General features: G+C 39.1%; 56 protein-coding genes, 1 tRNA gene and 1 pseudogene (2 of these 58 running past the window's edge). 40 read left to right on the forward strand and 18 right to left on the reverse strand.

What is annotated here, in order from left to right:
* The 3 genes in view from HG567_RS01090 to HG567_RS01100 are tightly spaced (at most 21 nt apart) and all read left to right on the forward strand, a layout consistent with a single transcriptional unit that may run on beyond the window.
* Window positions 1-119, forward strand: partial view of a UPF0323 family lipoprotein gene (locus HG567_RS01090; protein ID WP_120911544.1) — the final stretch only. 535 nt of this gene lie to the left of the window's left edge; 119 of the gene's 654 nt are visible here — the last part of the coding sequence; its start codon lies beyond the left edge, outside the window; its stop codon occupies window positions 117-119.
* 21 nt (window positions 120-140) lie between these two features.
* A complete protein-coding gene (locus tag HG567_RS01095) occupies window positions 141-1,313 on the forward strand; it encodes a glutathionylspermidine synthase family protein (protein ID WP_202163862.1) in 1,173 nt (390 codons plus the stop codon).
* Window positions 1,313-1,843, forward strand: a complete 531-nt coding sequence (locus HG567_RS01100; RefSeq protein WP_202139859.1) for a PepSY-associated TM helix domain-containing protein — start codon at window positions 1,313-1,315, stop codon at window positions 1,841-1,843. The genes HG567_RS01095 and HG567_RS01100 overlap by 1 nt, the downstream gene beginning before the upstream one ends.
* Window positions 1,844-2,569: 726 nt before the next feature.
* Here HG567_RS01100 and hcpE read toward each other — a convergent pair.
* The 12 genes from hcpE to HG567_RS01160 all read right to left on the reverse strand — a co-directional run bounded on the left by hcpE (window position 2,570) and on the right by HG567_RS01160 (window position 12,870).
* Entirely contained in the window at window positions 2,570-3,637 is a 1,068-nt protein-coding gene (gene hcpE, locus HG567_RS01105) for a Sel1-like repeat protein HcpE (RefSeq protein WP_202163863.1), read from the reverse strand.
* A 93-nt stretch (window positions 3,638-3,730) separates the two neighbouring features.
* Entirely contained in the window at window positions 3,731-4,102 is a 372-nt protein-coding gene (locus HG567_RS01110; protein ID WP_202139869.1) for a c-type cytochrome, read from the reverse strand.
* Window positions 4,102-5,022, reverse strand: coding sequence for a hydroxymethylbilane synthase (hemC, locus tag HG567_RS01115; protein WP_202139871.1), 921 nt, complete (start codon window positions 5,020-5,022; stop codon window positions 4,102-4,104). The genes HG567_RS01110 and hemC overlap by 1 nt, the downstream gene beginning before the upstream one ends.
* A gap of 10 nt (window positions 5,023-5,032) precedes the next feature.
* The gene (proS, locus tag HG567_RS01120) at window positions 5,033-6,766 is read right to left on the reverse strand and encodes a proline--tRNA ligase (RefSeq protein ID WP_202139873.1); all 1,734 of its coding nucleotides are present in this window, start codon (window positions 6,764-6,766) and stop codon (window positions 5,033-5,035) included.
* A gap of 3 nt (window positions 6,767-6,769) precedes the next feature.
* Complete coding sequence (gene hemA, locus HG567_RS01125) at window positions 6,770-8,119, reverse strand: glutamyl-tRNA reductase (protein WP_202163864.1); 1,350 nt, start codon at window positions 8,117-8,119, stop codon at window positions 6,770-6,772.
* Window positions 8,119-9,042 carry a polyprenyl synthetase family protein gene (locus HG567_RS01130; RefSeq protein WP_202139876.1) on the reverse strand — a complete coding sequence of 308 codons (924 nt, stop codon included), beginning with the start codon at window positions 9,040-9,042 and terminating at the stop codon, window positions 8,119-8,121. The genes hemA and HG567_RS01130 overlap by 1 nt, the downstream gene beginning before the upstream one ends.
* Window positions 9,043-9,051: 9 nt before the next feature.
* Entirely contained in the window at window positions 9,052-9,447 is a 396-nt protein-coding gene (locus tag HG567_RS01135; RefSeq protein WP_202139877.1) for a hypothetical protein, read from the reverse strand.
* The gene (locus HG567_RS01140) at window positions 9,440-9,724 is read right to left on the reverse strand and encodes a DUF2018 family protein (RefSeq protein WP_001206051.1); all 285 of its coding nucleotides are present in this window, start codon (window positions 9,722-9,724) and stop codon (window positions 9,440-9,442) included. The genes HG567_RS01135 and HG567_RS01140 overlap by 8 nt, the downstream gene beginning before the upstream one ends.
* Before the next feature lie 20 nt (window positions 9,725-9,744).
* Window positions 9,745-10,179, reverse strand: coding sequence for a DNA starvation/stationary phase protection protein (dps, locus tag HG567_RS01145; RefSeq protein WP_000846455.1), 435 nt, complete (start codon window positions 10,177-10,179; stop codon window positions 9,745-9,747).
* Window positions 10,180-10,385: 206 nt separating this feature from the next.
* Complete coding sequence (gene flgS, locus HG567_RS01150; protein ID WP_202163865.1) at window positions 10,386-11,531, reverse strand: acid survival sensor histidine kinase; 1,146 nt, start codon at window positions 11,529-11,531, stop codon at window positions 10,386-10,388.
* Complete coding sequence (locus tag HG567_RS01155) at window positions 11,528-11,845, reverse strand: hypothetical protein (RefSeq protein ID WP_000609410.1); 318 nt, start codon at window positions 11,843-11,845, stop codon at window positions 11,528-11,530. Before HG567_RS01155 ends, flgS begins: the two co-directional genes overlap by 4 nt.
* Complete coding sequence (locus HG567_RS01160; protein ID WP_097683315.1) at window positions 11,842-12,870, reverse strand: flagellar basal body P-ring protein FlgI; 1,029 nt, start codon at window positions 12,868-12,870, stop codon at window positions 11,842-11,844. The genes HG567_RS01155 and HG567_RS01160 overlap by 4 nt, the downstream gene beginning before the upstream one ends.
* 188 nt (window positions 12,871-13,058) lie before the next feature.
* Between HG567_RS01160 and HG567_RS01165 the strand changes: the two genes are divergently transcribed.
* The 3 genes from HG567_RS01165 to HG567_RS01175 are packed head-to-tail and all read left to right on the forward strand — an operon-like array spanning window position 13,059 to window position 16,192.
* Window positions 13,059-14,537 carry a DEAD/DEAH box helicase gene (locus tag HG567_RS01165; protein ID WP_202163866.1) on the forward strand — a complete coding sequence of 493 codons (1,479 nt, stop codon included), beginning with the start codon at window positions 13,059-13,061 and terminating at the stop codon, window positions 14,535-14,537.
* Window positions 14,538-14,557: 20 nt separating this feature from the next.
* Window positions 14,558-15,646, forward strand: a complete 1,089-nt coding sequence (locus HG567_RS01170) for a prohibitin family protein (RefSeq protein ID WP_039087907.1) — start codon at window positions 14,558-14,560, stop codon at window positions 15,644-15,646.
* Window positions 15,647-15,652: 6 nt separating this feature from the next.
* A complete protein-coding gene (locus tag HG567_RS01175; protein ID WP_202139880.1) occupies window positions 15,653-16,192 on the forward strand; it encodes a DUF2393 domain-containing protein in 540 nt (179 codons plus the stop codon).
* Window positions 16,193-16,274: 82 nt separating this feature from the next.
* On the opposite strand, the gene HG567_RS01180 is transcribed toward HG567_RS01175, so the two are convergent.
* From HG567_RS01180 to HG567_RS01190, 3 genes and pseudogenes are all read right to left on the reverse strand, one after another.
* Window positions 16,275-17,825, reverse strand: coding sequence for a dipeptide ABC transporter ATP-binding protein (locus tag HG567_RS01180; RefSeq protein WP_202139881.1), 1,551 nt, complete (start codon window positions 17,823-17,825; stop codon window positions 16,275-16,277).
* A gap of 9 nt (window positions 17,826-17,834) precedes the next feature.
* Window positions 17,835-18,856: pseudogene (locus HG567_RS01185) on the reverse strand (ABC transporter permease).
* A gap of 103 nt (window positions 18,857-18,959) precedes the next feature.
* A tRNA-Ala gene (locus tag HG567_RS01190) sits at window positions 18,960-19,035 on the reverse strand.
* 158 nt (window positions 19,036-19,193) lie between these two features.
* On the opposite strand from HG567_RS01190, the gene hopF reads away from it, so the two are divergent.
* The 7 genes from hopF (at window position 19,194) to xseA (ending at window position 26,803) form a co-directional block, all read left to right on the forward strand.
* Window positions 19,194-20,642 carry a Hop family outer membrane protein HopF gene (gene hopF, locus HG567_RS01195; protein ID WP_202163867.1) on the forward strand — a complete coding sequence of 483 codons (1,449 nt, stop codon included), beginning with the start codon at window positions 19,194-19,196 and terminating at the stop codon, window positions 20,640-20,642.
* A 12-nt stretch (window positions 20,643-20,654) separates the two neighbouring features.
* The gene (hopG, locus tag HG567_RS01200; RefSeq protein ID WP_202163868.1) at window positions 20,655-22,070 is read left to right on the forward strand and encodes a Hop family outer membrane protein HopG; all 1,416 of its coding nucleotides are present in this window, start codon (window positions 20,655-20,657) and stop codon (window positions 22,068-22,070) included.
* 99 nt (window positions 22,071-22,169) lie between these two features.
* Window positions 22,170-23,405 carry an adenylosuccinate synthase gene (gene purA / locus HG567_RS01205; RefSeq protein ID WP_202163869.1) on the forward strand — a complete coding sequence of 412 codons (1,236 nt, stop codon included), beginning with the start codon at window positions 22,170-22,172 and terminating at the stop codon, window positions 23,403-23,405.
* Window positions 23,402-23,830: a flagellar export protein FliJ gene (locus HG567_RS01210; RefSeq protein WP_000712811.1), complete on the forward strand. Its 429-nt coding sequence runs from the start codon at window positions 23,402-23,404 to the stop codon at window positions 23,828-23,830. The genes purA and HG567_RS01210 overlap by 4 nt, the downstream gene beginning before the upstream one ends.
* Window positions 23,823-24,482 (forward strand): MotE family protein, encoded by a 660-nt coding sequence (locus HG567_RS01215; RefSeq protein WP_202139885.1) that lies wholly within the window; start codon window positions 23,823-23,825, stop codon window positions 24,480-24,482. Before HG567_RS01210 ends, HG567_RS01215 begins: the two co-directional genes overlap by 8 nt.
* Window positions 24,482-25,528, forward strand: coding sequence for an RIP metalloprotease RseP (gene rseP / locus HG567_RS01220; protein WP_202139886.1), 1,047 nt, complete (start codon window positions 24,482-24,484; stop codon window positions 25,526-25,528). Before HG567_RS01215 ends, rseP begins: the two co-directional genes overlap by 1 nt.
* A 12-nt stretch (window positions 25,529-25,540) precedes the next feature.
* Complete coding sequence (gene xseA / locus HG567_RS01225; RefSeq protein ID WP_202139887.1) at window positions 25,541-26,803, forward strand: exodeoxyribonuclease VII large subunit; 1,263 nt, start codon at window positions 25,541-25,543, stop codon at window positions 26,801-26,803.
* An 18-nt stretch (window positions 26,804-26,821) separates the two neighbouring features.
* Here xseA and HG567_RS01230 read toward each other — a convergent pair whose 3' ends face one another.
* Both HG567_RS01230 and HG567_RS01235 read right to left on the reverse strand, forming a co-directional pair.
* Window positions 26,822-27,976 (reverse strand): DNA methyltransferase, encoded by a 1,155-nt coding sequence (locus HG567_RS01230; RefSeq protein ID WP_202140215.1) that lies wholly within the window; start codon window positions 27,974-27,976, stop codon window positions 26,822-26,824.
* A 10-nt stretch (window positions 27,977-27,986) separates the two neighbouring features.
* Window positions 27,987-28,229 carry a hypothetical protein gene (locus HG567_RS01235; RefSeq protein ID WP_202140216.1) on the reverse strand — a complete coding sequence of 81 codons (243 nt, stop codon included), beginning with the start codon at window positions 28,227-28,229 and terminating at the stop codon, window positions 27,987-27,989.
* A 161-nt stretch (window positions 28,230-28,390) separates the two neighbouring features.
* On the opposite strand from HG567_RS01235, the gene HG567_RS01240 reads away from it, so the two are divergent.
* From HG567_RS01240 to HG567_RS01330, 19 genes are all read left to right on the forward strand, one after another.
* Window positions 28,391-29,080 (forward strand): BsaWI family type II restriction enzyme, encoded by a 690-nt coding sequence (locus tag HG567_RS01240; RefSeq protein WP_202139888.1) that lies wholly within the window; start codon window positions 28,391-28,393, stop codon window positions 29,078-29,080.
* Window positions 29,077-29,835 (forward strand): DNA-methyltransferase, encoded by a 759-nt coding sequence (locus HG567_RS01245; protein WP_202139889.1) that lies wholly within the window; start codon window positions 29,077-29,079, stop codon window positions 29,833-29,835. Before HG567_RS01240 ends, HG567_RS01245 begins: the two co-directional genes overlap by 4 nt.
* A 72-nt stretch (window positions 29,836-29,907) precedes the next feature.
* Window positions 29,908-32,478, forward strand: a complete 2,571-nt coding sequence (locus HG567_RS01250) for an ATP-dependent Clp protease ATP-binding subunit (protein WP_202139890.1) — start codon at window positions 29,908-29,910, stop codon at window positions 32,476-32,478.
* 56 nt (window positions 32,479-32,534) lie between these two features.
* Entirely contained in the window at window positions 32,535-33,254 is a 720-nt protein-coding gene (locus tag HG567_RS01255) for a cytochrome c biogenesis protein CcdA (protein WP_001912571.1), read from the forward strand.
* A gap of 9 nt (window positions 33,255-33,263) precedes the next feature.
* Complete coding sequence (locus HG567_RS01260; RefSeq protein ID WP_202139891.1) at window positions 33,264-34,397, forward strand: amidohydrolase family protein; 1,134 nt, start codon at window positions 33,264-33,266, stop codon at window positions 34,395-34,397.
* On the forward strand, window positions 34,385-35,611 hold the full coding sequence (mqnF, locus tag HG567_RS01265) for an adenosine deaminase (protein WP_202139892.1): 1,227 nt from the start codon (window positions 34,385-34,387) through the stop codon (window positions 35,609-35,611). Before HG567_RS01260 ends, mqnF begins: the two co-directional genes overlap by 13 nt.
* A 60-nt stretch (window positions 35,612-35,671) precedes the next feature.
* Window positions 35,672-35,914 (forward strand): nuclease, encoded by a 243-nt coding sequence (locus HG567_RS01270; protein WP_000780044.1) that lies wholly within the window; start codon window positions 35,672-35,674, stop codon window positions 35,912-35,914.
* Window positions 35,915-35,923: 9 nt separating this feature from the next.
* Entirely contained in the window at window positions 35,924-37,237 is a 1,314-nt protein-coding gene (gene miaB, locus HG567_RS01275) for a tRNA (N6-isopentenyl adenosine(37)-C2)-methylthiotransferase MiaB (RefSeq protein WP_202139893.1), read from the forward strand.
* Window positions 37,238-37,275: 38 nt separating this feature from the next.
* A complete protein-coding gene (locus tag HG567_RS01280) occupies window positions 37,276-37,929 on the forward strand; it encodes a lysophospholipid acyltransferase family protein (protein ID WP_202139894.1) in 654 nt (217 codons plus the stop codon).
* Window positions 37,922-38,905 carry a hypothetical protein gene (locus tag HG567_RS01285; protein WP_202139895.1) on the forward strand — a complete coding sequence of 328 codons (984 nt, stop codon included), beginning with the start codon at window positions 37,922-37,924 and terminating at the stop codon, window positions 38,903-38,905. Before HG567_RS01280 ends, HG567_RS01285 begins: the two co-directional genes overlap by 8 nt.
* On the forward strand, window positions 38,895-39,428 hold the full coding sequence (locus tag HG567_RS01290; protein ID WP_033786190.1) for a hypothetical protein: 534 nt from the start codon (window positions 38,895-38,897) through the stop codon (window positions 39,426-39,428). The genes HG567_RS01285 and HG567_RS01290 overlap by 11 nt, the downstream gene beginning before the upstream one ends.
* Window positions 39,425-39,964 carry a hypothetical protein gene (locus HG567_RS01295; RefSeq protein WP_000803105.1) on the forward strand — a complete coding sequence of 180 codons (540 nt, stop codon included), beginning with the start codon at window positions 39,425-39,427 and terminating at the stop codon, window positions 39,962-39,964. The genes HG567_RS01290 and HG567_RS01295 overlap by 4 nt, the downstream gene beginning before the upstream one ends.
* A gap of 15 nt (window positions 39,965-39,979) precedes the next feature.
* The gene (locus HG567_RS01300; RefSeq protein ID WP_001150533.1) at window positions 39,980-40,378 is read left to right on the forward strand and encodes a YkgJ family cysteine cluster protein; all 399 of its coding nucleotides are present in this window, start codon (window positions 39,980-39,982) and stop codon (window positions 40,376-40,378) included.
* 36 nt (window positions 40,379-40,414) lie between these two features.
* Complete coding sequence (locus HG567_RS01305; protein WP_202139896.1) at window positions 40,415-41,710, forward strand: tetratricopeptide repeat protein; 1,296 nt, start codon at window positions 40,415-40,417, stop codon at window positions 41,708-41,710.
* Entirely contained in the window at window positions 41,698-42,255 is a 558-nt protein-coding gene (locus HG567_RS01310; RefSeq protein WP_127920031.1) for a beta/alpha barrel domain-containing protein, read from the forward strand. Before HG567_RS01305 ends, HG567_RS01310 begins: the two co-directional genes overlap by 13 nt.
* Window positions 42,256-42,311: 56 nt before the next feature.
* Window positions 42,312-42,566 carry a YfhL family 4Fe-4S dicluster ferredoxin gene (locus tag HG567_RS01315; protein ID WP_000055462.1) on the forward strand — a complete coding sequence of 85 codons (255 nt, stop codon included), beginning with the start codon at window positions 42,312-42,314 and terminating at the stop codon, window positions 42,564-42,566.
* Between the two features lie 9 nt (window positions 42,567-42,575).
* On the forward strand, window positions 42,576-44,030 hold the full coding sequence (locus HG567_RS01320; protein WP_202163870.1) for a Ppx/GppA family phosphatase: 1,455 nt from the start codon (window positions 42,576-42,578) through the stop codon (window positions 44,028-44,030).
* Complete coding sequence (gene waaC, locus HG567_RS01325) at window positions 44,027-45,037, forward strand: lipopolysaccharide heptosyltransferase I (protein WP_202139898.1); 1,011 nt, start codon at window positions 44,027-44,029, stop codon at window positions 45,035-45,037. Before HG567_RS01320 ends, waaC begins: the two co-directional genes overlap by 4 nt.
* On the forward strand, window positions 45,034-46,020 hold the full coding sequence (locus HG567_RS01330; protein ID WP_202139899.1) for a lipid A biosynthesis lauroyl acyltransferase: 987 nt from the start codon (window positions 45,034-45,036) through the stop codon (window positions 46,018-46,020). The genes waaC and HG567_RS01330 overlap by 4 nt, the downstream gene beginning before the upstream one ends.
* A gap of 253 nt (window positions 46,021-46,273) precedes the next feature.
* On the opposite strand, the gene tgt is transcribed toward HG567_RS01330, so the two are convergent.
* Window positions 46,274-47,389 (reverse strand): tRNA guanosine(34) transglycosylase Tgt, encoded by a 1,116-nt coding sequence (tgt, locus tag HG567_RS01335; protein ID WP_202139900.1) that lies wholly within the window; start codon window positions 47,387-47,389, stop codon window positions 46,274-46,276.
* Between the two features lie 56 nt (window positions 47,390-47,445).
* On the opposite strand from tgt, the gene HG567_RS01340 reads away from it, so the two are divergent.
* The 8 genes in view from HG567_RS01340 to imaA are tightly spaced (at most 53 nt apart) and all read left to right on the forward strand, a layout consistent with a single transcriptional unit that may run on beyond the window.
* A complete protein-coding gene (locus tag HG567_RS01340) occupies window positions 47,446-48,882 on the forward strand; it encodes a COG3400 family protein (RefSeq protein ID WP_202139901.1) in 1,437 nt (478 codons plus the stop codon).
* A 4-nt stretch (window positions 48,883-48,886) separates the two neighbouring features.
* The gene (aroB, locus tag HG567_RS01345) at window positions 48,887-49,918 is read left to right on the forward strand and encodes a 3-dehydroquinate synthase (protein WP_202139902.1); all 1,032 of its coding nucleotides are present in this window, start codon (window positions 48,887-48,889) and stop codon (window positions 49,916-49,918) included.
* Complete coding sequence (locus tag HG567_RS01350) at window positions 49,909-51,480, forward strand: mechanosensitive ion channel family protein (RefSeq protein WP_108328939.1); 1,572 nt, start codon at window positions 49,909-49,911, stop codon at window positions 51,478-51,480. Before aroB ends, HG567_RS01350 begins: the two co-directional genes overlap by 10 nt.
* Window positions 51,477-52,733, forward strand: a complete 1,257-nt coding sequence (gene mtaB, locus HG567_RS01355; protein WP_202139903.1) for a tRNA (N(6)-L-threonylcarbamoyladenosine(37)-C(2))-methylthiotransferase MtaB — start codon at window positions 51,477-51,479, stop codon at window positions 52,731-52,733. The genes HG567_RS01350 and mtaB overlap by 4 nt, the downstream gene beginning before the upstream one ends.
* Window positions 52,720-54,372 carry an AAA family ATPase gene (locus HG567_RS01360; RefSeq protein ID WP_202139904.1) on the forward strand — a complete coding sequence of 551 codons (1,653 nt, stop codon included), beginning with the start codon at window positions 52,720-52,722 and terminating at the stop codon, window positions 54,370-54,372. Before mtaB ends, HG567_RS01360 begins: the two co-directional genes overlap by 14 nt.
* Window positions 54,373-54,374: 2 nt before the next feature.
* Window positions 54,375-54,893, forward strand: coding sequence for a pimelyl-ACP methyl ester esterase BioV (gene bioV, locus HG567_RS01365; protein WP_202138193.1), 519 nt, complete (start codon window positions 54,375-54,377; stop codon window positions 54,891-54,893).
* A 12-nt stretch (window positions 54,894-54,905) separates the two neighbouring features.
* Window positions 54,906-55,379 carry a DUF4149 domain-containing protein gene (locus tag HG567_RS01370; protein ID WP_202139905.1) on the forward strand — a complete coding sequence of 158 codons (474 nt, stop codon included), beginning with the start codon at window positions 54,906-54,908 and terminating at the stop codon, window positions 55,377-55,379.
* A 53-nt stretch (window positions 55,380-55,432) separates the two neighbouring features.
* Window positions 55,433-57,671, forward strand: the 5' end (the start) of a protein-coding gene (imaA, locus tag HG567_RS01375) for an immunomodulatory autotransporter protein ImaA (protein ID WP_202163871.1). It continues 6,470 nt past the right edge of the window; only the first 2,239 of its 8,709 coding nucleotides appear in the window; it begins with the start codon at window positions 55,433-55,435; the stop codon falls past the right edge of the window.

Below are 57,671 nucleotides of genomic sequence, written 5' to 3' on the forward strand. Positions count from 1 at the left end.
GCGCACCTAGTGCTTCAAGCATGGGTGGGGCGAGTAAGGGACAGAGCGGGTTTTTTGGCTCTAGTAGGCCTACTAGCTCGCCGGCGGTAAGCTCTGGGACAAGGGGCTTTAACGCATAAAATCTATTTTAAGGTTAAAAAATGCAAGTGATTCCTTTAAAACCTTTAGACAATAAGACTTTAGAAGAAATCGGCTTAGATTGGCACACTAACGACGACATGTCATCTTATATTGCTGATGAAATGGTGGTTGTCTCTCAAAAAGAAGCGGACGCTTATTATGACGCTTGCAATGAGCTTTATGACATGTTTGTAGAGACGGCTGAAGAGGCTATTGAAAACGATCGCTTTTTTGAATTGGATATTCCTAACGCGCTCATTCCTATGATCAAACAGAGTTTTGAAGAAGAAGTGCATTGGCATATTTATGGGCGTTTTGATTTAGCTGGGGGGCTTGATGGTAAGCCCATTAAATTACTGGAATTTAACGCTGATACCCCCACCATGCTCTATGAAACGGCGGTGATTCAATGGGCGTTACTCAAAGCGAATGGCTATGATGAAAACAAGCAGTTCAATAACCTTTATGAAGCGCTTGGCGAGAATTTCAAACGCATGGTAACTTTGAGCGAAGACACGAGCCGTTTTGAGGAAATGTATGAGGGGTGGAAAATCCTTTTTTCAAGCGTTAGGGGGAATATTGAAGAAGAGCGCACCATGCGTTTTTTGCAAGACGCTGCTCAGAGCGTGGGGTTTGAAACGGATTTTTCTTACATTGATGAGGTGGAATTCAATATAGAAGAGGGCGTGTTTAAAAACGGCTTGAATTATGAGTTTTTATTCAAACTAATCCCATGGGAAAACATCGCTATTGATGAGCCAGAATTAGCCCTTTTGATGCAAGGCATGATGGAAAATAAAAACACGATTTTTTTAAACCCCACTTACACGATCCTTTTCCAATCCAAGCGTTTTTTAAAACTTTTATGGGACAGATACCCCAACCACCCCTTATTGTTAGAAACGAGCTATGAGCCATTATCCAATAAAAAGCAAATCAAAAAAGTGGCTTTTGGTAGGGAAGGGGCGAATAGCGAAATCTTTGAAGCTTCCATGCAATCGCTTTTGAAAACGGACGGTGTTTATTCTAACCACAAGCCCGTTTATCAAGAGTTTTACGAGCTCAATTCGCATAACGGGTTGTATTATCAGCCGAATGTGTTTTTTGCTTATGAATCTTGCGCGCTAGGGTTTAGAAAAGGGGGGCTAGTCTTGGATAATTTTTCTAAATTCGTGAGCCACATGTTGCAATAATGACTGCAATGATGCGTTATTTTCACATTTATGCGACCACTTTTTTCTTCCCTTTGGCGCTTCTTTTTGCACTTAGCGGGCTTTCATTGCTCTTTGGGGTGCGCCAAGACACTGGCGCTAAGATCAAAGAGTGGGTTTTAGAAAAATCCTTAAAAAAAGAAGAACGATTGGATTTTTTGAAAGACTTTCTAAAAGAAAACCATATCGCTATGCCTAAAAAGATAGAGCCTAGAGAGCATAGGGGAGCGTTAATCATTGGCACGCCTTTGTATGAAATCAACCTTGAAACTAAAGGCGCTCAAACAAAAATCAAAACCATTGAAAGAGGTTTTTTAGGCGTGCTCATCATGTTGCATAAGGCTAAGGTGGGCGTTGTGTTTAAGGCGCTTTTGGGGATTTTTTGCGTGTTTTTATTGTTGTTTTATTTGAGCGCGTTTTTAATGGTGGCTTTTAAGGACACTAAACGCATGTTTATAAGCGTTTTAATAGGGTTCGTGGTGTTCTTTGGAGCGATCTATTGGTCTTTATAGGGTTTAAAACACTAAAGGTAATTTTCACAATCAAAATAAAAGAGCTAAGCGAGTGATAGCTCTGGCGTTCTTAGGGGGTTAGGGGGATTTTAAAAAAGGGGGTTGTAGGGGAATGATTTCAAAATACCCCTATTCCCTTATGAGCTTTTTAAAAGTCCTATTTTTTTAAAAATTAAAGAATAACTAAACCAACACAAAAAACCCCTAAAACTCTATCTTTAAACTAAAAGCGTTTTTATCTGTCTCATCTGACAACAATTTTTAAAAGAACGCTTGAAATTTAACTATTTTTCGTTATTTTTATCAAGTCTTTTTATAGTCGTGTGCATACCGCTCTGTTATCGTGTGATTCGTGTTTGTAGCGTGCTTATAATAATAACCACGCAAAGCCATAAATTAAAACCATTGAAAAACACAACCAAACGCATATCTATCCCATAGCGCAAAAACACGCTAAAACATTTTTATAGGACTTTTAAACCTAAAACCCACTTCAAGCTAACCTAACAAAAATTTATACTATAAAAACACGCTAACAAACACAACCAAACAACCGCAAAAAACATTCAAAAAGTTTTCTTTTTGAAAATAGACAAAACCCTAAAAACACTAAAGATTAAAAAATTAATAGGGGGGCTTTCTGCTTTAGCTCTTAAAACAGAGCCAAATCTTTGAAAAGTTTTGAGTCAAACGACAGATGATGATTAGGGGGATTGATTAAATTTTTCAATACCCCCTAAGTTTAGTGAGATTTTCGCATGCTTGTTTCATGCCTAGCTTACAGCCCTTGTCATAAATCATTATGGCGTTTTCTTTATCTTTCATGTTGTAATACATGCCCGCTAGAGCGAAGCAACCCACTTCATCGCCCATATCGCAACCCCTTTCATAATTATCAAGGGCTTTCCTCAAGTCTTTTGGAACAGAGTCCCCTTGGGAATACATAAAGCCCATCCTGGAGCAACTCACCGCGCTCCCCATATCGCATGCCTGTTTGAAATAATTAAAAGCCTTTTGGGGATCTTTTTTGACATACCTGCCTAACATATACATAGAGCCTAAACTCGCGCAACCACCAGAATTGTTTAAAGCACAAGCTTTTTGCAAATAATCAAACGCCACTTCAAAATCTTCATCAAGCCCTGCATCGCCATTTTCAAACAAACTCCCTAACGCGCGGCAAGCCTGCCCATCATTCAATCGGCACGCTTTCAAATAATAAATCACGGCTTTATGGTTGCTTTGTTTGACTTCTAAAAAGCCTTTTTCATAAGCCACGCCCAAAACATAACACCCCTTAGCCATATCAAAATTACAGCTTTTTTGATAGTAGGTAACCGCTTGAGCGGCATTGCCTTTGATTTTTCTGTCATAAATAATGCCTAAATTGTAGCAACTCTCAGGGTGTTTTAAAACGCACGCCTTAGCATAAGCGTCAATGGCCTCTTGATAATTTTGAGTCGTGCCTAACCCCTCATCATAAAGCCCCCCTAAACCAAAACACCCTTCCCTATCATCACCCTGGCATGCGCTTTGGTAATACTCTAGGGCTTTTTTATAATCTATTCTAGTGCCTTGCCCGTTTTCATAAATGATTCCTAATTGCGTGCAACCTTCACTCACCCCATCGTTGCATGCTTTTTTAAAATAAGATGCAGCTTTAAAATAATTCCCACTTTTATAGGCCCTTTCAGCAACCCCTAAAAAGCTATTGTCTTTTTTCCCCCATAAATGGGCTTGCAAGCTCCAAAAAAATAACCCACAAACTAATATTTTTAAAATTTTGACACTCATTCTTACCTTCTTTATAAATTCTGATTTTTAGAACCCTCTTCAATCAAAACAAAAAATGCAACACCCCATTTTAACATAAATCAAGCGCTTTGATTAAGGCTTGAAAGGTTCCTTACGCTCTTCTTTATGCTCTAAAGAGGTGATGTAAAGGTAAATCGCTTGGATTTCTTCTAAATTGAGATTGTATTTAGGCATCATGCCTTTGCCTAAACTCAAGGCGTCTTTAAAGGTTTTAAAATCCAAATGGTTGATTTTAGGGGCGTAGAGGATTTTTTTTTCGCCTTTTTCATAATAAAAAGTGATTTCTTGCTTTTCGCCTTTAATGCCATGGCATTTTGCGCACGCAACACCCCTAGGGTTTTTATAAAGAGCCATCCCGTATTCCAAATCAGAAATAAAATCCGCTTCTTTAGCATTCAAACTTAACCACCACAAGAACAAAACCGGCGCGATAAACAAACGCATTAAAACAACTGCGCCTTTTCTAAAATCTCTTTAGCCCCGCTTTGCAAAAACGCTTCTAAAAGCTCTTGAACCAAATCAAATGCCTTAGTTTTATCCCCTTGCTTTTCTTTAGCGATGACTTCTTTCCCGTTAGGCAAGCCTAAAACCGCCTGGATTTTAACCCTATCACCCATTAAACTCGCATGCACGCCAATAGGGATCTGACACCCCCCATTAAGCCCCTTAACAAACTCCCTTTCTAAATGGCAACAAAACGCGCTTTTCTCGTCGTTGAGTTTTTGAAGCGTAATAAAATGCTTGTGGTTTTTGAGCATTTCCACCCCTAAAGCCCCTTGACCCATGCTAGGAATCATTTCTTCCACGCTAAAAGCCTTGCGGTATTTCGCTCCTTGAATTTCTAGGCGGCACAACCCGGCTTCAGCCAAAATGATAGCGTCAAATTCTCCGCATTCAAGCTTTTTCAAACGGGTTTGGACATTCCCCCTTAAGCTTTCTGTGTCTAGATCCTGGCGTTTCAGCTTGATTTGCATAGAGCGCCTTAAAGAAGTCGTGCCAACCTTTGCCCCTTTAGGCAAGCTCATCAAATCAGGGAATTTCACGCTTAAAAAAGTGTCCCTCACATCAGCCCTTTTAGTGATGCATGCCAAGTCTAACTCCTTTTCAAACACGACCGGCACATCTTTTAAAGAATGCACCGCCAGATCAATTTCGCCTTTTAAAAGCAATTCTTCTAATTCCTTAGTGAATAGCCCCTTACCGCCAATCTTATTTAAAGGGGTGTCTAAGATTTTATCACCCTTAGTCTTAACGATTTGAATCTCGCTTTCTATAGAGCATTCTTTTTTCAGGCGTTCTTTAATGTGATTTGCTTGCCATAAGGCTAATTCGCTCCCCCTAGAGCCAATCACTAAATTTCCCACTTTCTCCCCCTTATTCGCTCTCTAACATTTCTAAAATTTTTTCTTCTAATTCTATATCTTTAAGCGTTTGTTTTTCTAAATTAGCGCGTTTGATGCATTCAAATTCTTTACTCTCTAAAGTTTGCTTCCCAACAATGAGCGCTAGTCGTTCCCCAATCAATTCAAAATCCCTCATCTTCGCCCCAAAACGCGCATCTCTATCGTCTAACAGCGCATCAACACCCTTTTGGAGCAGCCTTTCATACACTTCAAAAGCGAGTTTTTTTTGCGCTTCATCTTTCCAATTAGAAACCACGATCACCACATCAAAAGGAGCAGTATTTTTCGTCCATACACAGCCTAGATCATCGCTTTTTTGCTCTAAAATCGCGCTGAGCAATCGGCTAATGCCTATCCCATAGCACCCCATTTCAAAAAATCGCTCCTTACCATTCTTATCCAAGAAACTAGCCTTCAAGCTTTTAGCATAGCCTTGGCCGAGTTTGAAAATATGCCCCACTTCCAAACTCTTATGGTATTTCAATTCTCCTTGACAATTAGGGCAATGATCGCTTTCTTTAACCTGGACAATATCCGCATAAACAAGATTTTCAAACCCTTTTAAATCCACGCCCACCGCATGAAAATCCTTTTCATTAGCCCCAACGATCAAGCAATCGCCCTCTTTTAAATCTTCATCAAAGATAATGTAAGAAACATGCTTTTTCAAGCCATAAGGTCCTATAAAACCCGCTATTAACCCCGCATTATCCAAATCTTTTTGACTCGCCTCTCTTAATTCTAAAGCGTTCGCTCCTATAATGTTCAAGGCGTTTAGGGCTTTAACTTCCTCTAAATTGTCATCGCCCCTAACAAAAAAGCACGCTAGGGTTTCTTTATCTTTATGGATCACTTTTCTAACAAGCGCTTTTAAAACAAAATAAGGCTCTGTTTTAAAAAACTCCGCCACGCTTTGCGTGCTGGTGGTATTAGGGGTAGGGAATTTCGCTAATTGTGCTTTTGGGACATTTAAAGGTTCATGCCTTTTAGAGCGTTTAGCGATTTCAATGTTGGCGGCATAATCGCAATTTTTACACACCACGATCGTGTCTTCCCCGCATTCGGTTAAAACGACAAATTCCCTGCTTTTACTCCCCCCAATCGCCCCGCTATCCGCTTCCACAATACGAAAATCCAAACCCAAATCGCTTAAAATCTCTTTATAAGCGCTTTGCGTGTTTAAAAATTCCTTATCCAAGCTCTCAGCGTCTTCATGAAAGCTATAACCATCTTTCATGATAAATTCCCTCGCTCTCACTAACCCAAATCGCGGGCGGATTTCATCACGGAATTTCGTGTGGATTTGATAGAGATGGACGGGTAATTGCTTGTAGCTTTTAATGAAATTAGCGGCAATTTCGGTGATATTTTCTTCTAAAGTGGGGCTTAAAACAAAATCATTGTCTTTTCGGTCTTTAAAAACCAATAATTCCTTGCCGTATTTATCCAAACGGCCTGATTTTTCCCACAAACTCGCCAAAACGACAAAACTCATTAAAATATTTTGCGCCCCATGCTCTTGCATGCGTTTGTGCGTGATGTTTTCTATCTTGTCTAGCACTTTTTTAGCTAAAGGCAAGAAATTATAAATCCCGCTGCCTACTTGATAAATGTATCCTGCTTGAGCTAAGTGTTTATGGCTTTTTAACACGGCATCTTTAGGGGGTTCTTTGAGAGTGGGGGCAAAGAGTTTTGAAAATAGCATGCATTATTCCTCGTAATATTCGCATTTATAGAGATTCAAATTCTGGGCATGATTAGCACTAGATTTGTCTAAATTAAACAGGTTTTTAATCGCGCCCACAAGCACATCGGATTCTTCTTTTTGAGCGTTCTTTTTTAAGGCGATGGTAGGGTGGTGCAAAAAGGTATTGAAAGCGTTGTGCAAGATCTTTTCAATGTTGCTTTCGTATTCTTTAGGCACATAGCGTTTTTTAAGCGCTTTTTGCAATTCCTTTTGGGCTGAAATCCTAGCCAATTCCCTTAAATCCTTAATCAAAGGCTCTACTTCTAAACTTTGGATCCATTGGTAAAACTCCATTGTGGCAAGCCCTACAATCTCATAAGCTTTCGTCCTACTCTCTTGCCTGTTTCCCACATTTTCCCTCACCATAGGCTCTAAATCATCCACGCTGTATAAGAAAATATTATTGAATATCGGCTTTTCAATATTCCGTGGCACGGCCAAATCAAACCAAAAACGCCTGAAAATCGTTTCTTTTAACATGCCATTTTGCACGATAAAATGCGGCGAAGAAGTGGCGCAAAAAAGCAGTTGGTATTCATTGATATAAGCGTTTAAATTTTCTATATTTTGAAAGCTCACTTTTTTAGGCTCTTCTAATTCTTTGATGAAATCTTCAAATTTAGCCTCATTACGCCCTAAGATAAGCGCTTCAAATTGCTTGTTTAAAAGGTGCTTGATGACTAATTGAGCCATCTCGCCAAGCCCTATCACAAGGGCTTTTTTATCCTTAATCCTTTCTTTTTCAAAAATATTAAGCGCTTCTTTGACCGCCACTGAAGAAATGGAGACCCCTTGCTTGGAAATGCCGGTTAAATTGCGCACTTTAGCGGCGCATTTGAAAGCAAAATGGAGCAATCGGGTTAAATCTTTGGAGCAAAATTTCTCTTCAAAAGCGAATTTATAGGCGTTTTTCATCTGCCCTGTGATTTGAGTTTCCCCCACTACTAGGCTATCCAAACTGCTGCACACGCTAAAGACATGATGGACTGCGCTTTCATCAACGCTCATTAAAACGCATTTTTCTAAATCAGACACGCTCATTTTTTTATTTTGAGCCAAGATTTTTAATAACGCGCTTTTTTGTTCATTAGTATTAGCGCCGTGCTTTAGGCTCGCATAGATTTCAAAGCGATTGCATGTGGATAGCACCATGCACTCTTTGATATTAGGGCAATGGTTTTTAATGGTTTGTAAAAATTCTTTAAGCGTTGCGTTCGAATTAATAGCGAGTTTTTCGCGCATTTCTAAGCTCATGCTTCTATGCGTGAAGGCTAGGGTGAAATATTTTGACAAATGAGTTTCTAACTCCATTAAAAAGTCCTATAAATGACATCTTGCGCTAGTTTTTCTAAAATCAAATTGTTTTCCCCTTTAATGGTTTCAAGGGCCTTTTTAGAATAAACTTGAGCGATTTTAAGGGTTTCTTCTATGATACCATATTGCTTGAATTTTTCCTTAGTCCATTCTATGATTTCATGACTATCTTGTTTAAAATAAGAAATTAAAAGCCCTTGTTCATGCTGATTCAATTTTTCATATAAAAGCAAGTAGGGTAAAGTGGTTTTGCCTTCTTTAAAATCGCTAAAATTGGGCTTGCCTAGAGTTTTGGCGTCTTGAGTGATGTCTAACAAATCATCAATGATTTGAAACGCCATGCCAAAATGTAATCCAAAATCCGCATACATTTTGGCGTCTTTATTTAAAAGAATCGCCATGCTTTTTAAGCTCGCTTCTATGAAATGAGCGGTCTTGTCTTCTAAAATACGCCAGTATTTTTGTTTGTCGCTATTAAAACATTCCCCCACAAACATGTCTTCAATCTCGCCCCTAGAGAGCCTTAAAACCGCATTAGAGAGGATTTGAGCGATTGCTTCGCCCATTTTAGACAATTCAAAAAAGGCTTTAGAATAAAACACATCCCCAAGCATCACGGCGTTAAAATTACCAAAAAGAGCGTTAATGCTAGGGAGCTTTCGGCGCATGGTCGCCTTGTCAATCACATCATCATGCAATAAAGAAGCGGTCTGTATCATTTCTACAATCGCGCACAAATTGAAAGCTTTATCTAATAAAATAGCGTCTGTTTTTTCGTCTAACAAAGCGAGCATGAGTTTGGAGCGCAGCATTTTTGAAGGGCCAATCTTAGAAAACAATTCATCTATAAAGCCGCTTTCTATTTCTTTGATCCAAGAAGCGATTTTATTTTGAATGGCTTGAAGTTGTTTTTCTTGCATGCAAATTCCTTAAGGCTCTTTAGGAGAAAAAACAAGGGGCATAAGGGCTAAAAGCCTTAAAGCGGCTTTATCTTCTTTAAAATCTTTAAACACAAGCGACAGAGTGCTGTTAGAAGAAAATTTTTCTTCAAAAACTTTGAGGTTATAGGTGTTTCTCGCATGATCGGTGTATAAAATAAACTGGTAAGGGAAATGGTTAAAACGCATGTTGATGACTAAACCTTTATTTGCATATAGAGTCCAATAGAGCGTGATCTCTTTGGTTTGTTCATTTGAAGTGTCTTTGATGATCGCTTTAAAGACTTCATCTTTTTTTAATTTTAGCGTTCTATCTATCCCATAATCAAGCCCAAACGCCTTTAAAAAAAAGAGAAATATCAAGCCATAGCGGATAAGCTCATTCATTCCCACTAAGAATATTCGCCATGGATTGGATCACAATGTCTGTTTTCCTGCTCTCTATTTTTTGTTGCAACTCTTCATCCATTCTTAAAGCTTTAGCGAAAGATTCAAACTTTTCTTCTAAGTCTTCTTTTTCTATAAAAGTTTCTAAGAGAGCCAGAAGCTCTAAAAGCCTTTCTAGCTCTTTTTTAGAAAGCTTTTTACTCGCATGAAAAATGATGTCATTCCACTTGTCTAAGGGGTTTCCCTCAAAAATTTCAAGCTCGCTGTAATCTCTCATGCTAGCTTCTTTTTGATAGCTTAAGCCAAATGGGCTTCTAGCATCCAAATGGATTTTTGCAACTTGGCCAATTGATCGTCCGCATAAGTTACGGTGACTTTATCGCCTTCTTTTTCAGCGGTGTTAGAAAGCTCTTTAAATTCTTTTTCTAGGTGTTTGTAATCGCCTAGAATTTCTTTAAAGATGTCTTTAGAGTGGAAGCTTGTTTTAGTTTCTTCTTTAACACGAGTGAGTTTGAGCGCTTCGGATAAAGTGACTAAGGGGTGGTGTCCTAATTGAGCGATCCTTTCAGCGAGATCATCAAACATGTCCGCAAACTCTTCATAAATTTCTTCAGTGGCTTTATGCACATTGAAAAAATCAGTGCCTTTCACATTCCAATGGAAGTTATGCACTTTCATAAATAACACGATCGCATCCGCTTGCAAATGTTTTAAAATTTCAAATGTTTTCATCAAAAGTCCTTTTTTTAAAATTGTTTTAGGCTTTTACTCTCATAAAAACCTTGATCGCTATCCTACACCAAAAGAGTTAATGAAAAATTGTTTTTGATCTTATTTTTGTCAAATATTGATAAACCATATTCAATTTAATATTATTTAATCTTTTTAAAATTTTGTTTTATAGTAAAACTCATTTTTAAGGGGGATAGTTATCCAAATTAAGAAGCGTTAAGAATCTTAATTTCAAAGGTTTTTTCTTGATTTTCTAATAGCGCAATGCTCCCTTCATGGGCTTTAACCACTTGTAAAGACAGGGCTAACCCTAAGCCGTTACCCTTTAATTTGGTGGTTTCAAAAGGCTCAAATAAAGCGCTTTTGTTTTCCACTTCCTTGCCATTATCAATAATGGTGAAGACGATAAATTCATTTTGAATGAACGCTTCAATTTTGACTTGACCCTGTTCGCTCTCTTCTAAGGCTTCAATCGCATCAATAGCGTTATACAAGAAATTTTGCAACACAATCCCCATTAAATCAAAGTCAAAAAACCCTTCTTCGTCGCTAAAATTAAAAAGAAAATCAATGTCTTTAGAGTAAGTGTAGCAATTTAGGGCTTCTTTGAGATCGCTCTCTAGCGTTTTCAAACTTTGCTTGGTGCGGTTGGCTTGAATGCCTTTAGAAAAAAGCAAGGTGGCTTTAATGATCCTTTCTACGCGCCATAAAGCTTTTTGCAATTCCACAACAATGGGCTTAGTCTTTTCGTTCGCATGCTTTAATAACACCGAAGCTAAAAGAGAGATAGAGCCTACAGGGTTTCTGATCTCATGGGCTAAATGCGCTGAGATTTTCCCCATAGAAGCGAGCCGCTCTTGGCGTTTTTGAGCGCTAATATCGGTTGCGGTGATGATTTGCTTGCCTTGAATGCTGTTTTGTTGGACTAAATAGCTTTTATTTTCATGTTCAATTTCAGTGTTAAAATTTTCTAATTTAGCCTTATTGAACACCTCATGGCTTTGATTGGCTAAAGAATTTTTATAAAAAAAGCTCCCGTTTTCATTCATCACCCAAATCGCTTGCGGTAAAATCTCTATGACCCATTCATAAAGAGCTTTATAATCCTTAAACTCCTTTTCCACCTTGTAGCTTTGTAAAATGAATTGGTTTAAAAGCCCTAGCAATTCTTGCATGTCTTTTTTGTTGGAAAAATTCTCTAATAAATCTTCGCTCTCTTTGGGTTTAAAATTTTCTAATGAAATCACATTGTTTTCGTTTTCCAACAACCCCTTGAAAGAAGAAGCCTTATCAGAGCGTTTCAGATGGGAGCTTTTTAAATAAGGGCGTTTTAAGCGCTTGGATTTTTTCATGGTTTTTGTTTTTCTTGCTCTTTTAAGAAATTAAACAGCATTTCGCTATAGCCAAAATTCCCGCTCAATTCTTTAGAGAGGGTGTCCTTATACATGGACGCATAAATCTCATCACCTGGGGCTTTAGGATACAAGGGGTTATCCATTTTCATAGCAGTATCTAGCATGAATTTTAAAAGCAACGCTTCAAAAGAATCGGTTTGCTCTTTGAGGAGCTTGTCGTTTTTATTTTGAGCCAGCGCTTTTAATTTCTCTTCACTCGCTAATTTAGAAACGTTGTATTGCTCTAACATGGCTTTATTGTTGTTTATCATAGTATCTCCATTTCAGCGCTAATCGCGCCGCTTTTTTTTAGGGCTTGCAGGATTGAAACCATCCCCTTAGCGCTCACGCCAATTTTTTGTAAGGCTTTTACCACCCCGGCAATGGTGATGTTTTTCCCGTTAGAGCTCAGCGTGTTATGAGCGGTGTCTAAAGACATGTTATTGTCTAAATCCTGCGTGTTTTTAGAATCACTTAAAGGCTCTTTAGTGATTTTAAGCGTGATGTCTTGGCTTGTAACCACTATAGGATGCACTATTATATCCACTCCTGAAACGATCGTGCCTGATTTTTCATCTACAATGATCTTATTTTTCGCGCTGTAATTAATAGGGATTTCTTGCACTAAGGCTAAAAACTCCACCATAGAAAGACGCTCTGGGCGAGTGATTTGAATGGTTTTTGGATCTAGTGCTATGGCTACTTTATTGCCAAATACTTTATTTAGGGTGTTTTGCACTTGGATAGCGTTTTTAAAATTGGGGTTTTTCAGGCTTAAAGTCATGGCGTTTTTGTGGAACAAATCATACGAAACTTCCCTTTCAATAGTCGCTCCGTTGATGATATTGGCTGAGAGCAAGTTATTAGAATTGCCCGAAACGATAGCCCCTTGAGCGAGGGCGTAAATATTCCCATCTACCGCATTTAAAGGAGTCATCACCAAAGTCCCTCCTTGAATGGATTTCGCATCGCCAATAGAAGAAATGTGAATATCAATTTTATCGCCCTGTCTTGCAAAGGGGGGCAAGGAGGCTGTAATCATCACGGCAGCGACATTTTTAGATTTAATATCATCTGCAGAGATCTTAACATTCACGCTCTCTAGCATGTTAGAAATGGATTGCATGGTGAATTTTGAGCCGGATTTATCCCCTGTGCCATTTAAGCCAATCACAAGCCCATAGCCAATCAGCTGGTTATCCCTTACGCCCACCACGCTCGCTATATCGCCTATTTTTTCGGCCAAAAGCTTGTGAAAGGCTAATACAAAAATAAGCCACAAAAACACCCGTTTCAATCAAACCCTTTCTTTATTCCTTAATTCTAATTATTTTAGCATAAGCCTTTTATAAAAACTTTAAACTTAATTGAGCGCATTTTTATGCTATACTCAAAAATCTTATAAACTTTAAATCAAAGATTTTAATTTTAGCCTTTTATTAACTTTTTATAAAGTTTCAAATTAAATTGAGGTATGAATCTCCCATGGAATTGAATCAACCACCACTCCCTACAGAAATTGATGATGACGCTTATCATAAGCCGAGTTTTAATGATTTGGGCTTAAAAGAATCGGTTTTAAAATCCGTTTATGAAGCCGGCTTCACTTCCCCAAGCTCCATTCAAGAAAAGGCCATTCCAGCTGTTTTACAAGGCCGAGATGTCATCGCGCAAGCCCAAACAGGCACAGGAAAAACCGCCGCTTTCGCTCTGCCCATTATCAACAACCTTAAAAACAACCACACCATAGAGGCCTTAGTGATCACGCCCACTAGAGAATTAGCCATGCAAATTAGCGATGAGATTTTTAAATTGGGCAAACACACCAGGACTAAAACCGTGTGCGTGTATGGAGGCCAGAGCGTTAAAAAACAATGCGAATTCATTAAGAAAAACCCCCAAGTGATGATCGCTACACCAGGAAGACTGCTCGATCACTTAAAAAACGAACGCATCCATAAATTTGTGCCTAAAGTGGTCGTTTTAGATGAAAGCGATGAAATGCTGGATATGGGGTTTTTAGACGATATTGAAGAGATTTTTGACTACCTCCCTAGCGAAGCACAGATTTTGCTTTTTTCAGCCACGATGCCAGAGCCGATTAAAAGACTAGCGGATAGGATTTTAGAAAACCCTATTAAAATCCATATCGCTCCTTCTAATATCACTAACACTGACATCACCCAACGCTTTTATGTGATCAATGAGCATGAGAGGGCCGAAGCGATCATGCGCCTTTTAGACACTCAAGCGCCCAAAAAGAGCATCGTTTTCACGCGCACCAAAAAAGAGGCCGATGAATTGCACCAATTCCTTGCTTCTAAAAATTACAAAAGCACCGCCTTGCATGGGGATATGGATCAAAGGGATCGGCGCGCTTCTATCATGGCGTTTAAAAAAAATGACGCTGATGTGTTGGTGGCTACAGATGTGGCGAGCCGTGGGTTAGATATTAGCGGTGTAAGCCATGTGTTCAATTACCACTTGCCCCTAAATACCGAGAGCTATATCCATCGCATCGGGAGAACCGGGCGAGCGGGCAAAAAAGGCATGGCGATCACTTTAGTAACCCCCTTAGAATACAAAGAGCTTTTACGCATGCAAAAAGAAATTGATTCAGAGATTGAACTTTTTGAAATCCCCACCATTAACGAAAATCAGATCATCAAAACCTTACATGACGCTAAAGTGTCTGAAGGGATCATCAGCCTTTATGAACAGCTTACCGAAATTTTTGAGCCGTCTCAATTGGTTTTAAAACTTTTGAGTTTGCAGTTTGAAACCAGTAAAATTGGCTTGAACCAACAAGAAATTGATGCGATTCAAAACCCTAAAGAAAAAACGCCAAAACCCTCTAACAAAAAAACGCACCCGCATGAGCGAGCACGTTCTTTCAAAAAGGGCCATTACAGAGAAAAAGGCTCTAAAACGAACCACCATTCTAAAAAACCCAAACGCCGTTAAAATATTTAAAAAGGAAATTCATGCCCATTGATTTGAACGAACATTTAAAAAAGAAAAATCCTCAAAGAGAAACCCCCATGCCTAATACGCCTAATAATGGGGGGCGTTTCATCCCGCCGTCTAACTCTTTTAATTCTAAAAAACTATCGGTTTTAATCGTCATTGTCCTTTTAGGCGTTATCGCTTTTTTGGCTAAGCCTTTTGAAGTGATTAGCTCAGGAGAAATTGGCATTAAGATCACCGCCGGGAAATACGAACCCACCCCCTTACAGCCAGGAATCCACTTTTTTGTGCCTATCATTCAAGACATTCTCATTGTGGATACAAGGATCAGGAATATCAATTTTTCACGCACCGAAGACATGGGCGTGGCGGGTAAAAACCAAGGGATTTTTAGAAACGACGCTATTAATGTGATGGATAGCAGGGGTTTGACCGTTTCTATTGAGCTCACCGTGCAATACCGCCTAAACCCCCAAACCACCCCCCAAACGATCGCTACTTATGGCTTATCTTGGGAGCAAAAAATCATCAACCCTGTGGTGCGCGATGTGGTGCGCTCTGTGGTGGGGCGCTATCCGGCTGAAGATTTACCCATTAAGCGCAATGAAATCGCTGCTCTTATCAATAGCGGTATCAATAAAGAAGTTTCTAAGCTCCCTAACACCCCTGTGGAATTAAGCTCTATCCAATTGAGAGAAATCGTCTTGCCCGCTAAGATCAAAGAGCAAATTGAAAAAGTCCAAATCGCGCGCCAAGAATCAGAAAGGGTGAAATACGAGGTGGAGCGCTCCAAGCAAGAAGCTCAAAAACAAGCCGCTTTGGCTAAAGGGGAAGCGGACGCTAACAGGATTAAGGCTCAGGGCGTGGCTGATGCGATCGTGATTGAGGCTAAGGCAAAATCTCAAGCTAATTTAAGCATTTCGCAAAGCTTGAGCGACAAACTTTTAAGACTGCGCCAAATTGAAGTTCAAGGCCAGTTTAATGAAGCGTTAAAAACGAACAATAACGCTCAAATCATGCTCACTCCAGGCGGGGCTGTGCCTAATATTTGGATTGACACTAAAAGCAAGGTTAAATCTAGTATCGCTGAGACCAAAGAGCCTTAAAAACGCATGGCATCTCTTGCCTTTATCCAAGCTTTTTTGGAGTCTTTTAAGGGATTTTTAAGCCAAGCGACTTTAATTAGCGTTTTGATAGCGAGCGTTTTAATCCTTTTTTGCGCAGTTTTGCTCCTTTTGGCTTTGCTTTTAAGAAACCGCATAGCTAGCTATATGGCAACAGCAGCTTTTTTGGGCGCGTTTTTAAGCATGCCTTTTGTTTTGAATATTTTACTCACTCAAGCGATTTACCCCATAGAAACACGCATTTTACACGCTAACCCTTTAAGTTATAGCAACGCCTTTTCTTTGCAAGTGGGAGTCAAAAACAATTCCAAATTTACTTTAAACAAATGCGTTTTACGCCTAGAAGTGCTTAAAAACCCTCACAATTTTGTAGAAGAACATGCGTTTAAATGGTTTGTCAAAAAAAGCTATGAAAAAACCTTTAAAGAAAAGATTTTGCCTGAAGAATCCAAGGTCTTTTCATTCTTTATTGACAACTACCCTCATTCAAAAACAGCCCCCTATCAAGTTTCTTTGTTTTGTTTATAAAAAACTAAAAGATAACGCCCAAGATAACATTCATTAAAAAAGCGATTAAAAACGCTAAAGGCATGAATTTTAGAATAAAGCTTTAAAGCCTGGACTCCAACAAACGCTTCGTATAAGCGTGCTTAGGGTTGTCAAACACCTCTTCAATAGCGCCCATTTCTACGACTTTCCCCTCACTTATCACTAACACCTTATCGCAAAACGCTTTGATCACATCTAAATCATGGCTGATAAACAAATAGCTCAAATCCTGCTTTTCTTGTAAATCCAACAACAATTCCAACACGCTTTTTTGAATGCTTTTATCTAAAGCAGAAGTGGGCTCATCTAAAAGAATGATTTTAGGTTTTAAGGCAATCGCTCTAGCGATCGCTACTCTTTGGCGCTCCCCTCCACTGAGTTCATAAGCGTAAAAGTTAAGCAATTCAGGGTTTAAACACACTTCTTCTAAACAAAGTTTTGCTAAATGGTGCCATTCTTCTTTGGAAGCTTTAGGGTAAGCAAAGCGTAAAGCTTCTATTAAAATGCTTTGAATGCTTAAGCGAGGGTTTAACGATGCGTAAGGATCTTGAAACACCATTTGCAAGATCTTGCGGTAGGGTTTGAACGCCTTAGAATTTAAAGATCCCACGCTTTGGCCTAAAATCTTTTCTTCCCCGCTGTTTAGAGCGAGTTTTAAAAGCCCTAACGCTAGAGAGCTTTTCCCGCTCCCGCTTTCGCCAATGATGCCGATGTTTTCTTTGGCTTTGAGGGAAAAACTGACTGATGCGATAAGGGGTTTTTTTAAAGAAGGCCTAAAAAAGCGTTTTTGCAAGTAATAAACGCTAAAATCTTCCACCTCTAAAAGCGTCTCGTCTAGCGCTTTTAAATTTTTAGCGGGCAAGTTTGAAGCTTGAATCAAGAGTTTTGAATATTCGTGCTTAGGGTCATTAAAAAGATCTTTAGTCAAATTGGTTTCTACTATCTCGCCTTTTTTTAACACATAAACCCTATCAGCCAAGCGTTTGACCGCTTTTAAATCATGGCTAATGAATAAAAGGGCGATGTTTTTTTCCGCGCTCAATTGCTTGAGCAAGTCTAAAATCTGGTTTTGGATTTGCGCATCTAATGCGGTGGTAGGCTCATCGCAAATGAGCAATTTGGGCGCATTAATAATGCCCATAGCGATACACACCCTTTGGCGCTGCCCTCCGCTCAACTCATAAGGGTAACGATCCAAAAATTTTTCATCTAATTGGACTTGTTTCATGGCGTTTAAAACTTTTTCTTTAAGGAGCGTTTTAGAAGCGTTTTTATGGTGTAAAAAATAGGCTTCACTCATTTGCTTGCCGATTTTATGCAAGGGGTTCAGGCTGGATAGGGGGTCTTGAGCGATGTAAGCGATAATATTTCCCCTTAAATGTTGCATAAATTCTTCGCTTTCTTTTAAAAGGTTGGTTGTTTCAAACAGCACTTCGCCATTATGGGGTTTGAATCTGGGGTTTAAACGCATGATGATATTAGCGATAGAGCTTTTCCCGCTCCCGCTCTCGCCCACGATCGCCACCCTTTCGCTAGGATTTAACGAAATATGGATGTTTTGGAGCGAAAAATGCGCGTTTAAAACGCAGTTCAAGTTTTTGATTTCTAGCATGTAACCCCCTTATTTGAGCATGTTAGCGTTGAAAGCATCGCGCACCCCTTCGCCAATGAACACCAAAACAGAAAGCAACAAGCTAATGGCTACAAACGCAACGATGGCTAAATGGGGCGTGGTGAGGTTATCTTTGCCTTGATTGACTAATTCTCCCAAACTCGCGCTCCCTATAGGCATGCCAAAACCCAAGAAATCCAAAGACACTAAAGTAGAAATGCTAGCCGCCATTAAAAACGGCACATAAGTGATCGTCGCCACTAAAGCGTTGGGTAAAACATGGTAGAAAATGATTTTTAAATCATTCACCCCAAGCGCTCTAGCGGCTTTGGTGTAGTCCATGTTCCTTGCTTTTAAAAACTCCGTGCGCACGACTTGAGAAAGCCCCATCCAGCTAAAGAGCAAGACTAAAAATAAAATGATCCAAAAATTAGAATTAAACGCGCTAGAAATCACAATGAGTAAAAAAAGCATAGGGATCGCGCTCCAAATCTCGCTCAACCTTTGCCCCACTAAGTCAATCAAGCCTCCATAATACCCCTGAAACGCTCCCAAACTCACGCCAATAAGAACGCTAAAAAGGGTGAGTAAAATCCCAAACACTAACGAAACACGATAGCCATAAACCAGTCTGGCTAACACATCTCTGGCTTGATCGTCTGTGCCTAAAAGGTGTTTGAAGCTTGGGGGGTGGGGGCAGGCGAGTCTAAATCCATAATGATCGTATCGTAGCTATAAGGGATGAGTGCATGGATGATGAAAGCGTCTTTTAAAAGCGTGTTTTTCACATAAGGATCGTTATAATCTGTAGGGGTGAAAAAATCGCCTCCAAACTCCACTTCCGCATAATTTTTAAACATGGGGAAATACGCCTTATTGTCTTTATAGATGAATAAGGGGCGATCATTCACCCACAAGGGGGCTAAAAGAGAAAGCACTAATAAAGCGATAAAAAGATAGAGCGAAAACACCGCCCGCTTATTCTTTTTAAAACTAAGAATGCGCATTTTAAACAAACTGCTCACGCTCAAACTCCCTTGATGAAAAACAATTCCTAAGATTATAATTAATTATGGGTAATACTAGCAAGAAAACGGGTTTGATTCATAAAAAGAAAAAGGATAAGCGTAATGATGGTGGAGTGTAGGGGGTTCGAACCCCTGACCTCAACGCTGCCAGCGTTGCGCTCTCCCAACTGAGCTAACACCCCAAATAAAATTAAGCGAGCATTATAACATTTTGCTTAAAAGATGTCAATTTGATGCTTTTTTGAAACACTTAATAGCAAATTAAGAATGATTATCTTAAAATTAGAGAGTTTCTTTTATGGATTAAGTAAAATCACTTATCAAAGCAAAAAGGATATTTTTGAAAAACCACTCCTTTAAAAAAACGATCGCTCTTTTTTTACTAGCGAGCATGTCTTTGTGCAGGGCTGAAGAAGATGGGGCGTTTTTTGTCATAGATTACCAAACGAGTTTGGCCAGACAGGAATTGAAAAATCCAGGCTTCACCCAAGCGCAAGAATTAAAGCAACTCATTAGAGATGGGGCTGTGAGGTTGCAAACTTCTGCCATTCCTTTATCCTACTACTTGGATATTTTAGGGAATAAAACAAAAATTCTTTTGAGTGAAAGCCTGAAAAACAGCTCACAAACGCAACCATCGCAACCAAACGGACAACCAAACCAGGCCTTAGTCAATTTAGAGAAATCTCTAGAGATTTTAGGAAAACTACTAGATCTATCCCAACAATACGCTTCAGAAGGTGTCATTAAGCCTTTGGTGGTGGATGTAGGGAAAGAACAAATCGGTATCACTGATAGCATGCTCTTAGTGGCTCAAAACATCGTTTTAGCTTTAGGGCAGATGGATTTGAGCAAAATCCAACAAAACAATAACCAACAGCTATACGAAAACATCATGAAAGTCATGCTTTTAGGCGCGGGCGGGACTAATGGAGCGTATAACGGCGTGAGCGTGGGCGATATTGCCACAGGCATGCAAAATTTTTCTTCGCAAACGGGCTTGATAGGGGCTAATTCTACGGTTAGCGAGCTCAACGCTTTGATTAAGAGCGGGATTTCTTTGGATCGTGAGACTTTGGGGTTAGGGAGTTTTATTGAAAAAAATATTTGTAGCAGTGCATCGCCTTGTTTTACTGGGAGTCAGCTTGTTTACAGGAAAGGGCTAGATAGAGTCATAAACATCATTAACGCGAGCTTAGGCCAGTTTGAATCTTCGGCTAGTTCTCTTTATAAGATTTCTTATATCCCTAACCTCTTTTCGCTCAAAGATTACCAGTCAGCGAGCATGAACGGCTTTGGGGCTAAGATGGGTTATAAACAATTTTTCACCCATAAGAAAAATATCGGCTTAAGGTATTACGGGTTTTTGGATTATGGCTATGCGAATTTTGGCGATACGAATTTAAAAGTGGGAGCGAATCTTGTTACTTATGGGGTAGGAACGGATTTTTTATACAATGTGTATGAACGCTCCAGAAGGAGGGAAAGGACTACAATCGGTCTTTTCTTTGGCGCTCAAATTGCAGGGCAAACTTGGAGCACTAATGTAACGAATTTATTGAGTGGGCAAAGGCCTGATGTCAAGTCCAGTTCGTTCCAATTCTTGTTTGATTTGGGCGTGCGCACCAACTTTGCAAAAACCAATTTCAATAAGCACAGGCTAGACCAAGGGATAGAATTTGGGGTGAAAATCCCTGTTATCGCTCATAAATATTTTGCAACCCAGGGCTCAAGCGCGAGCTATATGAGGAATTTTAGCTTCTATGTGGGCTATTCAGTCGGTTTTTAAGGAAGGCTCTTGATGAAAAATACCAATACAAAAGAGATAAAGAATACAAGAATGAAAAAAGGTTATAGTCAATACCATGCACTCAAAAAAGGGCTTTTAAAAACCGCTCTGCTTTTTAGCCTTCCTTTAAGCATGGCGTTAGCTGAAGATAATGGCTTTTATATGGGAGTGGGCTATCAAATCGGCGGCGCGCAACAAAACATCAATAATAAAGGCAGCACCCTAAGGAATAATGTCATTGATGATTTCCGCCAAGTGGGCGTGGGTATGGCAGGGAGTAATGGGCTTTTAGCTTTAGCGACAAACACGACCATGAACGCTCTTTTAGGGATAGGCAATCAAATTGTCAATACTAATACAACTGTTGGCAACAACAACGCAGAATTAACCCAGTTTAAAAAAATACTCCCCCAAATTGAGCAACGCTTTGAGACAAATAAAAACGCTTATAGCGTTCAAGCTTTGCAAGTGTATTTGAGTAATGTGCTTTATAACTTGGTTAATAATAGTAATAATGGCGGTCATAATGGAGTAGTTCCTGAATATGTAGGGATTATAAAAGTTCTCTATGGTTCTCAAAATGAATTCAGTCTCTTAGCCACGGAGAGTGTGGCACTTTTAAACGCGCTTACAAGGGTGAATCTGAATAGCAATTCGGTGTTTTTAAAAGGGCTTTTAGCCCAAATGCAGCTTTTTAATGACACTTCTTCAGCAAAGCTAGGCCAGATCGCAGCAAGCTTGAATAATGATGGTGCAGGATCAATGCTCCAAAAGGATGTGAAAACCATCTCGGATCGAATCGCTACTTACCAAGAGAATCTAAAACAGCTAGGAGGAATGCTGAATAATTACGATGAGCCCTACTTGCCCCAATTTGGGCCAGGCAAAAGCTCTCAGCATGGGGTTATTAATGGCTTTGGCATTCAAATGGGCTATAAGCAATTTTTTGGGAGCAAGAGGAATATAGGCTTACGATATTACGCTTTCTTTGATTATGGCTTTACGCAATTGGGCAGTCTTAGCAGCGCTGTTAAAGCGAATATCTTTACTTATGGCGCTGGCACAGACTTTTTATGGAATATTTTTAGAAGGGTTTTTAGCGATCAGTCCTTGAATGTGGGGGTGTTTGGGGGCATTCAAATAGCGGGTAACACTTGGGATAGCTCTTTAAGAGGCCAAATTGAAAACTCGTTTAAAGAATACCCCACTCCCACGAATTTCCAATTTTTATTTAATTTGGGTTTAAGGGCTCATTTTGCCAGCACCATGCACCGCCGGTTTTTGAGCGCGTCTCAAAGCATCCAGCATGGGATGGAATTTGGCGTGAAAATCCCAGCTATCAATCAAAGGTATTTGAGAGCGAATGGAGCCGATGTGGATTACAGGCGTTTGTATGCGTTCTATATCAATTACACGATAGGTTTTTAAGCTCTTTTTAGGGCTTATTAAAGAGGCTTTTTACTTTTTTTTGGTATTCTAACAAGCTTTTAAACAATCCAATCTACTTTGTTTTAAGGATAATATTTTATGGCAGATGTCGTTGTGGGGATCCAGTGGGGAGATGAGGGGAAAGGAAAAATTGTTGATAGGATCGCTAAAGATTATGATTTTGTGGTGCGCTATCAAGGCGGGCATAATGCCGGGCATACCATTGTGCATAAGGGGGTTAAGCATTCTTTGCATTTAATGCCTTCAGGGGTTTTATACCCCAAATGCAAGAACATCATTTCTAGCGCGGTGGTCGTGAGCATTAAGGATTTGTGCGAAGAAATCAGCGCGTTTGAGGATTTAGAAAATCGTTTGTTCATCAGCGACAGAGCCCATGTGATCTTGCATTATCATGCCAAAAAAGACGCTTTTAAAGAAAAATCTCAAAACATCGGCACGACTAAAAAAGGCATAGGCCCTTGCTATGAGGATAAAATGGCAAGGAGTGGGATAAGAATGGGGGATTTATTAGACGATAAAATCTTAGAAGAAAGGCTAAACGCTCATTTCAAAGCCATTGAGCCTTTTAAGGAAGCGTATGATTTGGGCGAGAATTACGAAAAAGATTTGAGAGAGTATTTTAAAACTTACGCTCCAAAAATTTGCCCCTTTATCAAAGACACGACAAGCATGCTGATAGAAGCGAACCAAAAGGGTGAAAAAATCCTACTAGAAGGGGCGCAAGGCACGCTTTTAGACATTGATTTAGGGACTTACCCTTTTGTAACAAGCTCTAACACCACGAGCGCTAGTGCTTGCGTGAGCACCGGCTTAAACCCTAAAGCGATCAATGAAGTGATAGGCATCACGAAAGCCTATTCCACTCGTGTGGGTAATGGGCCTTTCCCTAGCGAAGACACTACACCCATGGGCGATCATTTAAGGACTAAGGGCGCAGAGTTTGGCACGACAACCAAACGCCCACGGCGTTGCGGGTGGCTGGATGTGGTGGCTTTAAAATACGCTTGCGCTTTGAATGGTTGCACGCAATTAGCTTTAATGAAATTAGATGTTTTAGATGGGATTGAAACGATTAAGGTGTGCGTGGCTTATGAAAGAAAGGGCGAAAGATTAGAGGCTTTCCCTAGCGATTTGAGAGATTGTGCGCCGATCTATCAAACTTTTAAAGGCTGGGAAAAAAGCGTGGGCGTGAGAAAATTAGACGATTTAGAGCCAAACGCTAGAGAGTATATCCGTTTTATTGAAAAAGAAGTGGGGGTAAAAATCCGCCTTATTTCTACAAGCCCTGAAAGAGAAGACACGATTTTTCTATGAAAAAATTCGCTTCTGTATTGGTGCAATTAAAAACCCTTGCGTTAGAAAAAATAGAGCAAAAGCTTGAAAGCAAGCGTTTGGAATGGCAGCAAAATGAGCGAGAAATTTTGGACAAACAAGCTCAACTGAGTGCGTTTAAAAACCCTGAATTGGGGGGAATGAGCCTTTTTTTACAAACCCAGCAATTAAAAAGCGCTTTAAGAATGGAGATAGAATATTACCAACAAGAAAGCGAGAATTTAATTAAGGATTTAAAAATTTTAGAAAAAGAGTATCTTTTGGCTAACCAGGAATTAGAAAAAGCTAAAATCATTTTAGAAAATGAAAAGCGAAAAGAAAAGGAAATTTTGGAAAAAAAAGAGCAGGCTCTTTTAGACGAAAACGCCATGATTTTACACTGGCAAAAAGAGGGCTTGCATGCGTAAAATCTTGTTAATGGGCTTGATTTTTCAAGCGCTCTTTGGCGAAGAAGCCGCGCAAGAATTGTTGCAATGCTCTGCGATTTTTGAATCTAAAAAAGCCGAATTGAAAGACGATTTGCGCCGATTGAGTGAAAAAGAGCAGTCTTTAAGGATCTTACAAACCGAAAACGCCCGCCTTTTAGATGAAAAAAACGATCTGTTAAACAAAAAAGAAAAAGAAGTGGAAGAAAAACTGAAAAAATTAGCCGCTAAAGAAGAAGCCTTTAAAACCTTACAAACGGAAGAAAAAAAGCGCCTTAAAAATTTGATAGAAGAAAACGAAGGCATTTTAAGAGGAATCAAGCAGGCTAAAGATAGCAAGATTGGCGAGACTTACTCTAAAATGAAAGATTCTAAGTCCGCCTTGATTTTAGAAAATCTACCCACTCAAAACGCCTTAGAAATTTTAATGGCGCTAAAACCCCAAGAACTCGGTAAAATTTTAGCCAAAATGGATCCTAAAAAAGCGGCGGCTTTGACGGAGTTGTGGCAAAAACCCCTAAAAGAAAATAAAGAAATCCCAAAGACCATAGCACCCACGCCTCCCATAGCACCCACGCCTTCAAAAGAGCCGATGATAAAAGATCCTAACACCAAAGAGCCTGCAGGGGTATGATGTTCATTGTAGCGGTTTTGATGCTGGCGTTTTTAATCTTTGTCCATGAATTAGGGCATTTCACTATCGCTAGGATTTGTGGGGTGAAGGTAGAAGTTTTTAGCATTGGTTTTGGTAAAAAACTCTGTTTTTTTAAGCTTTTTGGCACGCAATTCGCTTTGTCTTTGATCCCGCTTGGGGGCTATGTGAAATTAAAGGGCATGGATAAAGAAGAAAATGAAACGAATGAAAGCGCGAATGATAGTTACGCGCAAAAAAGCCCTTTCCAAAAGCTATGGATACTATTTGGAGGGGCGTTTTTTAATTTTCTTTTTGCGATTTTAGTGTATTTTTTTCTGGCATTGGGTGGGGAAAAAGTCTTACTGCCCGTCATTGGCGATTTAGAAAAAAACGCGCTAGAAGCCGGGCTATTAAAGGGGGATAAAATCCTTTCTATCAACCACAAACAAATAGCGAGTTTTAGAGAGATTAGAAGCGTAGTGGCGCATGCTAAGGGCGAGTTGGTTTTAGAAATAGAGCGCAACCATCAGATTTTAGAAAAACGACTGACCCCTAAAATCGTGGCGCTGATAAGCGATTCTAATAATCCTAATGAAATCATCAAATATAAAGTAATAGGCATTAAACCAGACATGCAAAAAACAGGCGTTATCTCTTATTCCTTGTTTCAAGCGTTTGAAAAGGCCTTGAGTCGGTTTAAAGAGGGCGTTGTCTTGATTGGGGATTCTTTAAGGCGTTTGATTATAGGGAGCGCTTCAGTTAAAGAATTGAGCGGGGTGGTAGGCATTGTGGGAGCGTTAAGCCATGCGAGTAGTGTGAGCATGCTTTTGTTGTTTGGGGCGTTTTTGTCTATCAATTTAGGGATTTTAAATTTATTACCCATTCCAGCGTTGGATGGGGCGCAAATGTTAGGGGTTGTTTTTAAAAATATTTTTAAGATCACTTTGCCGGCGTTTATGCAAAATGCGTTGTGGCTAGCGGGTGTGGGGTTTTTGGTTTTTATCATGTTTTTAGGGCTTTTCAATGACATCGCTCGTTTGCTATAAAAGGGGGAGTTGGTGGATGTATTGAGCGTGAGCGAAATCAATGCGCAAATCAAAGCCCTTTTAGAAGCGACTTTTTTGCAAGTTAGGGTTCAAGGGGAAGTGAGTAATTTGACAATCCATAAGGTGAGCGGCCATGCGTATTTTTCGCTCAAAGACAGCCAGTCAGTCATCAGATGCGTGCTGTTTAAAGGGAATGCTAACAGGCTCAAATTCGCTTTAAAAGAAGGGCAGGAAGTAGTTGTTTTTGGGGGTGTTAGCGTGTATGTTCCAAGGGGGGACTATCAAATCAATTGCTTTGAAATAGAACCTAAAGATATAGGTTCATTAACCCTAGCTTTAGAGCAATTGAAAGAAAAATTACGCCTTAAGGGCTATTTTGATGAAGCCAATAAATTACCCAAACCGCATTTTCCTAAACGAGTGGCAGTCATCACTTCTCAAAATTCAGCCGCTTGGGCGGACATGAAAAAGATCGCTTCCAAACGATGGCCGATGTGCGAATTGGTTTGCATCAATGCGTTAATGCAAGGGGAGGGCTGCGTTCAAAGCGTGGTGGAGAGCATCGCTTATGCGGATAGTTTTCATGGCACAAAAAACGCTTTTGATGCGATTGTGGTGGCTAGGGGTGGGGGGAGCATGGAGGATTTGTATTCTTTCAATGATGAGAAAATCGCTGATGCATTGCATTTGGCTAAAACTTTCAGCATGTCAGCTATTGGGCATGAGAGCGATTTTTTATTGAGCGATTTGGTAGCGGATTTAAGGGCTTCTACGCCTTCAAACGCGATGGAGATTTTACTCCCTAGTAGCGATGAATGGTTGCAAAGACTTGATGGGTTTAATTTGAAATTGCACCGCTCTTTTAAAATTTTGCTCCATCAAAAAAAGGCGCATTTAGAGCATTTAGAGGCTTCTTTAAAACGATTGAGTTTTGAAAACAAGCACCATTTAAACGCTCTAAAGCTAGAGAAACTAAAAATCGCACTAGAAAATAAAACCCTAGAATTTTTACGCTTTAAAAAAACGCTTTTAGAAAAAATCTCTACTCAAACATTAACAAGCCCTTTTTTACAAACTAAAACAGAGCGATTAAACAGGCTAGAAAACGCCCTTAAACTCGCTCATGCAAATTTGAAATTACCCCAATTTGGGGCGTTTGTGAGCAAAAATAACCAAGCGATAGAATTAGAGGTATTAAAAAGGGGCGATAAAATTGAATTGAGTAATGAAAAAGCCAGAGCGAGCGCTGAAATTTTAAGTGTGGATAGGGTGTAGGGGTTTGAAAAATAATATTTAAAATAAAATAGATTTTGTTTTTAAAATTTCGTATTCACTTCTTTTAACAATCTTTTCTAAACGCGATAGCATGATGTTTGAAATCGTGTTTTTATACCCCTTGTTTTTCAAAATGCTAGCAGCTTGTGGGTTATTTTTAATTTTTTCTTCTTTTTGGCACAAATAAAAAGACCAATTCAAATAATAATCCTTATTAACTTCTATAACCGCTTGCGCTGTTGTCCCGCTACCTGCAAAAAAATCTAAAATAACAGAATCTTTAGGGGTGGAGCATAATAATAAATATTTAATCAATGCTACAGGTTTTGGCGTCTTAAAAAGCCCCTTTAAGCCTAATTTTTCTAAATCTTTTGTGCCTTGTCGGCTATAAAAATCCAACACGCTCAAACAATTATCTTGCGATTCTTTTAAGTAATATTTTTCATAAGGGCGATTATTCTTAAAAATAAGCCTGTTTTGATAATATAACTCCTTAAGCTTTTCATCGCTGCTCCACCCTCTGCTTTTTAAGGGTTCTAAAAAAAGATTGATTTCTTCTATCGCTACACTGCGTGGGTGTGAAGGCGTGGATAAATCTTTAGCGAAATAAATCTCACCTTTTTCATCCACTAAATTATAATTTTTTAAAAAATTAAAATGTTCTTTTTTAGATAATTCTTTGATTTGTTCTTTTAAGACAAGTTGGGCTTGAGCTTGTCCTTTTTGTTTAAAAACATTCTTAATCGTTCGCATTAAATCTTTTAATGGTTTAGCATAAATGGGCAAAAGCGTTCGTAAGATTTTAAAACCAGGAGCGAACGCTTTATTTTTGGCGTAGCTTAAAACATACTCATGGGTAATATTGATGTGTTTAGCGTTAGATCTTGTGGCTTGTTTAGTGATAAAAGTGCCTAAAAAATTGCGCGTTCCAAAAATTTCATTGGCAATGATTTTAACTTCAGCCATTTTATTATCATCTATAGAAATAAAAAGACAACCGCTTTGTTTTAACACAGCCTTTGCTAAAATCAAATGTTCTTCAATCCATTTTTCATAGTCAGCATGAGCGTCTTCATATTCAAAGTTAGAACTCTTGGTGTTATAAGGGGGATCTATATAGATAGTTTGGATGCTTTCTTTTTCTATCCTTTTCAAACACTCCAAAGCTTCCATGATAAAAACTTTATGCAAGATGATTTTCCCAAGAAAAACGACCAAATTTGAGATTAAAAAGATTGACAAGCTCTTGTTCTTTTGAATCAATGGGTTTCATTTTAAAATCAAATTCTTTGATTAATGGACTTTGAAAGGATACTTGTTTGATTTCTAAAAATTCATCGCTTGAACTTCTTTTAGCATCAAGGCCAAAAATCCCAAAGACTGATTTAAAAATTGCATATCTAGCCCTTTGATTAAACTCTGTCAATATTATTTTAGTGAAAATATATGATTCATTAGCAATACTTTTAAGCAGAATATCTAAAATTTGCATTTCATTATTTATCATAAGTTTGTTTTAAATGCGAGCCATTATCAAAAGGTTTTGTATTATAATTTGATGGATTTCTATGGATTAAGGTATTTGGATTGAGTTTAGCGGATATTATTTTAGAGCGTTTTAAAGATTTTATGAGAGAACACCCTGAGCCTTACAAGTTTTTACAGGTTTTTTACACGCAAGAAAAAGAACGCTTTTTGAATAGTAAGATTAGCGATTATATGAAGCGAAATAAAAGCAAGGAAGAGGCTAGTATTTTGGCCAGACAAGGCTTTGTCAGTGCGGTTGGAAGAGCGTTAGAAAAAATCATAGAACTTTTATTAAAAGATTTTTGTATTAAAAACAATGTAAAAATGACGAACGATAAAACCTTAAGGGCTAAGCGCATTAATGGCGAATTAGATAAAGTCAAACGGGCTTTATTGGTGCATTTTGGAGGCTATAGCGTTTTGCCAGATATTATTCTTTATCAAACCAACAAGGATAATGTCAAAATCCTAGCGATTTTATCGGTAAAAAATTCGTTTAGAGAGCGTTTCACAGAAACGCCTTATTGGAAATTAAAGCTTTTGCAATTGCCTATAACTTCTCACATTAAAGTCTTTATGATAACACCGGATAACGATGATGAGATCAGTTTTAAAGACAAGCCTAAAAAGGCTAGGATCGTCATGGAACATGAATTAGATGGCCTTTATTTAGCCAAAAGCCATTTTGATCAAAGCTCTAAGATTAAGGGCATAGAAAATTTGTTAGAAGATTTAAAAAGGCTTTTATGAAACCTTATTTCAGTTTGGAAAAATTGGATTTATACCATGGCGATGCGAGCGTTTTAGAGACTTTTGAAAAAGGTTTTTATGATTTATGCATCACTTCACCGCCCTATAATTTGAGCATTGAATATCAGGGGAGTGATGATTTTAGGGCTTATGATGATTATTTGAATTGGTGTAAAAATTGGCTTAAAAATTGTTATTTTTGGGGTAAGGAACAGGCGAGATTGTGCTTGAATGTCCCTTTAGATACGAATAAACACGGCAAGCAAAGTTTGGGGGCTGATATTATTGCAGTGGCTAAAGAATGCGGTTGGAAATACCAAAATACGATCATTTGGAATGAAAGCAATATTTCAAGACGCACCGCTTGGGGGAGTTGGCTGCAAGCTAGCGCACCTTATGCGATCGCTCCTGTGGAATTGATCGTTGTTTTTTATAAAAACGAATACAAACGAAAAAAACAAACTTCTACGATGAGCAAAGAGGAATTTTTGCTCTACACGAACGGGCTATGGAGTTTTAGCGGAGAGTCTAAAAAACGCTTAAAACACCCAGCCCCATTCCCAAGGGAATTGCCCAGGCGTTGCATCCAATTGTTTTCTTTTTTGGAAGACACGATTTTTGATCCTTTTAGCGGATCTGGCACGACTATTTTAGAGGCCAACGCTTTAGGGCGTTTTAGCGTGGGTTTAGAGATTGAAAAAGAATATTGCGAGTTGTCTAAAAAGCGTATTTTGGAGAGTTTGTCGTTAGTGTGAGCGTTTTAAAAACCTTTGAGGGTTAAAATAGTGTAAAATAGTAAAGATTTTAAAACTCAAAAAGGATTGACAATGAATTTATTTGAAAAAATGACTGACCAATTGCATGAGACTTTAGACAGCGCGCTCGCTTTAGCCTTGCACCATAAAAACGCTGAAGTAACGCCCATGCACATGCTTTTTGCCATGCTCAATAATTCCCAAGGCATTCTTATTCAAGCCTTACAAAAAATGCCTGTGGATATTGAAGCTTTAAAGCTTAGCGTTCAAAGCGAGCTGAATAAGTTCGCTAAAGTCTCACAAATCAGCAAGCAAAATATCCAATTAAACCAAGCTTTAATCCAAAGTTTAGAAAACGCTCAAGGCTTGATGGCTAAAAGGGGCGATTCTTTCATCGCTACCGATGTGTATCTTTTGGCGAACATGAGCCTTTTTGAAAGCGTTTTAAAGCCTTATTTAGACACTAAGGAATTGCAAAAAACTTTAGAATCTTTAAGAAAAGGTGCGACTATCCAAAATAAAAACGATGATTCCAATTTGGAAAGTTTAGAAAAATTTGGCATTGATTTGACGCAAAAAGCCTTAGAAAATAAGCTGGATCCGGTGATCGGAAGAGATGAAGAAATCATTCGCATGATGCAAATTTTGATAAGAAAAACAAAAAATAACCCTATTTTATTAGGTGAGCCTGGAGTGGGGAAAACGGCTGTTGTGGAAGGGCTAGCCCAACGCATTGTGAATAAGGAAGTGCCTAAAACGCTTTTAAACAAACGAGTCATCGCTTTAGATTTAAGCTTGTTGGTGGCTGGGGCGAAATACAGAGGCGAGTTTGAAGAGCGCCTGAAAAAGGTGATTGAAGAAGTTAAAAAAAGCGCGAATGTGATTTTATTCATTGATGAAATCCACACGATTGTAGGGGCTGGGGCTAGTGAGGGGGGCATGGATGCAGCGAATATTTTAAAACCCGCGCTCGCTAGGGGGGAATTGCACACGATTGGAGCGACCACTTTAAAAGAATACCGCAAGTATTTTGAAAAAGACATGGCATTGCAAAGGCGTTTCCAACCCATTTTACTCAATGAGCCTAGCATCAATGAAGCTTTACAGATTTTAAGGGGGTTAAAAGAAACTTTAGAAACGCACCATAATATCACCATTAATGACTCCGCGCTCATAGCGAGCGCTAAACTCTCTAGCCGTTATATCACCGATAGGTTTTTACCCGATAAAGCGATTGACTTGATTGATGAGGGGGCGGCCCAATTAAAAATGCAAATGGAATCAGAGCCGGCCAAACTCTCTAGCGTTAAGCGCTCCATTCAAAGACTAGAAATGGAAAAACAAGCCCTTGAAATGGAAAAAAAAGAGAGCAATGCCAAACGCATGCAAGAAATCCTTAAAGAATTGAGCGATTTGAAAGAAGAAAAAATCCAATTAGAAGTGCAATTTGAAAACGAAAAAGAAGTGTTCAAAGAAATTTCACGCTTGAAAATGGAAATGGAAAGCTTGAAAAAAGAGGCTGAGAGGTTTAAGCGCAATGGGGATTACCAGCAAGCGGGTGAAATTGAATATTCTAAAATCCCTGAAAATAAAAAGAAAGAAGAAGAATTGCAGCATAAATGGGAAGCGATGCAACAAAATGGGGCGTTATTGCAAAACGCTTTAACCGAAAACAACATCGCTGAGATCGTGAGCCAATGGACGCATATCCCGGTCCAAAAAATGCTCCAAAGCGAAAAAAATAGGGTTTTAAACATTGAAAGCGAATTGCAAAAAAGAGTGGTGGGGCAAGAAAAAGCGCTCAAAGCGATCGCTAAAGCGATTAAAAGGAATAAGGCCGGGCTTAGCGATAGCAACAAGCCCATAGGGAGTTTCCTCTTTTTAGGGCCAACAGGCGTGGGTAAAACCGAGAGCGCTAAAGCTTTGGCGCAATTCTTGTTTGATAGCGATAAAAACCTTATACGGATTGACATGAGCGAATATATGGAAAAGCACGCTATAAGCCGTCTTATTGGGGCCGCTCCTGGGTATGTGGGCTATGAAGAAGGCGGGCAATTGACCGAAGCGGTGCGCAGAAAGCCTTATAGCGTGGTGCTGTTAGATGAAGTGGAAAAAGCCCATCCGGATGTGTTTAATCTCTTGTTGCAGGTTTTAGATGAGGGGCATTTAACCGATAGTAAGGGCGTGAGGGTGGATTTCAAAAACACGATTTTGATTTTAACCAGCAATGTGGCTAGCGGCGCGCTTTTAGAAGAAAGTTTGAGTGAAGCCGATAAGCAAAAAGCGATTAAAGAAAGCTTGAGGCAATTTTTCAAGCCGGAATTTTTAAACCGCTTAGATGAAATCATCTCCTTTAACGCCCTAGATAGTCATGCTATCATTAATATCGTGGGGATACTCTTTGAAAACATTCAAAAAAAAGCGCTTGAAAGGGGCATTAATATAACCCTAGACGAAAAGGCAAAAGAATTGATCGCAGAAGCGGGATTTGACAGATTTTATGGTGCTAGACCCCTAAAACGCGCGCTCTATGAAATGGTAGAAGACAAGCTCGCTGAACTCATTTTAGAGGATAAAATTAAAGAGAATGACAGCGTGGCGTTTGTGGTGGAAAATAACGAGATTGTGCCTAAGATTAAGTGAAGTTTGGTTATCCTAAAAAAGACAAGAAATGGTTATTTTGAAAAAAGGATTGGATGATGTTTGATAACACGCTTGTTAATCTCTTTGACACAGCGCCTCTTTTAACTTCGCTTTTAGCCGGGATTTTAACTTTTTTAAGCCCTTGCGTGTTGCCTTTGATCCCGGCGTATATGTCTTATATTTCTCAAATTTCTTTAGAGGATATTAAAGATGGTAAGGCTAAAAGGGTTTCGGTTTTTTTAAAATCCTTGATGTTTGTGGTGGGGTTTTCGCTCGTTTTTTTGGGCGTGGGCATGTCTATGGCCAAGCTTATCCATAGCTTTTCGTTTTCCTGGGTGAATTATATCGCCGGGGGGATTGTGATTCTTTTTGGTTTGCATTTTTTAGGCGTGTTCCGTTTTGCATTTTTGTATAAAACCCAAAGCGTTGGTTTAGCGAGCAAATCTAATAGCATGCAGCGCTTTTACCCCTTTCTTTTGGGCATGAGTTTCGCTTTGGGCTGGACGCCATGCATCGGGCCGATATTCACTTCTATTGTGATCATGAGCGCGAGTAAGGACGCTTATGGCTTAATGCTTATGGTGGTGTTTGTAATGGGCTTGGCGATCCCTTTTTTATTGGTGGCTTTAATGCTAGAAAGAGCGCTTTTATTTTTAAAATCCTTAAAGAAATACAACCGCGCGATTGAAATTGTTTCGGGGTTGGTGCTTATTTTAATGGGAATATTGATCATGACAAATTCTTTAGAAAGCTTGACTAACTTTTTACAAAATTAGGAGGGTTTGATGCTGTTAAAAAACGCTTCGTTTTATGATGATGAAGTTTTAAAAAGAGCGGATATCCGCTTAAAAGATTCCCTCATTATAGAGATTAAAGAAAACTTAAGCCCTACTAAAAATGAAGAAGTGATTGAGTGCAGGGATTTATTCGTGCTACCAAGCTTCATTGATTTGAGCGTTACTGGTTTGGAGAGTTATGAAAATTTAAAACAGAAGGCTTTTAAAGGGGGGGTGGGGTTACTCAATGTTTTTGATTGCGATCAAAGCGACGTTAAAAATATTATGGCAATTAAAAACAACCAACTAGCCGACATCGCTACGCTTAAAAATAAAGGAGGGGAAATTTTAATCGCGCCATCTGATGCTTTTTTAGAACTCATCAGCCATTACGCCAAATCCTACAACTTGCCTTTTTTAGTCTCTTTAGAAAATTCTTTTGAAGCCCTAAATAGTGGGGAATTAGCCTATGAATTGGGGCAAAATTTTGTAGAAAATGCGTTTGAAAACACGCGCTTGGTGCGTTTCATGGAAGTTTCTAGAGCGTTACAAATCCCTGTGCTTTTAGATAAAGTCAATAGCACCGCCACGCTCAAACTCATCAAAGCCTTTAACGATTTAGGAGCACGTTTGCAAGCCCAAACGCCCTTAAGCCATTTAATCTTAGATGAGAGCGTGTATGAAGATTATGAGCCACGATTTAAAATCGCCCCTCCTTTAAGGGATAAAGAAGGTCAAAACGCCCTAAAAGAAGCCCTAAAAAATAACGAAATCGCCATGCTCACAAGCCTTCATGTTTTTAAAAATTCTAACGCAGAGCTTTTTGAAGAAAGCGCTTTTGGGTGTGAGAGCATAGAGGACGCTTTTAGCGTGGCTTATACTTTTTTAGTTCAAAAAAAGGTTATCAGCTTCCAACAGCTCATTAAAGTCATGGCGATTAACCAAGCGAAGTTTTTAAAACTCAATGCAGGCGAGATTAAAGAAAACCAATTAGCCAATTTGATGATCGTGGATTTAAACGCTCAAACAAGAGTGAGTAATCAAAATTCGCCCTTTTATGGTTTAGAATTATACGGCGAAGTGCAAAGAATGATCTTAAAAGGGCAAACCACATTTATTAAGGAGAATGCATGCAAATCATAGGAGCGTCTTTAGTTTTTTTGTGTAATGAAAAATGCGAAGTGTTAGAAGATTATGGCGTGGTCTTTGATGAAAAGATTGTTGAAATAGGCGATTATCAAAGTTTAACGCTTAAATACCCTCACTTAAAGACGCAGTTTTTTGAAAATTCCGTTCTGTTGCCCGCTTTTATCAACGCGCACACCCATTTTGAATTTTCCAACAACAAGGCGAGTTTTGATTACGGGAGTTTTTCTGGCTGGTTAGGGAGCGTGTTAAACAATGGGGGGGCGATTTTAGAAAATTGCCAAGGGGCTATTCAAAACGCTATCAGCACGCAATTAAAAAGCGGGGTGGGGAGCGTGGGAGCGATTTCTAACCACTTGATAGAAGTTGATTTATTAAAAGAAAGCCCTTTGAGTGCTGTCGTGTTTTTAGAGTTTTTAGGGAGCAGTTATTCTTTAGAAAAATTAAAAGCGTTTGAGGCCAAATTTAAAGAGCTAAAAGATTTAGAAGACAAAAAGCTTAAAGCCGCTCTCGCTGTGCATGCCCCTTATTCGGTGCAAAAAGACATGGCTTTGAGCGTGATCCAATTAGCCAAAGATTCACAAAGCCTGCTTTCTACGCATTTTTTAGAATCGTTTGAAGAATTAGAATGGGTAGAAAACTCTAAAGGGTGGTTTGAAAATTTTTACCAGCATTTTTTAAAAGAGTCTCATTTCAAATCGCTCTATCAGGGCGCGAACGATTACATTGACATGTTTAAAGACACGCACACTTTATTTGTGCATAACCAGTTCGCTTCTTTAGAAGCGTTACAAAGGATTAAATCTCAAGTCAAAAACGCTTTTTTAATCACATGCCCCTTTTCTAACCGCTTGTTGAGCGGGAAAGCGTTGGATTTAGAGAGAGTTAGAGAAGCCGGTTTGAGCGTGAGCGTCGCCACTGATGGCTTGAGTTCTAATGTTTCTTTGAGCCTTTTGGACGAATTGAGGGCGTTTTTGCTTTCCCATAACATGCCGTTATTAGAATTAGCCAAGATCGCTCTTTTAGGGGCGACTAGGCATGGGGCTAAAGCTTTAGCTTTGAATAATGGCGAGATAGAAGCCAATAAGAGGGCGGATTTGAGCGTGTTTGGTTTTAATGAAAAATTCATTAAAGAGCAAGCGATCTTGCAATTTTTATTGCATGCTAAAGAAGTGGAGCGCTTGTTTTTAGGGGGGAAAAGGGTGATCTAATTTGTTTTAAAGACAGAATGCGTTAAAATGGGAAATCCAAATCAATTAAGGAAAGAGTCAATGAAATTAGTTTTAGCCAAGAATACAAGAAAATCAGACGCTAAGAGCGTGGAATTAGAGGATTTGTACCACAAATTCAGTGAAGACAAGCGTTCTATTTTCTATTTTGCCCCCACAAACGCCCACAAAGACATGCTCAAAGCGGTGGATTTTTTCAAAGAAAAAGGCCATACGGCTTATTTAGATGAGGTGAGGGTCAGCACTGATGAAAAAGATTTTCTTTATGAATTGCACATTATTTAAAGGCTTGTATTGAAAGTTTATATTGAAACCATGGGTTGTGCCATGAACTCTAGGGATAGCGAGCATTTGTTGAGCGAGCTTTCCAAACTAGACTATAAAGAGACCAATGACCCTAAAATGGCGGATTTGATTTTAATCAACACTTGCAGCGTGCGTGAAAAGCCTGAACGGAAATTGTTTTCAGAAATCGGTCAATTCGCTAAAATCAAAAAACCCAACGCCAAAATCGGGGTTTGCGGGTGCACCGCAAGCCACATGGGAGCGGATATTTTGAAAAAAGCCCCAAGCGTGAGCTTTGTGTTAGGGGCTAGGAATGTGTCTAAAATCTCTCAAGTGATCCATAAAGAAAAAGCGGTTGAAGTGGCGATTGATTATGATGAAAGCGCGTATGCGTTTGAATTTTTTGAAAAAAAGGCTCAAATCCGATCGCTATTAAACATCTCTATAGGTTGCGATAAGAAATGCGCTTATTGCATTGTCCCGCACACTAGGGGGAAAGAAATTTCTATCCCTATGGATTTGATTTTAAAAGAAGCTGAGAAATTGGCGAATAACGGCACTAAAGAGCTCATGCTTTTAGGGCAGAATGTGAATAATTATGGCGTGCGTTTCAGTAGCGAGCATGCGAAAGTTAATTTTAGCGATTTGTTGGATAAATTGAGCGAAATTTCAGGCATTGAAAGGATACGATTCACTTCGCCTCACCCCTTGCACATGAATGATGCATTTTTAGAACGCTTTGCCCAAAACCCTAAAGTGTGCAAGAGTATCCACATGCCCTTACAGAGCGGATCTAGCGCGGTGTTAAAGATGATGCGAAGGGGTTATAGTAAAGAGTGGTTTTTAAATCGGGTGGAGAGGTTGAAAGCTTTAGTGCCTGAAGTGGGCATCAGCACGGATATTATCGTAGGCTTTCCTAATGAGAGCGATAAGGATTTTGAAGACACGATGGAGGTGCTAGAAAAAGTGCGCTTTGACACGCTCTATAGTTTTATTTACTCCCCACGCCCTTTCACTGAAGCGGGAGCTTGGAAGGAGAGAGTGCCGTTAGAAGTTTCATATTCAAGGTTAGAGAGGTTGCAAAACAGGCACAAAGAAATTTTAGAAGAAAAAGCCAAGTTGGAAGTGGGTAAAACGCATGTGGTGTTGGTGGAAAATAGGCGTGAAATGGATAATCAAATCGTGGGTTTTGAAGGGCGCAGCGATACGGGGAAATTCATTGAAGTAACTTGTAAGGAAAAAAGAAATCCGGGCGAGCTTGTAAAAGTGGAGATTGTTTCTCATTCCAAAGGGCGCTTGATAGCGGCCATTAAAGGCAACTAATCAAAATAACCAATGAAGAGCGGGTTTAAAGGCGAGAATTGAGCTTAAAATTTTTCAGGAAAAATATCGTTTTAAAGGTTGTCCCTCGTTTGGCGTTTGGAGTCCTTTGGTTGTTGCATAAAACTTGTAAAAACCGCTATTTTTTAGCTCAAAATTTAAAAGAAAAACCCTTTATTGTAAGCTGTTGGCATGGGGAGCTTGGCATGATCGGGTTTGCGTATTTAAGGCTTGAAAAACCTTCTGTTTATGTGATCGCAAGCCAGCATTTTGACGGATCTATTGCGGCGGGCTTGTTTGAAAGCTTTGGTTTTAAAAACATTAGAGGCTCTAGCAAAAAAGGGGGGGTTAAGGTTTTGATAGAAGGGCTTAAACGATTGAAAGAAGGTTGCGATGTCGCTATCACTCCTGATGGCCCTAAAGGCCCACGACACAGCATAGCGGATGGGGTGATCGCTTTAGCTCAAAAATCAGGCGTGGGGATTAGCGCTTGTCGGGTGGTTTGTAAAAACGCATGGCGGTTGAACACTTGGGATCAATTTGAAATCCCTAAGCCTTTTAGCGAAGTGTATTATTACATGCTAGAATCTGTGATCATCCCTAAAGAATGGGAGCTTTCAAGGGCTAAAGAATATTTAAAGACGCGCATGGATTCTGTTGGGTTTAAAGAATCTCAAAGGGGTTTGGGTGCTTAAAGGGTTAAAAAAAGCGTTTAAGGAGAGGTTTTGCTCTCAAGTGTATATCTCTTTTAATGTGGATCACAATCTTTTATCCACTCAAGTCATAAGGATCAAAAACGATCGCATTAAAGAGAAATTTTTTAAAACTTTTGAGACCAAAGTGGAGACTAAAAATGGTGAAGTCCCCATTCAAGCCTTAAAAATCGCCAGAACTTATAGCCAAAAATACCCCTACACTTATTTTAGCGCGATGAGTAAAGCTAAAGAGGTTTTATGCGAAAAGCAGGCGTTTGAACAAATCAAACAAGAAAATCAAGATTATCATGCTTGCGAAGTCAATCAAAAGTATTGCGTTTATGTGGAATCTAAGGATTTTTTAAAGGATTTCAAGCGTTTTAAAATCCAGGATGTGGATTTTTTGTTTTCGCCTTTTAGCCTTATTTATGATTTTGTGCGCGATAATTTAGAAAATAAGCCGTTGTTGTATTTGCTTTTGGAGCGTTCAAGATTTTATTTTTTGATTGCGGATAAAAAAGAGATTTTTTTAGCCAAATCCGTGTTTTTAGAAGAACAACCTGAACAGTTTGTAGAGAGCAAAGAAGAAGATTTTATGGGAATGGATAATGAGGCTGTGGATTTGTTTTTGAGTGAAATCCAAGAAGATATTGACAACCTTGAAGAAGCGATAGGCCTAGACAGCAGTAAGGATAATAGCGAAAAAATAACAGAGGACGCTTATAGTTTGATTGAAGGCATGACGAATATCCCCTTAATTGCAGATGTTTTGCAAGAGGGATTGCGCAGCGTCTATCATTCTAGAGAGATAGACTTTGTAGAAAAAGTGGTTGTTTTAGACAGCTGTCAAATCCACCACAAAGCGTTAATGCATTTGCAAGAAACTTTGATGATAGAAGTGGATAGGCTTGATTTTTCTTTAGTGGAGCGCTTGAACATTTTAGCGCGCATGGAGAATGAAAAGCATGCGTTTTAGTTACATTGAGCCAAGAGCGAAATACCTTATCAGCAAGCTTTCTAAAATTTGGGTTTTTTACATTTTTTTATCTTTTGTGGTGATAGGGGGGTTAGTGTGGTTTATGCATAACGCCATTAAACGCACTCAAGACAACGCATCCAGTTTGACGATCCAAGAAAAGCTTTACCGCCATGAAATCAGCCGCTTGCAGGTTAAGACTGATGAAACCTTAAAACTCATTAAAGAAGCCAAAAAGCGTTTGAATTACAACGATGATATACGAGATGTTTTGCAAGGGCTTTTAAATATTGTGCCGGATTCCATCACTATTAATAGCATTGAAATAGACCAGCAAAGCGTGGTGGTTAGTGGTAAAACCCCTTCTAAAGAAGCTTTTTATTTTTTGTTTCAAAACAAACTAAACCCCATGTTTGATTATTCTAGGGCGGAATTTTTCCCTTTAAGCGACGGGTGGTTTAATTTTGTCTCCACCAACTTTTCTAATTCCTTACTGATAAAAAACCCGGAGTCTATTAAATGAAGCCATTGCATTTTTCACACCTGGACAGAGAGCAATCAGGCGATGTGGGGTTTATCATTAAAAACCTCGTTTTTTTAGGGGTTTTTTCCTTATTTGGTTGGTTGAATACCGAGTATTTCCTATGGCCTAGCATGCTGGAATTGAAAAAAATCCTTTTAGAAGAAAATCGTAAAAAAAGCGTTTTAGAATACGCGCAAAGGCATTTTGAAACAGCCCTAGCGAACTATCGCAATCAAAAAGAAACCAGCGAATCCTTATTAAAGATTTTTAATGATGAAGAGTCCAGGCGGATTTTAGAAAAGATTTTAAAAAAATGTTTTGATGCTTATAAAATCAAACCCTTGCTCTCTCAAAACCCCCTTCAAAAAACCCAATTTTTTATCATGGCCAGAGCGAGCGAATTGGAAAAGACCTATCTTTTTTTCACCCTAATCAACAAGTATTTACCGAGCGCTCAAAGCCAATTGCCTTTAAAAATCTCTAAAGATGATGAAGGGCTGTTGGTGCAATTTAGCGTGAGTATTGATCTCCAATAGGATAGGGGTAGTTTAATGCAAGATTTTGATTTCAGTTTTAATCCTAAGGCATGCGAGGGTTGTGGGGCAAAGTGTTGCGTGGGGGAAAGCGGGTATATTTTTTTGAATATCCAAGAAATGCAACAAATTAGCGCTTTTTTAAAATTAGAACTAGAAGAATTCAGTCAAAAATACGTTAAAAAGGTGGGGTATAAGTTCTCTTTATTAGAAAAAGACGCTAAAGAGTTGGGTTTGGCGTGCGTGTTTTTGGATTTAGAAACCAAAAAATGCCAGATTTATAGCGTGCGCCCTAAGCAATGCCAAACTTTTCCTTTTTGGGAGAGCGTGAAAACTTTCTCTAAAGAGCAAAAAGAAGCTTTTTGCCAAAGCTGTCCGGGCATCACACAAAAAACCAAAGAAACTAAAGTGCGCTAAAATTCACTTTAGTTACACAAAAAAGGAAATAAAATAATGGATATTCAAATAAAGAAAAGGTTTTTAGCAAATATATTGCTTTTTAGCTTGTTTTCTTGCCTTAAGGCTGAAACCCTTTCAGAAGATCATCAAATCCTGTTGAGTTCAGACGCTTTCCATAGAGGGGATTTTGCTGCCGCTCAAAAAGGCTATATGAATCTCTATAAGCAAACCAATAAGGTGGTGTATGCTAAAGAAGCGGCCATTTCAGCGGCGAGCTTAGGGGACATTAAAACCGCTATGCATTTAGCCATGCTCTATCAAAAAATCACCAATAATCGTAACGATGTTTCTATCAATAAGATTTTAGTGGATGGCTATGCGCAAATGGGGCAGATTGATAAGGCGATTGAACTATTACACAAAATCCGTAAAGAAGAAAAGACCATAGCCACAGACAATGTGTTAGGGACTTTGTATTTGACTCAAAAGCGTTTGGATAGGGCTTTCCCGTTGTTGAATAAGTTTTATAACCAAGTGCATGATGAAGACAGCCTAGAAAAACTCATTACGATCTATTTTTTGCAAAACCGCAAAAAAGAAGGCTTGGATTTGTTGCAATCCCATATAGACAGGTATGGTTGCTCAGAGCAATTGTGCCAAAAAGCGCTCAACACTTTCACGCAATTTAACGAGCTTGATTTGGCTAAAACGACTTTTGCTCGTTTGTATGAAAAAAACCCTATTGTTCAAAACGCCCAATTTTACATAGGGGTATTAATCTTGTTAAAAGAGTTTGATAAGGCCCAGAAAATCGCAGAATTATTCCCTTTTGATAGGCGTTTGTTGCTAGACTTATACACTGCACAAAAGAAATTTGATCAAGCTTCCAAACAGGCTTCTTTGATCTATCAAGAAAAAAAAGACCCTAAATTTTTAGGGTTAGAGGCGATTTATCATTATGAAAGCTTGAGCGCGAATAAGAAAAAACTCACCAAAGAAGAGATGCTACCCATTATTCAAAAATTAGAGCAAGCCACCAAAGAGCGTCAGCAAATACTCGCTAAAACCAAAGATAAAGAAGACGCGCAAGACGCTTTCTTTTATAATTTCTTAGGGTATTCCTTAATAGATTATGACATGGATATTAAAAGGGGCATGGATTTTGTGAGAAAAGCCTTAGCCTTAGATTCTGGATCAGTGCTTTATTTGGATTCTTTAGCATGGGGTTATTACAAATTGGGGAATTGCTTGGAGGCTAAAAAAATTTTTTCTAGCATCGCTAAAGAGTCTATCCAAGCCGAACCCGAATTAAAAGAGCACAATAAGATCATTCAAGAATGCAAGAAATAGGGATTTTAGAAAATTTACAAAAAAGCTTAGCCTTAAAAGAGGGCATGCTTTCTTATGAAATGTTAGGTAAAAGCCTGTCGTATAACCCTTACTTGCCTAGAGTTATTCCTCAAACCAAAGATTGTGTTTTTGTAACCCCTGATGAGGTTTTAGAAAAGCTTTTGAAAGAAAACACCCACACCGATTGCGTCATTGTCAATTTCAAAGGATTATACGAAATAGGCGCTCCAAGCGTGTTTGATTTAGAAGTTTTAGGGTTATTGCGCCGCCATGCGAACTCTTTGATAGTCCATGAGGATTTTTTCATCAGCCATTACCAGCTTTTAGAATCGCTTGTTCAAGGCTCTGATGGGGTCATTTTAGACGAAGAGCTTTTGAAAGAAGATTTAAAGGGCATGGTAGAATTTTCTTGGCGTTTGGGCTTGAGCGTGTTTGTAGAAACCCACAAACAAGACTACACCCATTTAAAAGATTTAGGGGTTTTAGGCGTGTTGGAAAATAGCCCCCATTCTTATAATCAAAAAAAAATAGTCTTTTTAGATTGAATTTTAAGCTAATTTAGAGTAAAAATCGTATTCAAACTTTTTAAAAGGAGTTAGTCATGTCATTATTGGTGAATGATGAATGCATTGCGTGCGATGCTTGCAGAGAAGAATGCCCTAGTGAGGCGATTGAAGAGGGCGATCCCATTTATAATATTGATCCAGACAGATGCACGGAGTGTTATGGGTATGATGATGATGAGCCTCGTTGCGTGAGCGTATGCCCTGTAGATGCGATTTTACCGGATCCTAACAATGCAGAGAGCAAAGAGGAATTGAAATACAAATACGAAATCTTAAAAGAGCAAGATTAAAGGCTAGCAATGGCTAAAATCACAACCGTGATTGATATAGGCTCTAATTCAGTGCGTTTGGCTGTCTTTAAAAAGACGAGCCAGTTTGGGTTTTACTTGCTTTTTGAGACTAAGTCTAAGGTTAGGATTTCAGAGGGCTGTTATGCGTTTAATGGAATCTTACAAGAAATCCCCATGCAACGAGCCGTTAAAGCCTTGAGCGAATTTAAAGAAATCGCCCTCAAATACAAAAGTAAAAAAATCTTGTGCGTGGCGACCTCAGCGGTGCGCGATGCCCCTAATCGGTTAGAGTTTGTAGCGAGGGTGAAAAAGGCTTGCGGTTTGCAAATCAAAATCATTGATGGGCAAAAAGAAGCGCTCTATGGCGGGATCGCGTGCGCGAATTTGTTGCATAAAAATTCAGGGATCACGATAGATATTGGAGGGGGTAGCACCGAGTGCGCGTTGATTGAAAAAGGCAAGATTAAGGACTTAATCTCGCTTGATGTTGGCACGATTCGCATTAAAGAAATGTTTTTAGACAAAGACTTAGATGTCAAAACCGCTAAAGCCTTTATCCAAAAAGAGGTTTCTAAACTGCCCTTTAAGCATAAAAACGCCTTTGGGGTGGGGGGGACGATCAGAGCGTTGAGTAAGGTATTGATGAAACGCTTTGATTACCCTATTGATTCTTTGCATGGTTATGAAATAGATGCGCATAAAAATTTAGCGTTCATTGAAAAGATTGTTACGCTCAAAGAAGATCAATTACGGCTTTTGGGGGTGAATGAAGAGCGTTTGGATAGTATTAGGAGTGGGGCGTTGATTTTACTAGTCGTTTTGGAGCATTTAAAAACTTCTTTGATGATCACCAGCGGTGTAGGGGTGAGAGAAGGCGTGTTTTTAAGCGATTTATTGCGCCACCATTACCATAAATTCCCCCCCAATATCAACCCCTCTCTAATCTCTTTAAAAGATCGCTTTTTACCCCATGAAAAGCACAGCCAAAAGGTCAAAAAAGAATGCGTGAAATTGTTTGAAGCCTTATCGCCTTTGCATAAAATAGATGAAAAATACCTTTTCCATTTAAAGATTGCAGGGGAATTAGCGAGCATGGGTAAGATTTTAAGCGTCTATTTAGCCCACAAGCACAGCGCGTATTTTATTTTAAACGCTTTGAATTATGGCTTTAGCCACCAGGATAGAGCGATCATTTGCCTATTGGCGCAATTCAGCCATAAAAAAATCCCTAAAGACAACGCTATCGCCCACATGAGCGCGATGATGCCAAGCCTTTTAACCTTACAATGGCTGAGTTTCATCCTTTCTTTAGCTGAAAATCTGTGCCTGACAGACAACCACTATCTAAAATACACGCTAGAAAAAAACAAGCTTGTGATCCATTCTGATGATGCGCTTTACTTGGCTAAAGAGATGCTCCCTAAACTCGTTAAGCCCATTGCTTTGATGATAGAGTTTGCTTGAAGATAGCGATTGTCAGGCTTTCAGCGCTTGGGGATATTATCGTGAGCGCGGTGTTTTTAGCGGCAATTAAAGAGTGTCTGCCTAACGCCCAAATAGAATGGTTCGTGGATGAAAGATTTAGTGCGATTTTAGAGCATTCCCCTTATGTTGATAAATTACACTCCATCGCTTTAAAAAGCGCACTTAAAACCTTTAACCCTTTGAAGATTTTTAAACTTTTTAAATCTTTAAGGGCTTATGAATACGATATAATCATTGACATGCAAGGCCTAGTCAAATCCGCTCTCATCACGCAAATGTTGAAAGCCCCTAAAAAAGTCGGCTTTGATTACGCTTCGGCTAGAGAGGGTTTGAGCGCGTTTTTTTACTCGCAAAAAATTTCTATCGCTTATGATGAGCCCATTTTAAAGCGCAATTTCACGCTCCTATCCCAAGCCCTAAACTTGCCCAAAAACGAAATTTCAGAGAGCTTAAGCTCTAGGGCTAAAGCGTTTTCTTACCAAGATTCCCCAAAAATCAATGCATTAAATTTGAATCAAAATAAGCCTAAAATCCTTTTTGTTTTAGAAACTTCTAAAATCAATAAAACTTACCCCACAGAGCGTTTTAAAGAGCTAGCGTTAGCGTTAGAAAATTTTCAAATTTGCTTGTTATGGCATGCTGATGAAGATAAGGCTACTACGCTTTATCACGCTTTAAAACACCAGCACGATATATTATTGCTCCCTAAACTCACTTTAAACGAAGTTAAGGCGTTGCTTTTTAAAATGGATTTGATTATTGGGGGCGATACGGGCATTACGCATTTAGCATGGGCGTTGCAAAAACCCAGCATCACCCTTTATGGCAACACGCCCATGGAGCGTTTTAAATTAGAAAGCCCGATCAATGTTTCGCTCACCGGTAATTCAAACGCCAGCTACCATAAAAAGGATTTTTCTATCCAAAACATAGAGCCTAAAAAAATTAAAGAATGCGTTTTAAACCTTTTAAAGGAAAAAGAATGACTTATAAAGAACGACTCATACACGAAAAAATATTGAACCAAAACGATAAGGGTTTTAAAACAGAACTGCGCATTTTGAGCATTTTTATCGTGGAATCTTTAGTGAATATTTTGGGGTTTATTTTGGCTAAAATGCCCCATTCGTGGTTTTTAAGGTGCATTAAAGCTTTAGCGTGGCTGATGAGAACCTTTGATAGACGCCGTTATTTTGACGCTAAAGCCAATTTGGATTTTGTGTTTGGAGATTCTAAAAGCGAAGAAGAGAAAAAAAGGATCATTAAAAAGGGGTATGAAAATTTTGCTTTCATTATTTTAGAAACCATTAGAGTGATCTTTATCCCTAAGGCTGAATACGACGCTCGTTTCACGCTCATCAATGAAGAAAACGTGTGGAAGTCTTTAAACAAGGAAGGCCAAGCGATCACTTTATGCATGCATTTTGGCTATTGGGAAGCGGTAGGCACGACTTTGGCGCAATATTATAAGGATTATGGTAGGGGGTGTTTGGGGCGTTTGACTAAATTTGCCCCCATCAATCACATGATCATGAGTAGGCGAGAGGCGTTTGGGGTGCGTTTTGTCAATAAAATAGGAGCGATGAAAGAACTCATTAAAATGTATAATCAAGGCAATGGCCTGGTGGGGATTTTAGTGGATCAAAATGTCGTGCCTAAAGATGGGGTGGTGGTGAAATTCTTTAATAAAGACGCTACGCACACCACGATCGCTTCTATTTTATCGCGCCGTTACAATATAGACATCCAGCCGGTATTCATTGATTTTAATGACGATTATTCGCATTACACAGCGACCTATTACGAAAGTATCCGCTCTCAAATCACCGATAACGCTGAGAACGATATTTTAGAATGCACGCAAGCCCAAGCGAGTTTGTGCGAAGAGGTGATTAGAAACCACCCAGAAAGTTATTTTTGGTTCCACAGGCGTTTTAAAAGCACCCACCCTGAAATTTATCAAAGATAGGGTTTTGTTTTACTGAATACTGATCACAAAATGTAAAAAATGCTCAAAGGCATTTTTTAAAAATAAATAGTAAAGAGCTTGATTTTAATCAAGCGATAATTTCTTAAGGCGGTCTTCTTAGGTTAGGGGGATTTTAAGGGGGAGAATTATTTCAAAATACCCCCTATCCCCTTAACAAAATGAGTTTTACTATAAAAATAAAGTTAAAAATCCCATTTTTTTAAAAAAGTTGAAAAGTTTTAGTTATTACCACTCAATGCGAACAAGAGTGGTATTTTTCTAAAAATTCTTTTTTAAAACTCAAAAACCGCTTTTCTAAAATGGCGTTTCTGGCGTTTTTAACCAGCTCTAAATAAAAATGCAAATTGTGCAAACTGGCCAAACGAGCGTAAGTGAGTTCTTTAGCCCTAAAGAGATGGTGCAAATAGGCTTTAGAATAGCGTTTGCAAGCATAACAGGTGCAATTTTCTTCAATAGGGGTATCATCCAATTTATAGGGCGCGTTTTTGATAGAAATCTTGCCAGAATGCGTGAAAAGGGTGGCGTTTCTGGCGTTTCTGGTGGGCATCACGCAATCAAACATGTCCACCCCTAAACTGATAGCGTCTAAAATGTTTTCAGGCGTGCCTACGCCCATTAGGTAGCGAGGCTTGTCTTTAGGGAGCAAGGGGGCGGTGTGCGCGATCGTTTCTAGCATTTCATCTACGCTTTCCCCCACCGCTAAACCGCCTATAGCATAACCATCAAAACCCTCATGCGTTAATCCCACGCTAAGGCTTCGCATTTTCAAATGCGTGCCGCCCTGGATAATGGCAAAAAGGTTGTTGTTAGGGCGGTTTTTTTCTTTGTGGTATTCTAGGCTGAGATTCGCCCATTTAGCGCTTCTTTTAATAGATTCTTCAAGGCGTTTTAGTGGAGCGGGCAAGCCCACTAAATCGTCTAAAACCATCATAATATCGCTATTCAAAGAATATTGAATGTCCAAAACTTTAGCGGGCGTGAATAGATGCTTGCTCCCATCAATATGGGATTTAAAAATAATCCCATCTTCTTGCAATTTGACATTATCGCTCAAGCTGAAGGCTTGAAACCCTCCACTATCGGTTAAAAAACTCCCATGAAATTGAGCGAAACGATGCAAGCCCCCTAATTGTCCAACCACTTTCTCGCCCGGTCTTAAATACATGTGATAGGTGTTGGCTAAAATGAGTTTAGCGCCTAAAATTTCTTGCGCATCTGTAGCGTCTAAAGATTTGATGCAGCCTTGCGTGCCTACGGGCATAAAAACAGGCGTTGTAACTTGAGAATGGGCTAAATTTAAAAGACCAGCTCGCGCGTTATCATCAACAGCTTGGAGTTGAAAATCCATCGTTTAAGCCTTAATCTTGGATATAATGGCGTAATCATTTTTTAGGAAGTTTGGAATTGAAGAAAATCGCCCTTATTTTAGATGGCATTGTAGCAAAAAATTTTTTAGACTTGGTGCTAAGGCATTATTCTAATCATAATTTTTATATAGTGGTTGTCAAAGATGAGAGCCTTATCCCTAAAAATTATCCGAGCACTTTCGCTTTTCATTGTTTTGATGCGACTTCTAGTTTCAGGCTTTTGCAAGTGTTAAACGATGAGGTGAGCGATGCGTTTTTAATCATACAAGATTTTAAAGAACAGCGCATCATTCATAAAATCATTCAAACCCATTTCAAACGCATGCGCGTGGTTTTGAGCGTGAAAAAAGATAGCGAAAAAACCTTAGAAAACAATGAAGAAAATAAAGATGAAAAGCTTATTTTGATTGATGAATTTGAAGTTTTAGCCAATAAATTCATTTCTCGTTTGCCCAATATCCCTAGCACCCCTAGAGAGTTTGGGTTAGGCAAGGGCGAGATCATGGAGATTGATGTGCCTTTTGGGAGCATTTTTGCTTACAGACACATTGGCTCTATCAGGCAAAAAGAATACAGGATTGTAGGGCTTTATCGCAACGATGTTTTGTTGCTCTCCACTAAATCTTTGGTTATCCAGCCACGAGACATTCTTTTAGTGGCGGGTAATCCTGAAATTTTAAACGCGGTGTATCATCAAGTCAAAAGCAACGTGGGGCAGTTCCCAGCCCCCTTTGGTAAGAGCATTTATTTATACATTGATATGCGTTTGCAGAACAGAAAAGCGATGATGCGCGATGTGTATCAAGCCTTGTTTTTGCACAAACATTTAAAGAGCTACAAGCTCTACATTCAGGTTTTACACCCCACTAGCCCTAAGTTTTACCATAAATTTTTAGCGCTAGAAACCGAAAGCATTGAAGTGAATTTTGATTTTTATGGGAAAAGTTTTATCCAAAAACTTCATGAAGACCACCAGAAAAAAATGGGCCTGATCGTGGTAGGCAGAGAGCTTTTTTTATCTAAAAAACACCGAAAAGCCTTGTATAAAACAGCCACTCCGGTTTATAAAACCAACACTTTTGGCTTGTCTAAAACCTCTCAAAGCGTGGTGGTGTTGAATGAAAGCTTGGATATTAATGAGGACATGTCTTCAGTGATCTTTGATGTGTCTATGCAAATGGATTTGGGCTTGTTGCTCTATGATTTTGACCCTAACAAGCGCTATAAAAACGAGATTGTTAATCATTATGAAAATTTAGCCAACGCACTCAACCGCAAGATTGAGATTTTCCAAACCGATATTAGAAATCCTATCATGTATCTCAATTCTTTAAGAAATCCCATTTTGCATTTCATGCCTTTTGAAGAGTGCATCACGCACACGCGCTTTTGGTGGTTTTTATCCACTAAAGTGGAAAAATTAGCGTTTTTAAACGATGATAACCCTCAAATTTTTATCCCTGTAGCGGAGTGAAAGAATGCAAGAAATTTTAATCCCTTTAAAAGAAAAAAGCTATAAGGTGTTTTTGGGGGAACTGCCCAAAATAAAATTGAAGCAAAAAGCCCTCATCATTAGCGATAGCATCGTATCTGGGTTGCATTTATCGTATTTATTAGAGCGCTTGAAAGCCTTAGAAGTCAGAGTGTGCGTGATAGAGTCCGGAGAAAAATACAAAAACTTGAATTCACTAGAGCGCATTTTAAACAACGCCTTTGAAATGCAATTAAACCGCCATTCTTTAATGATAGCCCTTGGTGGGGGAGTCATAAGCGATATGGTGGGGTTTGCGAGCAGTATTTATTTTAGGGGGATTGATTTTATTAATATCCCTACGACTTTGCTCGCTCAAGTGGATGCGAGCGTGGGGGGGAAAACAGGGATCAATACGCCTTATGGCAAAAACTTAATCGGATCGTTCCACCAGCCTAGAGCGGTTTATATTGATTTAGCTTTTTTAAAAACCCTTGAAAAAAGGGAATTTCAAGCAGGGGTGGCTGAAATCATTAAAATGGCGGTGTGTTTTGATAAAAGCTTGGTAGAAAGATTGGAAACAAAGGATTTAAAAGATTGTTTAGAAGAAGTAATCTTTCAAAGCGTTTATATCAAAGCTCAAGTCGTTGTTCAAGATGAAAAAGAGCAAAATATCAGAGCCGGGTTGAATTACGGGCATACCTTTGGGCATGCGATAGAAAAAGAGACTGATTATGAGCGATTTTTGCATGGCGAAGCGATCGCTATTGGCATGCGCATGGCTAATGATTTAGCCCTTTCTTTAGGCATGCTCACTTTAAAAGAATACGAACGCATAGAAAATTTATTGAAAAAATTTGATTTGATATTCCATTACAAAATCATTGATCTTCAAAAATTTTACGAACGCTTGTTTTTAGACAAAAAAAGCGAGGATAAGACAATCAAATTCATTCTGCCCAAAGGCATTGGAGCGTTTGAGGTTGCCTCTCATATCCCTAAAGAAACGATTTTAAAGGTGTTAGAAAAATGGCATTAAGGGTATTGTTATTCTTTTGTTTTTTGTTTTTACAAGCAGAAGATAAAAGCCAAGAGCTATTGTCCATACAAAAACAAATGGCTTTGGTGGATAAAAAACTCGCCAAAGACGATAACGTGTGGTTGAAAAAATTTGAAAACTACAAGATCTACAACCAAATTTATACCGAAAAAGAGAGCGTGAGACAGGAATTAAGGCGTTTAAAAAACAAAAAAAGCAAGGATTTATTAAAGATTAGCACCTTAGAGCACACCCTAAAGGCTTTAGAATCCCAGCAAAAAATGTTTGAAAGCTATGGGGTCAATCCTTTTAAGGACTTGATAGAGCGCCCCAATATCCCCAATATCCCTAATATCGCTAACCCTATTGCGATCATTGATGGCATTTCTTTCATTAAAAGCATGCGTTTAAAGCATGAAAGTCTCAAAAGCAATCAGACTGCTTTAGAAGAAGTTTTAAAGCTTTTAGATCAAAAGCACCAGCTTTTAAATCAGTGGCATGCTTTGGATAAAAGCGCGAAACTAAGCGATGAGATTTATCAAACTCAAGCCAAACGCCTGGAATTGCAAGGGGCTCAAAACATTTTAAAAACCACGATTGGGATTTTCCAAAAAGACAGCGATGAGGCTATAAGCATTGTTAAATCTCAAGTTAAAAACCAGCTTTTTAAATTGGTTTATGTGTTTTTAGCGGCGCTTTTGAGCGTGGTGTTTGCGTGGATTTTAAAAATCATTTCCAGTAAATACATTGAAAATAATGAGCGCGTCTATACCGTGAATAAAGCCATTAACTTCGTGAATGTGAGCGTGATCATTTTAATTTTTCTTTTTTCTTATTTAGAAAATGTTACTTACTTGGTCACGGTTTTAGGCTTTGCGAGTGCGGGTTTAGCGATTGCGATGAAAGATTTGTTCATGAGCTTGCTTGGGTGGTTTATTATTTTGATTGGGGGGAGCGTGCATGTGGGCGATAGGGTGCGTATCGCTAAGGGGACGGATATTTTTATTGGCGATGTGTTGGATATTTCTATGTTGCACATTACGATTTTAGAAGATGTAACCTTTACCACTTATACGAACAACAGGAGAGCGGGCCGGATTATTTTTGTGCCTAATAATTATATTTTCACCACCATGTTCGCTAATTACAGCCATTTTGGGATGAAAACGGTTTGGGATGGCGTGGATTTTTGCGTTACATTTGATTCTGATTTTAAAAAAGCTTCTAAAATTGCGCTCAACATCGCTACAGAATTGTCTAAAGAATACACGGATATTACCTATAAACAGCTCAATAAAATGCGCGACCGGTATTCTTTAAGGAGTTTGAGTGTGAAGCCTCGATGCTTTTTGATGCCTGAAAATAACGGGATAAAAATCTCGGTGTGGTATCAAACCAATTCGTATGCGACCATGTCTTTAAGGAGCAAGATTGTGGCTGAAATCGTTGAAGCTTTTTTGAAAGAAGAAAATATCCATATCGCTTATACGACCAGCAAGTTGCTTAAAGTGGATGCTGATTTTTTAGGCGATGGTTTTGGGAATAAAAGGGAACAAAAATGAAAAAAGTCTATTTCAAAACCTTTGGGTGCAGGACGAATCTTTTTGACACGCAAGTGATGGGCGAGAATTTGAAGGATTTTAGCGCGACCTTAGAAGAACAAGAAGCCGATATTATTGTGATCAATTCTTGCACCGTGACTAATGGGGCCGATAGCGCGGTAAGGAGTTACGCTAAAAAAATGGCGCGATTGGATAAGGAAGTGCTATTTACCGGCTGTGGGGTGAAAACCCAAGGCAAAGAGCTTTTTGAAAAAGGGTTTTTGAAGGGCGTTTTTGGGCATGACAATAAAGAAAAGATTAACGCGCTTTTACAAGAAAAAAAGCGTTTTTTTATAGATGACAATTTAGAAAACAAGCACTTAGACACCACGATGGTGAGCGAGTTTGTGGGAAAAACTAGAGCGTTTATCAAGATCCAAGAAGGCTGTGATTTTGATTGCAATTATTGCATTATCCCAAGCGTGAGAGGGAGGGCTAGGAGTTTTGAAGAGAGGAAAATTTTAGAGCAAGTGGGCCTTTTATGCTCTAAAGGGGTTCAAGAAGTGGTTCTAACCGGCACCAATGTGGGGAGCTATGGGAAGGATAGAGGAAGCAATATCGCGCAATTGATTAAAAAATTAAGCCAGATTGCTGGATTAAAACGCATAAGGATTGGGAGCTTAGAGCCTAATCAAATCAACGATGAATTTTTAGAACTTTTAGAAGAGGATTTTTTAGAAAAACATTTGCATATCGCTTTACAGCACAGCCATGATTTCATGCTAGAGAGGATGAACCGAAGAAACCGCACCAAAAGCGATAGGGAATTATTAGAGGCAATCGCTTCTAAGAATTTTGCTATTGGCACGGATTTTATTGTGGGGCATCCGGGCGAGAGCGGAAGCGTTTTTGAAAAAGCGTTTAAAAATTTAGAAAACTTGCCTTTAACGCACATCCACCCTTTTATTTACAGCAAACGAAAAGACACCCCCTCTAGTTTGATGCATGATAGCGTGAGTTTGGAAGATTCTAAAAAGCGTTTGAATGCGATTAAAGATTTGATTTTTCATAAAAATAAAGCGTTCAGGAAATTGCAGCTCAAGCTCAACACGCCCCTAAAAGCCCTAGTGGAAGCGCAAAAAGATGGCGAATTTAAAGCCTTAGATCAATTCTTTAACCTCATTAAAATCAAAAGCGATAAGCCTTTAAGGGCTAGTTTTTTAGAAATCAAAGAGTATGAAATTAAGGAGAGGGAAAATCATGCCGTTTTCTAAATTTTTAGAAAACCTCACCGCTCCCTTTAAACGCATTAAAAACCGCTCGCTTGTTTTGGCATTAGGGTTTTTGATCCTTACTTTTTGCTTGCTTCTTTTTTTAGTTTTGAGCGATGTTTCTAGGCTCATATCGGGTAAGGACTTTTTTTATGTGATCCAATCCCACCCTAAGCAAACTTTAATTGAAGATGAAAATTATTTTTATGCTAACAAGGGTCTTTATAAAACCAACAAAGAAGCCTTTTTAAGAGCCTATAAAATCCCAGAAAGCATGCCCATAGAAAGACGAGAAAATTTAAGCAAGGGTTCTAAAATGAATTTAGCGTTGCTTTTTTTCATTTCTAGCATGCTTTTTGGGATCTTTTGGCGTTTGCCCAAACGATTGGATACTAAAATGAGTTTAGAGAGCGCTCACAAAAACGAATTAGAAAATGCATTCCAACGATACGACGCGCTAGGGGTGCGTTTTGAAGATATTGCAGGGGTGGATGAAGTCAAAGAAGAATTACTAGAAGTGATAGATTATTTAAAAAACCCTAAAAAATACCAGGATTTAGGGATTTTTCTCCCTAAGGGCGTGCTTTTAATCGGGCCTCCTGGAGTGGGGAAAACCATGATCGCTAAAGCCTTAGCGAGTGAAGCCAGAGTGCCGTTTTTTTACGAAAGCGGGAGCGCGTTTTCTCAAATTTATGTGGGGGCTGGGGCTAAAAAAGTGCATGAACTTTTCATGCATGCTAAAAGGCATGCCCCTTCTATTATTTTTATTGATGAAATTGACGCTTTGGGTAAGGCTAGGGGAGGGCATAGGAGCGATGAAAGAGAGGCCACGCTCAACCAGCTTTTAACCGAAATGGATGGGTTTTTGCAAAACGATGAGGTGGTGGTGATAGGAGCGACTAACCAAATGGAAGTGATGGATGAAGCACTATTAAGGAGCAAACGATTTGATCGGCGCATTTTCATTTCTTTACCGGATTTACTAGAAAGGCAGAGCATTTTAGAAAAGCTGTTAGAAAACAAAAAGCACGCGCTCAATTATCTTAAGATCGCTAAAATTTGCGTGGGTTTTAGCGGGGCGATGTTAGCGACTTTAATCAATGAAAGCGCTTTAAACGCCCTCAAACACCAACGAAACGAAATCACTGAGAGCGACATTTTAGAAGTGAAAGACAAGATCGCTTACGGCAAGAAAAAGCCCCAAACTTTAGACGAAAACCAAAAGGAATTAGTCGCTTTGTATCAAAGCGCGAAAGCCTTGAGTGCGTATTGGCTAGAAATTGAATTTGATAAAGCGCCAATATTAGGGGAATTTATCGCTTTTAATGAAAATAAAATCCACAGCGAGAGCGAGATTAAAAATTACATTAAAGTGTATTTGAGCGGGACGATTATTTTAGAGTTGCTCTATAAGGAGCGTTATAGTCTGTCTAAACAAGACTTGCAAAAAGCGAAATTTTTGAATGAATTTATGGCCAGTGAGCTTCTTTTAGCCCCTACAAAAGAGTCTTTAAGCGTTCTTTATGAAGAGCAACTGGAGTTTTTAAAGCCGCAAATTGCAGCTTGCAAGCGATTAAGCGCTCTATTATTGGAGCAAGAATATTTAGAACATTCCAATTTGTATGATTTATTGAACGGGTGAAAATGCGTTTTTTTAGTGGTTTTGGGTTCGTTAATGAAAGCGTTTTGTTTGAAGAGTGGCTTTTAAAAGGGGCTTATGATATCTCAGGCTTTTCTATGGGGGCGATTAAAGCGATAGAATACGCTTATAATGAAATCTCACAACAGCGGCGCATCCATTCTTTGTTATTGTTTTCGCCTTGCATGTTAGCGCATAAGAGTTTGGCGTTCAAACGCTTGCAACTTTCTTCGTTTCAAAAAGACCCGCAAAGCTACATGGATAACTTTTATCACGAAGTGGGCTTGAGCGCTCAATTGGAGCGTTTTAAAAAAGAGGGTTCTTTAGAAGAATTAGAATTTTTATTGAATTACAAGTATAGTGATTCTATAATTAGACTTTTATTAGAAAAAGGCGTGAAGATTGAAGTGTTTATCGGGTTAAAAGATAGGATCACTGACATTCAAGCCCTTTTAGAGTTTTTTACGCCATTAGTTCAAGTGTGGCAGTTTAAGGATTGTAACCATTTGTTGCAAAAATCTTAAAAAAGGTGGAAGATGAAAAAATTTGGTTTAGGGGTGTATTTGCTTCTTTTAGGTATTTTGGGCGGCTCTTTGATCATTTTAGGAGCGATAGTTGCACCCATTGTTTTCAAAGCTTCAAGCATTTTGCCTGAATTGAATCTGACTCCCTTTGAGAGCGGGAAACTCATGGCGCAAATCTTTGTGCGTTTCAATTATCTTTTGGGTGCGATCGGTTTTGTAGTGTTACTTTATGAAATCGTTTCGTTTATTTATTATAAAAGATCGTTAGTGTATTTGATCCTTGGCGTGGCGATAGGGGCGTTGTGTTTGCTCTTTGTTTTTTATTACACGCCTTATATTTTAAACGCTCAAAAAGTGGGCGAAGTTGCGCTTCAAAGCGCTGAATTTGCCCGCTCGCACGCTCAAAGCGAATGGCTGTTTAAGGAATTGTTTGTGCTGGTGTGCGCTTTGTTTTTTTGGCGTTTGTTTGGAAAAAATGCGGTTTGATTTAAAGGGGAGGATTTTTAGTTACTATCTAGGAAATGAGAAGGTGGCATTTAATGAAAAAGTTTAAAAAGAAACCAAAAAGTATAAAACGATCGCATCAAAATCAAAAAACAATCTTAAAGCGTCCTTTATGGCTTATGCCTTTACTGATTGGCGGGTTTGCTAGTGGGGTGTATGCGAATAATAATCTGTGGGATTTGTTAAACCCAAAAGTGGGGGGTGAGTATGTGCATTGGGTTAAGGGCAGTCAGTATTGCGCATGGTGGGAATTTGCAGGGTGTTTAAAAAATGTATGGGGGGCAAATCATAAAGGCTATGATGCTGGAAATGCCGCTAACTATTTATCTTCTCAAAACTATCAAGCTATTTCTGTTGGCACTGGGAATGAAACGGGGACTTATAGTTTAAGCGGTTTTACCAATTATGTTGGGGGCAATCTCACGATCAATCTAGGCAATAGCGTTGTTTTAGATTTAAGCGGTTCTAATAGTTTCACTTCGTATCAAGGTTATAATCAAGGCAAAGATGATGTAAGCTTTAATGTTGGCACAATCAATTTAAACGGCACTTTAGAAGTGGGCAATCGTGTGGGATCGGGAGCTGGCACGCACACCGGCACAGCCACTTTAAACTTGAACGCTAATAAAGTCAATATCAATTCTAATATCAGCGCGTATAAAACTTCGCAAGTGAATATAGGCAATGCTAACAGCGTTATTACCATTAATTCGGTTTCTTTAAGTGGGGATACTTGCAGTTCTTTAGCTAGTGTGGGCGTAGGGGCTAATTGCTCCACTTCTGGGCCTAGCTATTCTTTTAAAGGGACGACTAGCGCTACTAATACGACCTTTAGCAATGCAAGCGGCAGTTTCACTTTTGAAGAGAGTGCTAATTTTAGCGGGGCGAAATTAAATGGGGGGAGTTATACTTTCAATAAAGAGTTTAGAGCCACCAATAACACCGCCTTTAATAGAGGTAGTTTTACTTTTAAAGGCACAAGCTCTTTTAATGGTGCGAATTTTAGTAATGCTTCCTATACTTTTGACAATCAAGCCACTTTCCAAAACAGCTCCTTTAATGGGGGGACTTTTACTTTTAATAACCAAACTAATCCAACTAACAGCGCTCAGCACCCCCAAATGGTGTTTGAAAACAGCTCCTTTAGCGGCAGCACTACCACTCTTAAGGGTTCTGTAATTTTCCAGCAAGCCTTTAACAATTCAAACCACCAATTAACAATCCAAAACGCTTCCTTTAATAACGCTAACTTTAACAATAACGGTAAAATCACCATAGAAAAAGATGCGAGTTTTAACAGTACGACATTCAACACTTCTGTTGATACAAACAACATGAGTGTTACCGGTAGCGTTACTTTAAGCGGTAAAAATGACTTGAACAATGGCTCAACCCTTGATTTTGGGAGTTCTAAAATCACTCTCGCTCAAGGGACGACTTTCAATCTCACAAGTTTAGGGGATAAAAATAGTGTAACGATTTTAAATTCTAGCGGTGGGATCACTTATAGCGGTCTTTTAAACCATGCGCTCAACAGCTTGACAAACGCCCTAAAAACGAGCGAAAGCTCTTCAGATCCGCAAAGTTTCGCTCAAGGTTTGTGGGAGATGATCACTTATGATGGGGTTACCGGACAGCTTTTGAATGAAAACGCTGCAACATCTAAAAACACTGACTCTTCGCCCTCTAAATCCTCTACAAACTCTACGCAAGTCTATCAAGTGGGCTACAAAATAGGGGATACTATCTACAAACTGCAAGAAACTTTTGGCCCTAATTCCATTATTATCCAAGCTTTAGAGAGCGGGACTTACACGCCACCCCCTGTCATTAACGGCTCCAAATTTGACTTGTCCGCTTCAAATTATATCAATGCTGACATGCCTTGGTATGATCATAAATATTACATCCCCAAATCTCAAAATTTTACAGAGAGCGGGACTTATTACTTGCCGAGCGTTCAAATATGGGGGAGTTACACTAACTCGTTCAAACAGACCTTTAGCGCGAGTAATAGCAATCTGGTGATCGGGTATAACTCAACATGGACTGGAAATAGCGTTTCTTCTAGCGACACGGTGTCTTTTGGGGACACTTCAGGGAGCGCTCTTAATGGGCATTGCGGGCCTTGGCCCTATTACCAATGCACAGGCACGACTAACGGCACTTATAGCGCTTATCATGTCTATATCACAGCGAATCTGCGTTCTGGCAATCGTATAGGCACGGGTGGGGCAGCCAATCTGGTCTTTAATGGGGTAGATAGTATCAATA

Source organism: Helicobacter pylori, assembly GCF_016755635.1.
GTDB classification, from domain to species: domain Bacteria; phylum Campylobacterota; class Campylobacteria; order Campylobacterales; family Helicobacteraceae; genus Helicobacter; species Helicobacter pylori_CQ.

Coding starts and splice junctions, on each gene's coding strand:
- HG567_RS01095 (WP_202163862.1), top strand. CDS start 141: ATGCAAGTGATTCCTTTAAAACCTTTAGACAATAAGACTTTAGAAGAA.
- HG567_RS01100 (WP_202139859.1), top strand. CDS start 1,313: ATGACTGCAATGATGCGTTATTTTCACATTTATGCGACCACTTTTTTC.
- hcpE (WP_202163863.1), bottom strand. CDS start 3,637: ATGAGTGTCAAAATTTTAAAAATATTAGTTTGTGGGTTATTTTTTTGG.
- HG567_RS01110 (WP_202139869.1), bottom strand. CDS start 4,102: ATGCGTTTGTTTATCGCGCCGGTTTTGTTCTTGTGGTGGTTAAGTTTG.
- proS (WP_202139873.1), bottom strand. CDS start 6,766: ATGCTATTTTCAAAACTCTTTGCCCCCACTCTCAAAGAACCCCCTAAA.
- hemA (WP_202163864.1), bottom strand. CDS start 8,119: ATGGAGTTAGAAACTCATTTGTCAAAATATTTCACCCTAGCCTTCACG.
- HG567_RS01130 (WP_202139876.1), bottom strand. CDS start 9,042: ATGCAAGAAAAACAACTTCAAGCCATTCAAAATAAAATCGCTTCTTGG.
- HG567_RS01135 (WP_202139877.1), bottom strand. CDS start 9,447: ATGAATGAGCTTATCCGCTATGGCTTGATATTTCTCTTTTTTTTAAAG.
- HG567_RS01140 (WP_001206051.1), bottom strand. CDS start 9,724: ATGAGAGATTACAGCGAGCTTGAAATTTTTGAGGGAAACCCCTTAGAC.
- dps (WP_000846455.1), bottom strand. CDS start 10,179: ATGAAAACATTTGAAATTTTAAAACATTTGCAAGCGGATGCGATCGTG.
- flgS (WP_202163865.1), bottom strand. CDS start 11,531: ATGAAAAAATCCAAGCGCTTAAAACGCCCTTATTTAAAAAGCTCCCAT.
- HG567_RS01155 (WP_000609410.1), bottom strand. CDS start 11,845: ATGATAAACAACAATAAAGCCATGTTAGAGCAATACAACGTTTCTAAA.
- HG567_RS01165 (WP_202163866.1), top strand. CDS start 13,059: ATGGAATTGAATCAACCACCACTCCCTACAGAAATTGATGATGACGCT.
- HG567_RS01170 (WP_039087907.1), top strand. CDS start 14,558: ATGCCCATTGATTTGAACGAACATTTAAAAAAGAAAAATCCTCAAAGA.
- HG567_RS01175 (WP_202139880.1), top strand. CDS start 15,653: ATGGCATCTCTTGCCTTTATCCAAGCTTTTTTGGAGTCTTTTAAGGGA.
- HG567_RS01180 (WP_202139881.1), bottom strand. CDS start 17,825: ATGCTAGAAATCAAAAACTTGAACTGCGTTTTAAACGCGCATTTTTCG.
- hopG (WP_202163868.1), top strand. CDS start 20,655: ATGAAAAATACCAATACAAAAGAGATAAAGAATACAAGAATGAAAAAA.
- purA (WP_202163869.1), top strand. CDS start 22,170: ATGGCAGATGTCGTTGTGGGGATCCAGTGGGGAGATGAGGGGAAAGGA.
- HG567_RS01210 (WP_000712811.1), top strand. CDS start 23,402: ATGAAAAAATTCGCTTCTGTATTGGTGCAATTAAAAACCCTTGCGTTA.
- HG567_RS01215 (WP_202139885.1), top strand. CDS start 23,823: ATGCGTAAAATCTTGTTAATGGGCTTGATTTTTCAAGCGCTCTTTGGC.
- rseP (WP_202139886.1), top strand. CDS start 24,482: ATGTTCATTGTAGCGGTTTTGATGCTGGCGTTTTTAATCTTTGTCCAT.
- HG567_RS01230 (WP_202140215.1), bottom strand. CDS start 27,976: ATGGAAGCTTTGGAGTGTTTGAAAAGGATAGAAAAAGAAAGCATCCAA.
- HG567_RS01245 (WP_202139889.1), top strand. CDS start 29,077: ATGAAACCTTATTTCAGTTTGGAAAAATTGGATTTATACCATGGCGAT.
- HG567_RS01250 (WP_202139890.1), top strand. CDS start 29,908: ATGAATTTATTTGAAAAAATGACTGACCAATTGCATGAGACTTTAGAC.
- HG567_RS01255 (WP_001912571.1), top strand. CDS start 32,535: ATGTTTGATAACACGCTTGTTAATCTCTTTGACACAGCGCCTCTTTTA.
- HG567_RS01260 (WP_202139891.1), top strand. CDS start 33,264: ATGCTGTTAAAAAACGCTTCGTTTTATGATGATGAAGTTTTAAAAAGA.
- mqnF (WP_202139892.1), top strand. CDS start 34,385: ATGCAAATCATAGGAGCGTCTTTAGTTTTTTTGTGTAATGAAAAATGC.
- HG567_RS01270 (WP_000780044.1), top strand. CDS start 35,672: ATGAAATTAGTTTTAGCCAAGAATACAAGAAAATCAGACGCTAAGAGC.
- HG567_RS01290 (WP_033786190.1), top strand. CDS start 38,895: ATGCGTTTTAGTTACATTGAGCCAAGAGCGAAATACCTTATCAGCAAG.
- HG567_RS01295 (WP_000803105.1), top strand. CDS start 39,425: ATGAAGCCATTGCATTTTTCACACCTGGACAGAGAGCAATCAGGCGAT.
- HG567_RS01300 (WP_001150533.1), top strand. CDS start 39,980: ATGCAAGATTTTGATTTCAGTTTTAATCCTAAGGCATGCGAGGGTTGT.
- HG567_RS01305 (WP_202139896.1), top strand. CDS start 40,415: ATGGATATTCAAATAAAGAAAAGGTTTTTAGCAAATATATTGCTTTTT.
- HG567_RS01310 (WP_127920031.1), top strand. CDS start 41,698: ATGCAAGAAATAGGGATTTTAGAAAATTTACAAAAAAGCTTAGCCTTA.
- HG567_RS01315 (WP_000055462.1), top strand. CDS start 42,312: ATGTCATTATTGGTGAATGATGAATGCATTGCGTGCGATGCTTGCAGA.
- HG567_RS01320 (WP_202163870.1), top strand. CDS start 42,576: ATGGCTAAAATCACAACCGTGATTGATATAGGCTCTAATTCAGTGCGT.
- HG567_RS01330 (WP_202139899.1), top strand. CDS start 45,034: ATGACTTATAAAGAACGACTCATACACGAAAAAATATTGAACCAAAAC.
- tgt (WP_202139900.1), bottom strand. CDS start 47,389: ATGGATTTTCAACTCCAAGCTGTTGATGATAACGCGCGAGCTGGTCTT.
- aroB (WP_202139902.1), top strand. CDS start 48,887: ATGCAAGAAATTTTAATCCCTTTAAAAGAAAAAAGCTATAAGGTGTTT.
- HG567_RS01350 (WP_108328939.1), top strand. CDS start 49,909: ATGGCATTAAGGGTATTGTTATTCTTTTGTTTTTTGTTTTTACAAGCA.
- mtaB (WP_202139903.1), top strand. CDS start 51,477: ATGAAAAAAGTCTATTTCAAAACCTTTGGGTGCAGGACGAATCTTTTT.
- HG567_RS01360 (WP_202139904.1), top strand. CDS start 52,720: ATGCCGTTTTCTAAATTTTTAGAAAACCTCACCGCTCCCTTTAAACGC.
- bioV (WP_202138193.1), top strand. CDS start 54,375: ATGCGTTTTTTTAGTGGTTTTGGGTTCGTTAATGAAAGCGTTTTGTTT.
- HG567_RS01370 (WP_202139905.1), top strand. CDS start 54,906: ATGAAAAAATTTGGTTTAGGGGTGTATTTGCTTCTTTTAGGTATTTTG.